The 57,671-nt window shown below is 44.6% G+C and carries 56 protein-coding genes and 1 tRNA gene (1 of these 57 running past the window's edge); 7 read left to right on the top strand and 50 right to left on the bottom strand.

The features are described 5' to 3' along the window. Window positions 1-135, top strand: partial view of an NCS2 family permease gene (locus A9176_RS04815; protein ID WP_029509077.1) — the 3' portion only. It extends 1,173 nt beyond the left edge of the window; 135 of the gene's 1,308 nt are visible here — the last part of the coding sequence; the start codon falls outside the window, past its left edge; it ends in the stop codon at window positions 133-135. A 28-nt stretch (window positions 136-163) separates the two neighbouring features. On the opposite strand, the gene recN is transcribed toward A9176_RS04815, so the two are convergent. The 22 genes from recN to gnd all read right to left on the bottom strand — a co-directional run bounded on the left by recN (window position 164) and on the right by gnd (window position 27,781). After that, on the bottom strand, window positions 164-1,858 hold the full coding sequence (gene recN, locus A9176_RS04810) for a DNA repair protein RecN (RefSeq protein ID WP_068850450.1): 1,695 nt from the start codon (window positions 1,856-1,858) through the stop codon (window positions 164-166). A gap of 34 nt (window positions 1,859-1,892) precedes the next feature. Beyond that, a complete protein-coding gene (locus tag A9176_RS04805) occupies window positions 1,893-2,348 on the bottom strand; it encodes an arginine repressor (RefSeq protein WP_010002025.1) in 456 nt (151 codons plus the stop codon). Next, window positions 2,341-3,183 carry a TlyA family RNA methyltransferase gene (locus A9176_RS04800; protein WP_077282312.1) on the bottom strand — a complete coding sequence of 281 codons (843 nt, stop codon included), beginning with the start codon at window positions 3,181-3,183 and terminating at the stop codon, window positions 2,341-2,343. The genes A9176_RS04805 and A9176_RS04800 overlap by 8 nt, the downstream gene beginning before the upstream one ends. Before the next feature lie 2 nt (window positions 3,184-3,185). Continuing rightward, window positions 3,186-4,085, bottom strand: a complete 900-nt coding sequence (locus A9176_RS04795) for a polyprenyl synthetase family protein (protein ID WP_077282310.1) — start codon at window positions 4,083-4,085, stop codon at window positions 3,186-3,188. After that, on the bottom strand, window positions 4,078-4,302 hold the full coding sequence (locus tag A9176_RS04790; protein ID WP_010002028.1) for an exodeoxyribonuclease VII small subunit: 225 nt from the start codon (window positions 4,300-4,302) through the stop codon (window positions 4,078-4,080). Before A9176_RS04790 ends, A9176_RS04795 begins: the two co-directional genes overlap by 8 nt. Continuing rightward, on the bottom strand, window positions 4,299-5,579 hold the full coding sequence (gene xseA / locus A9176_RS04785) for an exodeoxyribonuclease VII large subunit (protein ID WP_077282308.1): 1,281 nt from the start codon (window positions 5,577-5,579) through the stop codon (window positions 4,299-4,301). Before xseA ends, A9176_RS04790 begins: the two co-directional genes overlap by 4 nt. Window positions 5,580-5,632: 53 nt before the next feature. Then, window positions 5,633-6,775 (bottom strand): CamS family sex pheromone protein, encoded by a 1,143-nt coding sequence (locus tag A9176_RS04780; RefSeq protein ID WP_010002031.1) that lies wholly within the window; start codon window positions 6,773-6,775, stop codon window positions 5,633-5,635. Further along, window positions 6,772-8,817 (bottom strand): NAD-dependent DNA ligase LigA, encoded by a 2,046-nt coding sequence (gene ligA, locus A9176_RS04775; RefSeq protein WP_077282306.1) that lies wholly within the window; start codon window positions 8,815-8,817, stop codon window positions 6,772-6,774. Before ligA ends, A9176_RS04780 begins: the two co-directional genes overlap by 4 nt. A gap of 40 nt (window positions 8,818-8,857) precedes the next feature. Further along, complete coding sequence (pcrA, locus tag A9176_RS04770) at window positions 8,858-11,104, bottom strand: DNA helicase PcrA (protein WP_077282304.1); 2,247 nt, start codon at window positions 11,102-11,104, stop codon at window positions 8,858-8,860. A gap of 96 nt (window positions 11,105-11,200) precedes the next feature. Next, window positions 11,201-11,836: a glycoside hydrolase family 73 protein gene (locus A9176_RS04765; RefSeq protein ID WP_077282302.1), complete on the bottom strand. Its 636-nt coding sequence runs from the start codon at window positions 11,834-11,836 to the stop codon at window positions 11,201-11,203. Further along, the gene (cydC, locus tag A9176_RS04760) at window positions 11,836-13,563 is read right to left on the bottom strand and encodes a thiol reductant ABC exporter subunit CydC (RefSeq protein ID WP_077282300.1); all 1,728 of its coding nucleotides are present in this window, start codon (window positions 13,561-13,563) and stop codon (window positions 11,836-11,838) included. Before cydC ends, A9176_RS04765 begins: the two co-directional genes overlap by 1 nt. After that, window positions 13,560-15,281 (bottom strand): thiol reductant ABC exporter subunit CydD, encoded by a 1,722-nt coding sequence (gene cydD, locus A9176_RS04755; protein ID WP_077282298.1) that lies wholly within the window; start codon window positions 15,279-15,281, stop codon window positions 13,560-13,562. Before cydD ends, cydC begins: the two co-directional genes overlap by 4 nt. 112 nt (window positions 15,282-15,393) lie before the next feature. Then, entirely contained in the window at window positions 15,394-16,407 is a 1,014-nt protein-coding gene (gene cydB / locus A9176_RS04750; protein WP_029509068.1) for a cytochrome d ubiquinol oxidase subunit II, read from the bottom strand. Further along, window positions 16,407-17,879 carry a cytochrome ubiquinol oxidase subunit I gene (locus A9176_RS04745; RefSeq protein WP_029509067.1) on the bottom strand — a complete coding sequence of 491 codons (1,473 nt, stop codon included), beginning with the start codon at window positions 17,877-17,879 and terminating at the stop codon, window positions 16,407-16,409. The genes cydB and A9176_RS04745 overlap by 1 nt, the downstream gene beginning before the upstream one ends. Window positions 17,880-18,060: 181 nt before the next feature. Then, window positions 18,061-18,357 carry a DUF1292 domain-containing protein gene (locus A9176_RS04740; RefSeq protein ID WP_029509018.1) on the bottom strand — a complete coding sequence of 99 codons (297 nt, stop codon included), beginning with the start codon at window positions 18,355-18,357 and terminating at the stop codon, window positions 18,061-18,063. 138 nt (window positions 18,358-18,495) lie between these two features. Beyond that, on the bottom strand, window positions 18,496-18,927 hold the full coding sequence (gene ruvX / locus A9176_RS04735) for a Holliday junction resolvase RuvX (RefSeq protein WP_010002042.1): 432 nt from the start codon (window positions 18,925-18,927) through the stop codon (window positions 18,496-18,498). Beyond that, window positions 18,927-19,178, bottom strand: a complete 252-nt coding sequence (locus tag A9176_RS04730) for an IreB family regulatory phosphoprotein (RefSeq protein ID WP_010002043.1) — start codon at window positions 19,176-19,178, stop codon at window positions 18,927-18,929. The genes ruvX and A9176_RS04730 overlap by 1 nt, the downstream gene beginning before the upstream one ends. A 129-nt stretch (window positions 19,179-19,307) precedes the next feature. Then, window positions 19,308-21,989 carry an alanine--tRNA ligase gene (gene alaS / locus A9176_RS04725; protein ID WP_077282296.1) on the bottom strand — a complete coding sequence of 894 codons (2,682 nt, stop codon included), beginning with the start codon at window positions 21,987-21,989 and terminating at the stop codon, window positions 19,308-19,310. 255 nt (window positions 21,990-22,244) lie between these two features. Continuing rightward, window positions 22,245-23,579 carry an aspartate aminotransferase family protein gene (locus A9176_RS04720; RefSeq protein ID WP_077282294.1) on the bottom strand — a complete coding sequence of 445 codons (1,335 nt, stop codon included), beginning with the start codon at window positions 23,577-23,579 and terminating at the stop codon, window positions 22,245-22,247. A gap of 61 nt (window positions 23,580-23,640) precedes the next feature. Then, window positions 23,641-25,068: an APC family permease gene (locus A9176_RS04715; RefSeq protein WP_077282293.1), complete on the bottom strand. Its 1,428-nt coding sequence runs from the start codon at window positions 25,066-25,068 to the stop codon at window positions 23,641-23,643. Window positions 25,069-25,221: 153 nt separating this feature from the next. Then, complete coding sequence (gntK, locus tag A9176_RS04710; protein ID WP_077282291.1) at window positions 25,222-26,763, bottom strand: gluconokinase; 1,542 nt, start codon at window positions 26,761-26,763, stop codon at window positions 25,222-25,224. A gap of 109 nt (window positions 26,764-26,872) precedes the next feature. Continuing rightward, entirely contained in the window at window positions 26,873-27,781 is a 909-nt protein-coding gene (gene gnd / locus A9176_RS04705; RefSeq protein ID WP_077282289.1) for a phosphogluconate dehydrogenase (NAD(+)-dependent, decarboxylating), read from the bottom strand. A gap of 168 nt (window positions 27,782-27,949) precedes the next feature. Between gnd and A9176_RS04700 the strand changes: the two genes are divergently transcribed. Beyond that, on the top strand, window positions 27,950-28,801 hold the full coding sequence (locus A9176_RS04700) for a MurR/RpiR family transcriptional regulator (protein WP_077282287.1): 852 nt from the start codon (window positions 27,950-27,952) through the stop codon (window positions 28,799-28,801). Window positions 28,802-28,840: 39 nt separating this feature from the next. Here A9176_RS04700 and udk read toward each other — a convergent pair whose 3' ends face one another. From udk to ccpA, 4 genes are all read right to left on the bottom strand, one after another. Continuing rightward, window positions 28,841-29,473 carry a uridine kinase gene (gene udk, locus A9176_RS04695; RefSeq protein ID WP_010002051.1) on the bottom strand — a complete coding sequence of 211 codons (633 nt, stop codon included), beginning with the start codon at window positions 29,471-29,473 and terminating at the stop codon, window positions 28,841-28,843. Next, window positions 29,473-30,186, bottom strand: coding sequence for an acetolactate decarboxylase (budA, locus tag A9176_RS04690; protein ID WP_077282285.1), 714 nt, complete (start codon window positions 30,184-30,186; stop codon window positions 29,473-29,475). Before budA ends, udk begins: the two co-directional genes overlap by 1 nt. A 144-nt stretch (window positions 30,187-30,330) precedes the next feature. After that, window positions 30,331-32,190, bottom strand: coding sequence for an acyltransferase family protein (locus tag A9176_RS04685; protein WP_029509059.1), 1,860 nt, complete (start codon window positions 32,188-32,190; stop codon window positions 30,331-30,333). Window positions 32,191-32,307: 117 nt separating this feature from the next. Next, window positions 32,308-33,315, bottom strand: coding sequence for a catabolite control protein A (ccpA, locus tag A9176_RS04680; RefSeq protein ID WP_048700120.1), 1,008 nt, complete (start codon window positions 33,313-33,315; stop codon window positions 32,308-32,310). A 206-nt stretch (window positions 33,316-33,521) separates the two neighbouring features. Here ccpA and A9176_RS04675 point away from each other — a divergent pair, with 206 nt between their 5' ends. Beyond that, the gene (locus A9176_RS04675; RefSeq protein WP_077282283.1) at window positions 33,522-34,619 is read left to right on the top strand and encodes a M24 family metallopeptidase; all 1,098 of its coding nucleotides are present in this window, start codon (window positions 33,522-33,524) and stop codon (window positions 34,617-34,619) included. 46 nt (window positions 34,620-34,665) lie between these two features. Here the strand turns inward: A9176_RS04675 and A9176_RS04670 are convergent, their stop codons facing one another. From A9176_RS04670 to A9176_RS04615, 13 genes are all read right to left on the bottom strand, one after another. Further along, entirely contained in the window at window positions 34,666-35,391 is a 726-nt protein-coding gene (locus A9176_RS04670) for a CPBP family intramembrane glutamic endopeptidase (RefSeq protein WP_077282281.1), read from the bottom strand. A 2-nt stretch (window positions 35,392-35,393) separates the two neighbouring features. After that, the gene (locus tag A9176_RS04665; protein WP_029509055.1) at window positions 35,394-35,624 is read right to left on the bottom strand and encodes a hypothetical protein; all 231 of its coding nucleotides are present in this window, start codon (window positions 35,622-35,624) and stop codon (window positions 35,394-35,396) included. Beyond that, window positions 35,608-36,441 (bottom strand): Cof-type HAD-IIB family hydrolase, encoded by an 834-nt coding sequence (locus A9176_RS04660; protein WP_077282279.1) that lies wholly within the window; start codon window positions 36,439-36,441, stop codon window positions 35,608-35,610. The genes A9176_RS04665 and A9176_RS04660 overlap by 17 nt, the downstream gene beginning before the upstream one ends. A 52-nt stretch (window positions 36,442-36,493) precedes the next feature. Further along, window positions 36,494-36,952: a SprT family protein gene (locus tag A9176_RS04655; protein ID WP_077283240.1), complete on the bottom strand. Its 459-nt coding sequence runs from the start codon at window positions 36,950-36,952 to the stop codon at window positions 36,494-36,496. Continuing rightward, window positions 36,952-38,466: an ABC transporter permease/substrate-binding protein gene (locus tag A9176_RS04650; RefSeq protein ID WP_077282277.1), complete on the bottom strand. Its 1,515-nt coding sequence runs from the start codon at window positions 38,464-38,466 to the stop codon at window positions 36,952-36,954. The genes A9176_RS04655 and A9176_RS04650 overlap by 1 nt, the downstream gene beginning before the upstream one ends. Window positions 38,467-38,569: 103 nt before the next feature. Then, window positions 38,570-39,049, bottom strand: a complete 480-nt coding sequence (locus A9176_RS04645; protein ID WP_077282275.1) for a GAF domain-containing protein — start codon at window positions 39,047-39,049, stop codon at window positions 38,570-38,572. 73 nt (window positions 39,050-39,122) lie between these two features. After that, complete coding sequence (locus A9176_RS08730; RefSeq protein ID WP_155835350.1) at window positions 39,123-39,275, bottom strand: hypothetical protein; 153 nt, start codon at window positions 39,273-39,275, stop codon at window positions 39,123-39,125. Between the two features lie 149 nt (window positions 39,276-39,424). Beyond that, window positions 39,425-39,673, bottom strand: a complete 249-nt coding sequence (locus tag A9176_RS04640; protein ID WP_019040020.1) for an acyl carrier protein — start codon at window positions 39,671-39,673, stop codon at window positions 39,425-39,427. 41 nt (window positions 39,674-39,714) lie between these two features. Then, window positions 39,715-40,767, bottom strand: a complete 1,053-nt coding sequence (plsX, locus tag A9176_RS04635) for a phosphate acyltransferase PlsX (RefSeq protein WP_029509050.1) — start codon at window positions 40,765-40,767, stop codon at window positions 39,715-39,717. A gap of 122 nt (window positions 40,768-40,889) precedes the next feature. Further along, window positions 40,890-42,272 carry an amino acid permease gene (locus tag A9176_RS04630; RefSeq protein WP_077282273.1) on the bottom strand — a complete coding sequence of 461 codons (1,383 nt, stop codon included), beginning with the start codon at window positions 42,270-42,272 and terminating at the stop codon, window positions 40,890-40,892. A gap of 406 nt (window positions 42,273-42,678) precedes the next feature. Beyond that, window positions 42,679-42,752 (bottom strand) — tRNA-Lys (locus A9176_RS04625). Window positions 42,753-42,920: 168 nt separating this feature from the next. After that, window positions 42,921-43,505 carry a DNA-directed RNA polymerase subunit delta gene (gene rpoE / locus A9176_RS04620; protein ID WP_029509048.1) on the bottom strand — a complete coding sequence of 195 codons (585 nt, stop codon included), beginning with the start codon at window positions 43,503-43,505 and terminating at the stop codon, window positions 42,921-42,923. Window positions 43,506-43,530: 25 nt separating this feature from the next. Further along, entirely contained in the window at window positions 43,531-43,980 is a 450-nt protein-coding gene (locus tag A9176_RS04615; protein ID WP_077282271.1) for a DUF1934 domain-containing protein, read from the bottom strand. A 149-nt stretch (window positions 43,981-44,129) separates the two neighbouring features. Between A9176_RS04615 and A9176_RS04610 the strand changes: the two genes are divergently transcribed. The 3 genes from A9176_RS04610 to A9176_RS08895 all read left to right on the top strand — a co-directional run bounded on the left by A9176_RS04610 (window position 44,130) and on the right by A9176_RS08895 (window position 47,494). Next, the gene (locus A9176_RS04610) at window positions 44,130-45,485 is read left to right on the top strand and encodes an HD domain-containing protein (protein ID WP_077282269.1); all 1,356 of its coding nucleotides are present in this window, start codon (window positions 44,130-44,132) and stop codon (window positions 45,483-45,485) included. An 87-nt stretch (window positions 45,486-45,572) separates the two neighbouring features. After that, the gene (locus tag A9176_RS04605; protein ID WP_242943198.1) at window positions 45,573-47,090 is read left to right on the top strand and encodes a cation:proton antiporter; all 1,518 of its coding nucleotides are present in this window, start codon (window positions 45,573-45,575) and stop codon (window positions 47,088-47,090) included. Then, window positions 47,072-47,494, top strand: coding sequence for a hypothetical protein (locus tag A9176_RS08895; RefSeq protein ID WP_242943197.1), 423 nt, complete (start codon window positions 47,072-47,074; stop codon window positions 47,492-47,494). The genes A9176_RS04605 and A9176_RS08895 overlap by 19 nt, the downstream gene beginning before the upstream one ends. Before the next feature lie 36 nt (window positions 47,495-47,530). On the opposite strand, the gene miaA is transcribed toward A9176_RS08895, so the two are convergent. Next, window positions 47,531-48,424 carry a tRNA (adenosine(37)-N6)-dimethylallyltransferase MiaA gene (miaA, locus tag A9176_RS04600; protein WP_077282267.1) on the bottom strand — a complete coding sequence of 298 codons (894 nt, stop codon included), beginning with the start codon at window positions 48,422-48,424 and terminating at the stop codon, window positions 47,531-47,533. Then, the gene (locus A9176_RS04595) at window positions 48,417-49,172 is read right to left on the bottom strand and encodes a glycerophosphodiester phosphodiesterase family protein (RefSeq protein WP_048700138.1); all 756 of its coding nucleotides are present in this window, start codon (window positions 49,170-49,172) and stop codon (window positions 48,417-48,419) included. The genes miaA and A9176_RS04595 overlap by 8 nt, the downstream gene beginning before the upstream one ends. 85 nt (window positions 49,173-49,257) lie before the next feature. On the opposite strand from A9176_RS04595, the gene A9176_RS04590 reads away from it, so the two are divergent. Then, window positions 49,258-49,440: a DUF3042 family protein gene (locus A9176_RS04590; RefSeq protein WP_029509042.1), complete on the top strand. Its 183-nt coding sequence runs from the start codon at window positions 49,258-49,260 to the stop codon at window positions 49,438-49,440. A gap of 169 nt (window positions 49,441-49,609) precedes the next feature. On the opposite strand, the gene A9176_RS04585 is transcribed toward A9176_RS04590, so the two are convergent. From A9176_RS04585 to A9176_RS04545, 9 genes are all read right to left on the bottom strand, one after another. Further along, a complete protein-coding gene (locus A9176_RS04585) occupies window positions 49,610-49,969 on the bottom strand; it encodes a hypothetical protein (RefSeq protein ID WP_077282265.1) in 360 nt (119 codons plus the stop codon). Further along, window positions 49,953-50,348, bottom strand: coding sequence for a TetR/AcrR family transcriptional regulator (locus A9176_RS04580; protein WP_077282263.1), 396 nt, complete (start codon window positions 50,346-50,348; stop codon window positions 49,953-49,955). The genes A9176_RS04585 and A9176_RS04580 overlap by 17 nt, the downstream gene beginning before the upstream one ends. Window positions 50,349-50,416: 68 nt before the next feature. Then, window positions 50,417-51,199, bottom strand: coding sequence for an alpha/beta fold hydrolase (locus A9176_RS04575; protein ID WP_077282261.1), 783 nt, complete (start codon window positions 51,197-51,199; stop codon window positions 50,417-50,419). Between the two features lie 72 nt (window positions 51,200-51,271). Then, window positions 51,272-52,681 (bottom strand): dihydrolipoyl dehydrogenase, encoded by a 1,410-nt coding sequence (gene lpdA / locus A9176_RS04570; protein WP_077282259.1) that lies wholly within the window; start codon window positions 52,679-52,681, stop codon window positions 51,272-51,274. A gap of 1 nt (window position 52,682) precedes the next feature. Beyond that, the gene (locus tag A9176_RS04565; protein ID WP_077282257.1) at window positions 52,683-53,990 is read right to left on the bottom strand and encodes a 2-oxo acid dehydrogenase subunit E2; all 1,308 of its coding nucleotides are present in this window, start codon (window positions 53,988-53,990) and stop codon (window positions 52,683-52,685) included. Continuing rightward, on the bottom strand, window positions 53,983-54,963 hold the full coding sequence (locus A9176_RS04560) for an alpha-ketoacid dehydrogenase subunit beta (protein ID WP_077282255.1): 981 nt from the start codon (window positions 54,961-54,963) through the stop codon (window positions 53,983-53,985). Before A9176_RS04560 ends, A9176_RS04565 begins: the two co-directional genes overlap by 8 nt. 1 nt (window position 54,964) lies before the next feature. Further along, window positions 54,965-56,101 (bottom strand): thiamine pyrophosphate-dependent dehydrogenase E1 component subunit alpha, encoded by a 1,137-nt coding sequence (locus A9176_RS04555; RefSeq protein WP_077282253.1) that lies wholly within the window; start codon window positions 56,099-56,101, stop codon window positions 54,965-54,967. Beyond that, a complete protein-coding gene (locus A9176_RS04550; protein ID WP_077282251.1) occupies window positions 56,094-57,104 on the bottom strand; it encodes a lipoate--protein ligase in 1,011 nt (336 codons plus the stop codon). The genes A9176_RS04555 and A9176_RS04550 overlap by 8 nt, the downstream gene beginning before the upstream one ends. A gap of 140 nt (window positions 57,105-57,244) precedes the next feature. Beyond that, on the bottom strand, window positions 57,245-57,646 hold the full coding sequence (locus A9176_RS04545; RefSeq protein ID WP_077282249.1) for a rhodanese-like domain-containing protein: 402 nt from the start codon (window positions 57,644-57,646) through the stop codon (window positions 57,245-57,247). Window positions 57,647-57,671 lie beyond the last annotated feature (25 nt).

Raw genomic sequence — 57,671 nt, 5'->3', positions numbered from 1 at the left:
TCAGATGGGATTGCGTTGGGCTTCATCTTGTACCCAATTACAATGCTTGCAACAGGTCGTGGTAAGCAAGTACACGCTTTGATGTATGGTCTCGCTATTCTATTCGTCATCTTCTTAGCGATTGTCGCGCATTAAACACAAAAAAAACAACTGACATATGCTGTCAGTTGTTTTTTTTGTGTTTAATTTTTGGTGCTTGTTGGCGTAATTCTCGTGCATTGGCTAATGCAGTAGTTGTAATATCTTCACCAGACAACATCATGGCAATGGCCCCTTCACGACCAGCCTCATCTAAGGCAGTTACTTGCGTCACCGTACGGTCATTTTCAGTTGTTTTTGCAATCAGAAAATGATGGGTTGCCGCAGCGGCAACTTGTGGTAAATGCGTAATGGCCAAAACTTGTGAATCAGCAGCAATCGTGAGCATCTTACGCGCAATGGCTTGCGCCACGCGACCAGAAACCCCTGTATCTGCCTCATCAAACACAATGGAGACAATGTGTTGTTGCTTGGCAAAAGTTGTTTTTAACGCGAGCATCAAACGTGCCGCTTCACCGCCTGACGCAATTTTAGCTAATGGTGCTAGGCCTTCCCCGACGTTGGTTTGGACATAAAATTCAACTTTGTCTGCGCCCGAAGAAATGTAACCAGTAATTGGTTCAAAGCGCACTGCAAATTCAGCGCCTGACATCAACAATTCACTTAATTGTTGATTGACAGCTTGCTCTAAGTGCCGTGCCACTTCTTGTCGTACCTCACGCAATTTAACCGCTTGCTTGCGGACCACTTGACGCAATTCGTTTTGTTTCACTTGCAATTGTTCAATATCAAACTCATCGTGGTCCAATGCTGCTAATTCTTGATCAATTTTAGCTTTAAATTGCAAGACATCAGCGACTGTTGGGCCGTATTTTCGCTCCAAAGTGTGAATCAGCTGCAAGCGGTCTTCAATGCGTAACAATTCCGATTCGTCATAAGTTAACGCGCCGATTTGTTCATCCACATCACGGCCAACTTCTTGCGCCGTATAATAACTATCGGCAATCGTTGTCGCTAATTCGGCATAAGTCGCATCGAATTCCGCAATTTCCTGTAATTCATGCATGGCTTGTGCCAGCATGTCTACGGCACCACCTTGTTCGCCATTCAAAGCCAACTGGGCATTTTGCAAACGATCCGCAATCTTTTTATGATTTAACAGTTTCCCACGCGCATCGAGCAAAAACTCTTCTTCGTTAGGCTGAAGATCAGCTTCAGCTAATTCTTGTTGCTGAAACTGAAGTAAATCTAACCGTTGCGTCATATCTTGCTGCGATGTTTGAATCTTACGTAATCGTTGGGTAATGGCGCGAAATTCTTGAAAAACCTGTTGATAAGCCGTTTTAGTGGCCTGTAACTTTTCCCCACCAAAACCATCTAGCAAAATGAGATGTTCATCCACATTCAGCAACTGTTGGGTATCATTTTGCCCTTGGATATCGACCAAATACTGCCCGACACGAGCCAACGTTTTCAAATTAACAACCACGCCGTTTAATCGAATTAAACTGCGCCCGTTGGCATTCAACTCACGGTAAATAATTAGTTCCCCATCCTCGATTGGTACCCCGATTTCGGCAAGATGTGCTAACAACTTGTCGTTTTCTGGTAAGCGAAAAACGGCTTGTAGCACAGCTTTTGGACTACCATGACGAATCATTTCCGAACTGGCACGACCACCTGTGAGCATTAATAGCGCATCAATAATGATGGATTTACCGGCGCCAGTCTCACCCGTGAGCACACTCATACCGGCTTCAAATTGCAAATCAACTTTTTCAATAATGGCAAAGTTTTCAATAATCAAATTTTCTAGCATTGCGATCACCGTGCCAAGGCACCTATCTTTCTCGTTATTTTTCCAGTAATTTTTGAATGATATTCGTCATTTGGTTGGCCGTCACGCCGTCTTTCAATAATACGAGGACTGAACTATCGTCACTTAGTGTCCCAAAAACTTCTGGGAAATTGACTTGTTCAAACAAATTCGCAACCATTTGGCCACTACCAGGTTGTACTTTTAAAAAGATTTGGCCGCGTTGCGCTCGTTGACTCAAAAATGATTGTTGCAAAACACGGCGTAACCGCTGCAAATGTGGGCGATCATCTTGTTTTGGCAAATGATAATGAAACCCACCATGGGCGTTTGGCACTTTAATCAAGCCAAGTTCGTTAATGTCACGCGAGATCGTTGCTTGGGTGACAGTTTCCCCAAGCGTTTCAAAATGCGCCACAATATCTTCTTGTCGCCCAACTTGTTGGGTTTGAATCAAAGCCAGAAGCGTTTTTTGTCGCGTCTTCTTATTCATGCTCATTGCTTCCTGTGTGGTTTAATTGTGCATAAGTTTGCGTGAGCAACGTATCAATGTCGATTTTGTCGGCAATTTTGGGCTTGTCATCGCGAGTTAAGACAGCCAAAAATTCAATGTTCCCTTGACCACCTTTGATTGGTGAATACGTGAGCTCTGTCACCGAAAAGCCATCATTGACCATCATTTGCGTTACTTTTTGCAAAACTTGTTGATGGACTTTGGGATCTTTAATAATCCCGTTTTTGCCGACGTTTTCTCGTCCAGCTTCAAATTGTGGTTTAATCAACGCCACAACATGCCCGCCCATTTGTAGGATGTTGGCTAATGGCGGTAAAATTAAGCCTAACGAAATAAAGGACACATCAATCGTAGCAAATTCCGGTTGCCCAAACTTAAAATCTTGTAATTGTGAATAGCGGAAATTCGTATTTTCCATCACTTTCACACGGTCATCTGAGCGTAATTTCCAGGCCAACTGATTGGTCCCGACATCTAAAGCATAGACCAATTTAGCCCCATTTTGTAGGGCGACGTCGGTAAAACCACCCGTTGATGACCCAATATCGAGTACCACTTTATCTTGCACTGTGATATCAAAATCATTAAGGGCTTTCTCCAACTTAAGGCCCCCACGTGAGACGTACTTCAAGCGCTCACCCTTAAAGTGTAGTGCCGTAGTCACGGCAATTTTTTCTCCTGCTTTGTCCAGGCGCTCTTCATTTTCACCCAGAATTTGCCCAGCCATCACCGCACGCTTAGCCTGCTCACGGGAACTAAATAACCCTTGCTGGACGAGTAACACATCTACGCGCTCTTTATCTACTGCACCCATACTTAATCTCCAATTAAAGTCAAAAAATCATCCAATAGTGTTCGGTCAAACGCTGGCACTAGCGTTGTTAACTGTGTCAAACGGTCATTAGCATCTTGCAAGTAACGATCTCGCAGCGTCCGCGCTGCCGACACGCCAATCAAGTGTGGCAAAGCGCCAATGGTTGCCGTATCATCTTGTTCAAAATCATCAAGATCATCTTGAATTTGGAAGGCCAAGCCGAAATCCAAACCAAATTGCGCCATGGCTTGCGTCACTTCTGGTACTTGTGTTTGATGAAGTGTGGCTAATTGCGCCCCTAATTGCGCCGAAAATTGAATCAAAGCCGCCGTTTTTGGGGTATAAATTTCTTGCAACAACCAGTCTGTTGCTGTCTGTAAGTTTTGGCCATGATTGGCCATATCATGCATTTGGCCAATCACCATGCCAGCAGCGCCCGAAAAATGGGCCAAATTCTGGACAATTGTCACAATAGTCTGGTCGGGAATCATGGTCTCAGCTGGCGCTAAGGTATTGGCCGTTGTGACCACCTCAAAAGCGCCCGTTAACAAGGCATCCCCAACTAAAATCGCTGCGGCTTCCCCAAATTTCGCATGGACACTCGGTTGCCCGCGCCGTAACAAATCATTGTCCATTGCTGGCAAATCATCATGCACGAGTGAATAAGAATGCACCCATTCAACCGCTGTCGCCAACTTCAGGGCTTGCGGTGTAATGGTTTGTTGAAAACTTGAGATGACAGCCAACGTTAATAACGACCGTAAACGCTTACCGCCATTCAAAACAGCATAAGCCATCATCTCTGAAAACTGGGCATCTGTTGTGATTTGTTTTAAATCCTGTGCTAATTGTGCATCAATTTTTGGCCCATAAGTCGCTCGTAATTCTGCAAATTTAGTCATTTGTTAATTCCAAATCCTTTAATTCACCGTCGTCTGACATGACTTTTGCCAACGTTAATTCGGCATTTTTCAACGTTTCTTGTAATTCTTTGACCAAGCCAACGCCAGTCTGAAAATCAGCTAACGCGCCTTCTAGTGGCCGATCCCCTTGTTCTAATTGGCTCACAATCGCTTCCAATTGTTCTAGCTTATCTTCAAAAGTTACTTTTTCACTCATTTTAACTGGCTCGTTTCTATAATTTTTGCAGTTGCTTGGCCATCAGCTAAACGGACCGTGACCTTATCTTCTGGTTGCAATTCATCGACATGACGGACGACTTGGTCGGCTTTAGAGAGCACAACATAGCCGCGCGTCAAGATTTTTAGCGGACTAATCAAGTCTAATTTTGCGGTCAGTAATTGTACTTTTTCCCGCGGTGCTTGTAATAATGTTTGGCGTAACTGACGCTGGCGTTGCGTGAGATTGTCTAATTGATGCTGTGCCGTCACCAGGCGCTGCTGCATTTGTTGGCTGAGTCGTTGTGATAGCTGATCAACACGCTGATTATAGCCAACATACAAACGATCCGGCTGTTGAAAGATTGGTCGTTGGGCCACGCGTGCTAATCGTTGTTGGCGACTCGTTATCAGTGTCTTCATGCGAACTGTCAAACGCAGCTGCAATTCGTTCAAACGCGCAACTAATTGCGCCAGGGTAACGGGTGTGGCTAATTCAGCAGCCGCTGTCGGCGTTGCGGCACGATGGTCCGCCACCAAATCAGCCAACGTATTGTCGGTTTCGTGACCAACGGAACTAATAATCGGAATTTTAGCAGCGGCAATAGTCCGCGCCAACGTTTCATCATTAAAGGCCCACAAATCTTCAATGGCACCACCACCACGACCAACAATTAGCGTATCATACTCACCGCTAGCATCAATACGCTTAATTTGTTTGACCACAGATGCAGCAGCTTTGTCCCCTTGCACAAGCGCTGGAAACAACACGACCTGCGCCATGGGGAAACGCCGTTGCACGGTGCGCGCAATATCTTCAATCACTGCCCCAGTAGGCGATGTCACCACAGCAATTTTTTTTGGGAAAACAGGTAACGGCCGCTTTGGCAATTGAAATAACCCTTCAGCAGCTAATTTTTTCTTCAGCTGCTCATACGCTAAAAATAATTCCCCAATCCCATCAGGCGTCATCTGTTCCAGAATAATTGAATAAGTCCCGCTGGGCTCATAAACTTGAATCCGACCAACAGCATTCACTTTCATCCCCTCTTCTGGGACAAATTTCAACCGATTGGCATAGGAAAACATAGCCGCTGAAATAACCGCTTGGCCTTCCGGATCCTTAATGGAAAAGTATAAGTGCCGACCGCGACGACGACCAAGGTTCGAAATTTCACCCGTCACATAGACTTTCTCTAAGTATGGATCGGCATCAAATTTCCTTTTTAAATAGGCCGTAAGGGCACGAATTGTTAAATATTTTTCCGATTCTGACATAGTTTAATTATACCATTTTTTGTATATATACAAAAAAGCATAGCACGCTATGCTTAATTGAGAAGTGTGATTGTAAAGGCCTTATCATTGGCTTGTCGTGTCAAAATAGCTTGGAGCTCGTTAGCTGTGCGGACCTCAATCCGAATTGGCACATTACTTGGTAAGAACTTCAAAGCTGATTGTGCAACATAAGTGGTAAAACTTTCAATTTCCGTCTGACTGTAGAATTGCGTCGTCACCGTCACGTTCATACTTGATAGTGTCCCTGACTTAAAGTTCGCCACCGCCGTTGCCCCAGCGATGTTTGGGAAGAAATTAGCCACGTCATTTTTAAAGTTGGCAAAACCATTGTTTTCATCCGTGCCTAACTTAGACGTATCTGTCGCTTCTTTTGGCAAGACAATCGATTGGTTAGAAAAAGTTTGCCAATCTTTTAACGTTGTCCCTTGATCGCTAACAGCTTCAGCATAAAAATTCCCTGGTGCCAGCGAATCTGATGGCGCGTTGGCATACATGGCAATCACAATTGGGGTATCTTTTGATACCCCAGCTTGTTCGCGTACTTTGGCCACAATTTTAGGCGCAATCTTTTTACCATAGGCAATCCGATCAGCATCCGAAATATTTTGCGTATACGTTGCCCCATACTGCTCTTTTTGATACTCATCTTGGGTATTCATCGCCACCCCAACGACCATACCAGCCAATTTCAAATTATTGCCTTCTTTTGACATGAAATCTTGTTCGGTTAAGGTTTGGACATAAATTGGATTACGTGAGTCATCCGTTTTGCCATTATCTTCTGGGTTCAAACCGTCCGGGTTACTGTTACTCTTACGGTCTAAGAGATTGGTTACTGTATCCGCTGACAGGTATTGGCCTTCTTGGAAAATATATTGGCTGGGCTTAAACTTTGTTTTCGCTAAGTCCAACAACCCTGATTCAAAGTGTTTCACATCTAAATTATTGGGCTCAGAACTAGCCGTAATACCACGGGCCGCACTGACTAAATAACGGCCGTCCTTAATCACGGTTTGGTATTGTCCTGGTGCACTTTGCGTAATTTGCACGCCTTGTGCTTTCTTAGTCGCTGTTGGGGTAACGCGATTCATATTAAAAAAATAAAGTCCCGCAACGGCGATAACCAGGATGGCGATTGCAATGATCATATAGCCTCGGAATCCAATTCGCTTCATTTTTCACTACCTTCTTTTGCTTGTGCTTCTAAAAATTCTTCTTCTGTCCAAACAAGCACCCCTAGTGCAGTCGCTTTTTCTAACTTACTACCAGCATCAGCCCCAGCAATCAACAAATCGGTTTTTGCGGATACTGAACCCGCAACCTGTGCCCCATGATCTTGTAACCACTTCGTTGCTGCTGGTCGGCTGCTCTGTTCTAGTTTACCAGTTAAGACGATCTTTTTACCATAGAAAAACGAATTTTCATCAACTTCAACATCTGATAAATACGTCTGATTCACACCAGCGGCGGTTAATTCAATTAATAGTTGTTGTGATTCCGGATGTGAAAAGTATTGTACAATCGATTGGGCAATCGCCTCCCCAATCCCATCAATGCTAGCAATTTCGGCCACGGTCGCTTCGGCAATCGCCGATAAGGTCTTAAATTTTTCCGCTACCAAACGCGCCGCTTTTGCCCCAACGAGTCGAATTCCTAGACCAAATAATAACCGTTCTAACGAATTTTCTTTTGATTGCGTAATAGCGGCTAACAAATTAGCCGCTGATTTCTCTTGAAACTTATCCAGAGACAATAATTGCGTCATATCTAAGCGATAAATTGACGCCACATCCTTGATATAGTTGGCTTTTAATAATTGGTCAATCACGCGTGGCCCCATACCGGCGATATTCATCGCATTACGTGAAGCAAAATGCGTCAACCCTTCTTGGATTTGTGCCGCACAGAAAGGGTTAATACAACGTAACGCCACTTCGCCTGAGATGTGGACTAATTCTGACCCACACGCTGGACAGGCAACTGGTATCGGATATGCGATACTATCGGCTGGTCGCTGAGATAAAATCACTTGGCCAACTTCCGGAATAATATCCCCAGCCTTATGCAACGTGACCGTATCCCCGATGCGAATATCTTTTTGTTGCAAATAATCAGGATTGTGCAAACTCGCACGTTGCACTGTGGTTCCAGCTAGTTGAACAGGATCCATGACAGCCGTTGGTGTGACGGCACCTGTCCGACCCACGGTCCATTCAATATCGCGAACCACCGTTAAGGCTTCTTCTGGTGGGAACTTATAGGCAATCGCCCAGCGCGGAATTTTCACCGTATTACCAAGCTCCACTTGATTATCCAGCGCATTGACTTTCACCACCACCCCGTCAATTCCATAGGCCAACGTGTCACGTTTAGCTGTATAGGTGGCGATAAAATCAGCAATATCAGCCATTTTTTCAATCACTTGATTATGCGTATCAGTCGGCAAACCAAGCTCGGCAAAACGGGCCAACGCGCCACTTTGGGTAGTAACACCAAGTACCTCTGGTTCAGCCGTATAGTACACAAAGGCTGATAATTCGCGTTGTTTCGTCACCTGTGCGTCAAGTTGCCGCAATGAGCCAGCCGCCGCATTTCTAGGATTAGCAAACGGTTCCAAGCCATCGGCTTCACGTTGTACATTCAAAGCGGCAAAACTCTTTTTAGGCATATAAATTTCGCCACGTACTTCAATGGTTAAGGGTTCCGTTAATTGTTGTGGAATAGCCTTAATCGTTTTGACGTTACGCGTGACATCCTCGCCAATTGTCCCATTCCCACGGGTTGACGCTTGGACAAGCCGGCCATCAACATAAGTCAACGCCACCGCTAACCCATCAATTTTTAATTCAAGGTTATAAGGCGATTGAAAACCGAGACTTTTGGTCGTCCGTTCATCCCAAGCTGCTAACTCTTCTAAGCTAAAAACATCCCCCAAAGATAACATTGGTGCCGGATGTTCCACTTTGGCTAAGCCAGATTTTGTCAAGGCACCACCAACATTTTGGGTTGGGGAATCTTGCGTCACAAACTGTGGAAAAGCTGATTCTAGCGCCACTAATCGCGCATAAAGCGCATCATAGACATGATCTTCAACCAGCGGGGCATCTTGTTCATAGTAGGCGACCCCATATTCAGTGAGATCAGCTTGCAACTGGGCAACTTCTTGTTGTGCTGCTGACGTAGACAATTGTTCAATTGGTGTAAATTCTGGTAACATCCTATTTTCCTAATCTCATATTAAAGTCGCACTTACTTGGTTAGTTAACCTTTGTAATCGGTGCAAAGGCGGCCAGTAACTGCTTCACCCCTTCCGATGGGAAGGCCACTTTAAGTTCTTGGTCCGAACGATCACCACTAACGGCAACCACTGTCCCAATCCCCCACTTTTTGTGAGAGACTTTATCGCCTGGCGCCCACGTGATTTGATCCCCACCAGTCGTGCCACTAGTTGTTTTAGTCACTGGGGTCGCACGATAAGTTGTTGCTTGCGCGCGCTGGTTTTTCCGATCAAACGGCAAATCACGACGTGGTGTTACCCGTGTATTTTGACCATATTCGGTCTCAAGTAAGGCTGGAGAAATTTCATTAATAAAGCGAGAAGCCTCATTAGATTGTGTTCGACCATACAACAAACGCGAAAAGGCATTGGTTAAGAACAGTTTTTTCATGGCGCGGGTAATCCCAACATACGCCAAGCGTCGTTCTTCTTCAAGCTGATCTTCAGCCATCAACGCGCGTGACAAGGGGAAGATGCCTTCTTCCATGCCCACCAAAAAGACAACAGGGAACTCCAAGCCTTTGGCTGCATGTAACGTCATCAATGTCACCGCGCCGTCGCCTTCTTCAAAGTCATCCAAATCACTCATTAAAGCAGTGGTGCCCAAGAAGTCCGTCATCGGATCAATGGCTTCTGGATCATCTGGTTGATACTTGGCATCGAATTCTTTGGTCACCGACAAGAATTCTTCCAAGTTTTCCAAACGTGCTTGGCTATCCGGATCATTTTTTTCCGCTAGCATTTGCCGATAACCTGACCGTGTCATCACAATTTCAGCGAGTTCCGTCACGTTCAAAAACTCAGCTTGCTGGCGTAATTCATGCATCATTTCAGCAAATTCGAGGAACTTTGACGTCGCCTTCGTTGAAATCGCGGGGGCCAATTCAATGCTTTCAATCGCTGTCATATATGAAACATTCAATCGATTGGCGAGTTCCCGCAACCGCGTAATTGACGTTGCGCCTAAGCCACGCTTGGGTTCATTAACAATCCGTTCAAATGCTGCATTGTCATTGGGATTGGTTACCAGTTGCATGTAAGCCATGATATCCAGAATTTCTTTACGTTCATAGAACTTATGACCACCAACCATCGTATAAGGCATATTAGCCTTCACCAAGGCTTCTTCGACATTTCGTGATTGCGCATTGGTGCGATACAAAACGGCAAAATCACTGTACGCCATTTGCTTTTCGGCGCGCATTTTTTGAATATTAGCTAAAATAAAATTCGCTTCATCATGTTCAGATTGCGCGCGATAATACGTAATTTTGTCACCCTGTCCATTTTGCGTCCAGAGATTTTTTGGTAGCCGTTCATTATTATTGTTGATGACGGCATTGGCCGCATCCAAAATATTTTGCGTCGAACGGTAGTTTTGTTCCAACAAAATCGTTTGTGCGTTAGGATAATCCTTTTCAAAGTTCAAGATGTTGTTCATGTTGGCGCCACGCCAACCATAAATTGACTGATCGGCATCACCGACCACGGCGAGATTTTGTGAGCGCTGCGCGAGCATATTGACAATGGTATATTGCGCATCGTTGGTATCTTGATACTCGTCGACATGTAAATAGTCAAATTGATTTTGATAGCGTGCTAAGACGTCAGGTGATGACTGGAACAAATCAATTGTCAACATAATCAAATCATCAAAGTCCACGCTTTGCGCGCGCTTCAATTCGGCTTGATACGCCGCATAAATTTCTGCCACGGTTTCTTGGAACGCGTTATCGGCTTGTTGCGCATAATCCTTTGGCCGCAACATGTCATTTTTCGCGTTGGAAATCATCCCAAGCACGGTACGTGGCTCGTATTGATTCGTATCTAAGTTGAGGTCATTAATGACACGCTTCATCAATGTGCGCTGCGCACTAGTGTCAATAATCGTAAAATTACGAGACAAGCCAATATTTTCACCATCACGACGTAAAATGCGCACCGCCAAAGCATGGAAAGTTGACACCCAAATGTCGCGCGCCACATCTTCAGACAACAACGCACCAATTCGTTCGCGCATTTCCTTAGCGGCCTTATTGGTAAAGGTAATCGCCAAAATACGCCATGGCATCACGTTTAAATCTTTTACCAAATGGGCAATCCGGTGCGTTAACACGCGCGTTTTTCCTGATCCGGCACCTGCCATAATCAAAAGCGGGCCTTGCGTTGTTTGGACAGCTTCGGCCTGCTTGTCGTTCATTCCATTGATGAGTTCTTCTACTGACATGTGTGCTCCTAAAGTGTAAATTAACTCCTATTATTATACCAGATTTCCACACGAACAGCAGTTCGTCAACCACAAAAAAACGAGCCGAAGCTCGTTTTATTTTTGTGGGATATCAAATCGTGATAATTGCCAAGTTTGAATGATTGAAATGAGTTTTTCCGCATAAGCTGGATCTGTGGCATAACCATCGCGTGTCAAAGCGGCAGCAGCAGCTTGATAATCCTTTGCGGCTAAGACATGTTGATATTGGGCAGCATTCCAACTGGTACCATGATAAAGTAACTCTGCGTGTGCTTTCATACTTTGTTGCCAAGAATCATAAGCTGCAAAACGGCCTTGAATGGTTTTCCATTCCCCATTTTCAAACTCTTGGGTCGGCAATACGACACTTTTTTGACCCGTACGCGCCTTAATCCCAAAAAGATTATTGTATTGCGTCGATAAAATTGACGTATGCCAATTGGATTCAAGAATGGCTTGCGCGATGCTAATTGAAGCAATCACGCCATACTGTTCTTGCATTTGACGTGCATAAGGAGCAAGTTCATTAATCCACGCGATGCGTTGTGCTTTAATATCGTCTTGTTTAGTGGTCGGTTGCGCTGGTTTAAAAATCGTTGTTTGTGACCAAAAACTAGCGACAATTGCCAGTATTAAAATCGTGCTCACCCAGAGCCATAAATCCAGTTTCAATAAACGTTTTCTGCCGCGTTTTTGTCTTTTTTTTGCCATTAGTTAAAAGTATCCAGTGCTAATAATTGTCTAAAGTGTTGGGACGTTTCCCGTAGGTACTGTGGGGTACCTGATAGTGTAAAGTGCCCATTTGCCAAGAAATAGACTTGATCAACTTGATCAATCCCCGTTAAGTGATGCGTTACCCAAATAATCGTGCGATCATGTAGCACTTTGAAAATCTGGTCTAACACGGCGCGTTCAGTTCTGGGATCCAAACTAACAGTTGGTTCATCTAAAATAACAATTGGCGCATCTTGTAGCAAGATTCGTGCCAAGGCAAACCGCTGTTGTTCCCCACCGGAAAAGCGTTGCCCCGCTTCTTGCATTTGGGTGTCATATTGATCTGGCAAACGATCAATCAATGGCTGCAAACCAGCCTTACGAATGGCTTCTTTCACCTGGTCATCTGTCGCCCCAGGATTACCCATCCGCACATTATTCAAAATTGTCGTATCAAACAAGTAAGCTTGCTGATCTAACACTGCAACAAGCCGCGCCAGTTGATGACGCAGCGCTTGTACTGGTTGTCCGCCAATAGTTACCTGCCCAGTTGTCGGCGTTAAATCACCTGTAATCAACCGCAACAACGTCGTCTTCCCTGATCCTGAACGCCCGAGTAAAGCGATTTTTTCGCCTGGCTTAATCGTCAGAGTCATGTGATCAATAATCCGTTGCTGATCATATTGAAAGGTTACATCATGCAACGCAATCGTTGAATCAGTCACATGAATCGGACTTTCTGGTGTTGGTTCTGGTACTGGCAGCTCATTTAATCGCTGAAGACTGTCTTCATAAAAAGGCGCCTCACTCACACCTTGGTTAACACCCAAAAAGCTATCGACTAATGGGAAAATTGCTAACGTAAAGGCAGCAATATAGTTCACCGCAATCGTGTGACCCGCAAATTGATGGCCGGCCCAAAAAATGGTACTCATTGCTAACACCAACACCAGCATTTGGATGATAAAATCACGCCACCAACCAAACGACATGCCCCAATGCTTAGCAGCGGATAATTCCGCCATCGTGCGCCCTTGACGCGCCATCAAATCAGCTTGACGACCTGACAACACCCAGTCTTGCAAACCAAGTACGGCATCTGTTGTTTCCGTATAGAGTTGCGCTTGTAATTGCTTTTGGCGCTGAATCCGCTGACGATTCGCCCAAAAACTCAGGAGCGGAATCACCACCAAAATGATGGTCAACATCACAAACCACCAAATCATGAAACGCCAGTCCACCACGCCAAACCCTAAGTTGACAAACAAATATAACATTAAGCCGGCGCCAAGTGGGAAAATCGTGCGCAAATACAGATTCTGTAATTGATCTAAGTCACCCGCTAACAACCCTAGAATTTCACCAGTTTGCAATCGGCCGCGAATGCTACTTGCGGTACTGGCCACACTTTCATAAAGACGTTGCCGTGACTTTGACACGAATTTCAACACCCAATTGTGCGAAACGAGGCGTTGTGCATAACGAAAGACTGGGCGCACAATACCAAAGCCACGTGTCAAAACAATCGGTACATAGATCAACAAAATGTTATCTGGCCGCTGGGCCGCGCGTGAAATCAAATAACCCGACACAAACATTAGCGCGCCAGCCGCAAACGTGGTTAAGAACGCCAAAAAAATGGACCAAAACAAGCCTTTCTTTTGTGTTTTTAAGAAGGGTACGATCCAATGATCGCGACGTAAAAGTTGTTTTATTTTTGTCATTGTCCACCTCGTAATTCTGAGCGCAAGTGATTCAAGGCACTCTGACTATCAGCCAATAAGACGGCCGGTTCACCTTGTTCGACAATCTGCCCATCACGCATTACCAACACATAATCCATTTGGTCTAACCAGTGTAAGCGGTGCGTTGCAAAAAAGACGAGATGATTCGCCAAGATGGGCGCAATCGTTTGTTTCAACTCATACTCAGTTTCAATGTCAAGATGGGCTGTTGGTTCATCAAACAACAACACATGTCGTTGTTCATCCAGCAACATCCGCGCTAACGCAATGCGCTGTGCCTGACCACCAGACACCTGGCGCCCACTTTCTCCCATCACCGTGTCTAAACCATCGGGTAACGTTGCCACCAAGCTTTGTAGCCCTGCCTGCTCAATGGCCGCCGCAACGGCTGCATCAGAAGCCTGTGGGGCGTAAAAAGTGATATTATCGCGCAGTGTTTCATGGAAAATATAAGGGTGTTGTGGCATGTAGAAAAATTGTTTTTGCCAATCTTTTTGCGCAAAATGCGGAATCGTTTGGCCATCAATTTCAAAATTACCACTGTTTGGGCGCAAAAAGCCACCTAAGAGATTCAGTAAGGTAGACTTACCAGCGCCACTTTCCCCAACAATCGCAATTTTTTGATACCCTTTAGCCTGTAACGTCATGTTTTTTAACACTAACGTACCGTCATACCCAAAATTCATGTCACTCACTGACAAAGTTGACGTTGGCGTCCACGTTGATAAGTGCAAGACATCCCGTTGCGTTACTTCTGGCTTGTCTAACATCTCCAAGACATCTGTTAAGGCGTTTTTACCATTGAGGGTCGCATGATAATCATCAGAGAAATTGCGTAACGGTAAAAAATATTCCGGTGCGAGAATCAGAATTGTCAAAGCCGGCAATAACGTCATTTTACCATCCAACAGGTCAAACCCTAGAAAGACGGCCACAACCGCAATTGATAGCGTGGTAAAGAAATCCAATGCAAACGTTGACGTCATCGCAATCCGTAACGTCCGCATGGTTGTTTTCCGGTAGTCTTCTGAAATTTTAAAAATTTCTTGGCTGTAATCTTCAGCTAACCCCAACTGCTTTAACGTTGGTAAGCCACGTAACGCATCGACGAATCGGTTGTTCAAATTTTTAAAGTTAGCAAATTCCGCATCGGCTTTACTTTGCGCAGCCAAACCTAAGATCACAAAGAAAACAATGATGACTGGAAAAATCAAAAGCAAGAATAAGCCTTGTTCCCATTTGAGGTAAAAAATATAGCTTAAAATCAACCAAGGAATGATGCCTAAATCAAATACTTTCACTAGCAAGAGCTGAAAATAGTTCTTCACGTTGTCTAATCCAGCCCCCAACGTGGTCACGGCGTTTCCCGTCCCTTGTTCAGCAACCAGCGTTGACCCTAGGGCTGTATAACGTGCCAACAATTGTACCCGATACGTTTCAACGGCTTGATTCGCATAGTTGGCCATCAATTCATTTTTAACCACGATTAAGATTTGCCGCACAATAAATGCTACCGCAAACCAGCCGACCGACGCCAACGCCGATTGTACCGGTTGGCCTTGCCAAAGACTCACAATCGCCCGTGCCAGGAAAATACCTTGGGCCAGAATCGCTAGACCTTGAATCCCAGTTAAAATCACGAGCCCCAACAATGTGGTCATGATTCCTTTTAGTTTGAAAAGTCTTTTATCAATCATATTATCTTTATCTATTCCTACAAGTTATCTCGATTTGAGATTATGTTGATCATCTCATTGCCAATTAAAAATAAAAAACGTCTACAGTCAATTGTAAACGTTTTTCTCAATGTTATTCAACCACTTTGTGGGAAACGATTCGCTTGCGGAAAACCCAGAAGCTCCAAATTTGATAAGCAAGGGTTACTGGCAAAGCTGTAATCACCACAATTGTCATCACTTTCAAGGTGTAAGGTGTTGATGACGCATTCATAATATCTAGCGTGTGCAATGGGTTATTGGCCACCATCACACGTGGGAATAGCCCAACGAAGAGTAAGACAACCACTTCAACTAATGCCAAACCTGACAAAGCAAATGGCCAAGCTTCTGACTTTGTCTTCAACGCTGTATACCAACTCATTAACGTCGTCACCACAATTAGGGCCAAAATTGCCAATGTCCAGACTGGCTTTGTTTGAATAAAGTCCGTGTAGAAGAACAGCAACACGGCAAACAACGCTTCCCCAGCTAACAAAACTGGGTACAAGAACTTTAATTGCGTTACTGCACGGTCACGCAATGGGCCAATAATGCGTAGGCGTGTGTAGTTTAAGCCGTGCACATAACTCATCAAAGCAACTGCGATACCACCCACCAAAGTAAATGGTGTCACGTAATCAAAGAAACCAGCTGTTAAGTTCCCACGGGCATCGATTGGTGTCCCTGATACCATGGCAGTAAAGATCATGCCTAAGAAGAATGGCACCATAACTGATGTGATACCAATCAAACGTTCCCAAAGGTGTGTGCCTTGAATAGTTGGCATTTGTTCACGGAATTCAAAGGAAACGCCACGATAAATCAAAGCCAACAACACAATCAATAGCATTAAGTAGAAACCTGAGAACAATGAGGCATACCAGTTTGGAAAGGCTGCAAACATCGCCCCACCAGCTGTGATTAACCACACTTCATTGGCATCCCAGTTAGGACCAATTGCTTCATATAGCGCATCACGATCATTTTCATCGCGGGCGTTAAAGATGAATTGCATCCCGATACCGAAGTCGAACCCTTCAAGGAAGAAGAAGCCAGCCCACAAAACGCCAATTAAAACGAACCATAAAATTTCTAGTGTATTCATTAGGCTTCACCTCCCTTGGCCAAGTGACTGTATGGATCACTTGGAGACAAGTGTTCTGTATCTTCCGCATTTGGACCAGCGTGCAAAACACGACGCGCCAACCAAATCATCACGCCACCAAGTGAAGCAAATGTCAAGAAGTAAATGATGTTTGAAATCAATAGCGAAGCTGTTGATACGTTTGGTGACACCGCATCACTAATTGGCATCAAGCCATAAACAACCCATGGATAACGACCTAATTCAGTCACTAACCAACCGGCTGTGTTGATCAAGAATGGCGCAAAAGTCGCAATCCCCATAAGCCACAAGAACCAACGTTGTGTCAAAATTAATTGTGACTTACGACGGTTCATCCAAAGCGCAACAATGGCCAATAGCAAGAGTGCACCAGCACCCATTGCCATCACACGGAATGAGTAGAACAATGTATTTTCAGGCACATAGTAACTCTTAATTTCAGGATTTGCCTTACCGTACTTCTTTTGGAATTCCTTTTCCAATTCAGTTGTACCGATTGTCTTACCACCCGTCAATGAGTGGTTACCTAAAATTGACAAAACATAAGGGATTTCAACGTTAGCAATCACTTCGTGTGTCTTTGGATTGGTTACCGAAATCAATGACCAAGGTTGTGCCTTATCCTTACGATCAGCTGAATTGATGGTCTTATCAACACCTTCCATCGCTGCATACTTCATAGGTTGCATTGATTGCAAATCATAAGCGTGCTTATCACCTGAAATCAAGGCCCCACCAATACCAATCAAACCAACGATTAAGGCAATGTTAATTGACTTACGGAAGAAAGGAATCTCACTGTCACCTTTTTTCAACTTCAATAACTTGAAAGCTGACATCCCCGCAACCAAGAAACCAGCTGTAACCAATGTCCCAACAACCACGTGCGGGAATTCAACCCACAATTGCTTGTTAGCAAGTAACGCACTAAAGCTTTTTAATTCAGCACGTCCCATGTGATTATCAATCGCATAGCCAACTGGGTTTTGCATAAATGAGTTAGCCGCCAAAATCCAAAGCGATGACATCATTGACCCAATTGTTGTAATCCAAATGAACAAAACGTGGATACTTGGCTTAAAACGATCCCAAGTAAATACCCACAAGCCAATGAATGTTGATTCCGCAAAGAAAGCAACCAACGCTTCAATGGCTAACAATGAACCGAAAATATCCCCGACATAACGTGAATATTCAGACCAGTTCATACCAAATTGAAATTCTTGAATCAAGCCGGTAACAACCCCTACCGCAAAACTCAACAAGAAAATCTTACCCCAAAATTGCGCCATTTTCTTGTATGTTTCATCTTTTTTGATGACATACATCGTTTCCATGATTGACACCACGACACCTAGCCCGATTGACATCGGTACAAAGAAGAAGTGGAAAATCGTTGTCATTGCGAATTGAAAACGCGCAAGGTCGAGTATCCCTACTAATGTAACCATGTGTTCCTCCAAAATATAACTCGTCTCGCCAACACTAATGCGTACTTAAAGCAGTTATATCGTCTAATATTTGAGCGATCAAGCTGCTTGCTCACTCTTCTACATAATAGTTTATCACTCGATAAGCCATCAAATTGTTAAACTTTTGTAACAAAAAAAACGCCATCGCGTTTCTTCATGCTTATTCAAAATTTGAATCGTCTTCTAAGAAAGTATTGAGGACTTCTTCAACCATATCCCATTCTTTATCATCTTCGATTTGAATCAAATCTTCTTCCGTTGCATCCCCATTTTCATCTGGGTTGAAGATGTAAGCTTGGATGTCCACTTCTTCATCATCTTCCACGCCTTCTGGTACAAGCAAGATGTAGTCCTTGCCATATTCTTCAGAATGGAAAGTGAATAAGACTTCGTATAATGCTTCGTCGCCGTTTTCGTCGACAAGTGTGATCTTTTGAATATCTTCTTGGTTTGCCATAATAAATGCTTTGCGCGTATCGTGCGCTAACAACGTTATCGGTTGTCAGCGCCGTTTCTCCCACGCACTCCCTTCAATTTTTGTATCTCTATTATAACGTAAAAACAACGTTTCGCCTAGAAACGTTGTTTCGCGTCTTTACTTGGCTAATTTACCATTAGCATCTAAATAGTTTTGCAGAATAAATTCTGCCGCAATTTTGTCAATGACCTGCTTGCGCTTTTTACGTGAAATATCTGCTTCTTCAATCAACATGCGTTCAGCTTGTACCGTTGTTAAGCGTTCATCTTGAAAATCAGTTGGCAAACCAAATGTTTCTTCAACCATTTTGGCATAACGCCGGGCTGCTTCAGCACGTGGGCCTTCGGAATTATTCATGTTTTTAGGCAAGCCTAAGACAACACCTTTAACTTGCTTGGCCTTGATAATTTCACCCAATCGTTCGAGGCCAAATTCTGCCTCATCTTCGTTGATGCGAATGATTTCAACCCCTTGGGCTGTCCAACCCATAGGATCACTCACCGCAACACCAACTGTTCGACTACCGACATCTAATCCTAATATACGCATTATTTGTTCAAATAGGCGTGCACAAGTTCTTCAATGATCTCGTCACGTTCGTGACGCTTGATCAAATTACGTGCATCATTCAAACGCGGAATATAAGCGGGATCGCCAGACATCAAATAACCGACAATTTGGTTAATTGGGTTATACCCTTTTTCTTCCAAAGCTTGGTAAACAATCTCTAGCGTTTCATGAATCGCCTTGGGCTGTTGATTGCCAAAGTCGAAAATTGCTGTTTCATCTCCTACTGTCATCGCACACGCTCCTTTCTTTAGTTGCTCACGCTGACGACTCAGTCTAGCGTGACTAATTGTCCTAAATCTATTTTACCTTATAAATATGACAACTATATCACAGAACCATAAGATTCTAAATAAGTGATGTTAGTTTTGTGCCAAAAAGTCAGCGACTGCTGCAAAGGCATCGGGAATACCAGCTGGATTCTTACCACCAGCTTGCGCCATGTCTGGGCGACCACCGCCACCGCCACCAACGCGTGGGGCAATGGCTTTAATCAAATCACCTGCTTTAATACCAGCTGCATTGGCTTCTGGTGAAGCCGCAACAATGAGGTTGACTTTACCATCAATGTCAGCTGCTAGCACTAACACTTCTGATGGGTAATTTGCTTTCCAATTATCAGCAACTTGACGTAAGCCATCCATGCCAGAAACTGGCAATTGCGCCACAATATAAGTGTGGCCGTTGCTTGTTTGAACGTCGTTAAAGACTTCATCAGCAGCTGCGTTCGCCAATTTCGCTTCAACAGATTCTAATGTGCGTTGTGTTGCCTTTAATTCTGCTTGCAAATCGGCTACCTTGTCAGGCGCATCCGTAATTTTTTGTGCTTTCACTTGGGCAGCAACAGCCTTTAAGGCGTTTTCTTCTGCCTTATATAGCGCAAGTGCGTCTAAGCCAGTAACGGCTTCAATACGGCGTACACCAGCCCCAATACCAGATTCTGAGACAATCTTGAACAAGCCAAGTTCGGCCGTTGACTGCGCATGGGTACCACCATCAAATTCCTTGTTAAAGTCGCCAATCGATACGACCCGGACAACATCGCCGTACTTTTCGCCAAAGACTGCGACAGCCCCCATTTGTTGCGCTGTTTCAATATCTGTTTCCAGCCATGAAATCGGTATATTTTTAGCGATTTCCGCATTCACCATCGCTTCAATCTGATCAAGATCGGCGGCAGATACTGGTCCTTCGTTGGTAAAATCAAAACGCAAATAGTCAGGTTCAACCAATGATCCTGCTTGGTGGACATCGCCACCAAGCACATTCCGCAAGGCTTGGTCTAACATGTGGGTCGCCGTATGGTTCTTTGATACCGCAACATGGCGTGCCATATCTACCCGCAAATCAACGTTTTCCCCAAGCGTGATGTCAGCCAGCATATTGACAGTATGCACATGTTGGCCGTTTGGTGCCTTTTGGACATCAATCACTTCCGCCACAACGTCCCCTTGCTTGTTCAAAACTGTCCCAAAGTCAGCAACTTGTCCACCCATTTCAGCGTAGAACGGTGTTTTATCAAAGACTAATTGGCGTTGTTCACCAGCGACTGCTTGATCAAGCAAAGCATCAATGCCATCGGCATCTTGACCAATAATGGCCACAACTTCAGCTGAATCAACCGCTGTTTCTGACCAACCAACATATTCAGAAGCAACTTTCAAATCGGTCAACACAGCATTTTGGACACCCATTGACTTGTCATTTGAACGCGCTGCACGAGCACGGGCACGTTGTGCTTGTAATGCTTCATTAAAGCCGTCCACGTCAACGGTTAAGCCAGCTTCAGCAGCTTGTTCTTGCGTCAATTCAAGTGGGAAGCCATAGGTATCTGACAACTTAAAGGCATCCGCACCAGAAATTTGTGTTTTCCCGTCGGCCTTAGCCGCTGCAATCACATCATCCAACAAAGCCAAACCACCAGTCAACGTTGCATTGAAGCGCTTTTCTTCAGCTGCAACCGTCTTTTGGATACGTGCCGCGTTTTCCAGCACTTCTGGATAATAGCTTTGCATAATTTCCCCAACAATTGGCACAAGTTGTGTCAAAAATTCGCCTTGAATGCCTAACTTTTGACCATGCAAAACTGCCCGACGGAGCAAGCGACGAATGACATAACCACGGCCTTCGTTTGAAGGCATCGCCCCATCGCTAATGGCAAACGTAATGGCCCGGATATGGTCAGCAATCACTTTACAGCTGGTGTTACTATCAGAATCTTTTGTCCCATCATACTTAAAGTTTGGTGACAAAGCTTCTGTTGCACGAATAATTGGTAAGAATAGATCTGTGTCAAAGTTTGTCCGGCCATTTTGGAACACTGAAACGACACGTTCAAGCCCCATTCCCGTATCAATGTTCTTGTGTGGTAATTCTGGATACTGTGAATTATCCGTCATACCAGGCAAATGGTTAAATTGCGAGAAGACGATGTTCCAAATTTCCAAGTAACGTTCGTTTTCACCACCTGGATACATTTCTGGATCATCATCTGGCAAATCTTGAAAGGCTGGGCCACGATCGAAAAAGATTTCTGAATCAGGTCCTGAAGGGCCTTCACCAATATCCCAGAAGTTGTCTTCAACTTCGTAAATATGACCAGCTGGCAAGTCCGTTTTTTCTTCCCAAATCTTCTTGGCTTCTTGGTCTTTTGGATAAACAGTCACATACAAACGTTCTTTATCCAAGCCATACCATTCCGGGCTCGTCAACAATTCCCAAGCCCAAGGAATCACTTCTTCTTTGAAATAATCGCCAATTGAAAAGTTCCCCATCATTTCAAATAATGTGTGGTGGCGGGCTGTCTTGCCAACATTTTCAATATCGTTGGTCCGAATGGCCTTTTGCGCATTCGTAATACGGGGATTTTCTGGTACGACAGTCCCATCAAAATACTTTTTTAATGTGGCCACACCCGAATTGATCCACAACAAAGTCGGATCATCTTGTGGAATCAAATTTTTTGAAGGGACAACTTCATGCCCTTTTGATGCAAAGAAATCCAAAAACATCTGACGGACTTCTGCTGACGTCAATTCTTTCATTGGTAATTCTCCTTGATTTGAAATATAAAAAGACCAGAACAAAGTGCGGACGCTTCACCGTGGTACCACCGCATTTTGTAATGATCTTCAATCTTTACCTTCATAAACTCATAACGCTGAGGCGCGGTAACCTTTCGATTACAATACGATCTGGGAGCGCAAAATTTGTGATGTGTGTTTTGCATTAACCAACACATTTCTGACTGGCATCGCGCAAATTTTGTATATCCAGATTTCTTTAGTTATTATAGCACATTACCACCCAATATGATGATCAGTTTCTGGTAAGTCGAGTTCATCGGCCATGAATGCCTCAAACGTTTGCGTTAATTTATCAAAAGCGGTTTGTAATTGTGCCCGCGTGATGACAAGCGGTGGCTGAAAGCGTAGCACATTACCACGCAAACTAATCATAATCACGCCTAATTGAAATAAACGATAGATAATCTTAGTGGTGCCCGCAACGTCAGCCTGCCCATCAGCGGTCACAATCTCAATCCCACCATTTAACCCATATAGCCGTACATCGCCAATAAACGGATACTTTTGTGCAGCCTGCTCGAAAAATTCACGGGCGACACCCCCCAATTCTGCGGAACGCGCAATCAGATTTTCTGCGTCTAATACATCAAGTGTCGCCAAGGCAGCTGCAGCAGTGACCGGATTACCAGCCGTCGTATAAACATTTGCTGGTGCGGCCAAACTGGCCATAATCTCCCGACGACCAACAACGGCACTTAACGGCAAGCCACTAGCCAACGATTTACCCATACTTAACAAATCCGGCGCAATCCCAAAGTGATCAATCGACCACATTTTTCCGGTGCGCCCTAGGCCCTGATTGACTTCATCCACCGCAAAAACAATCCCATGTTCCCGCGTAAAATCGTACACCAAATCCATATATTCTTGTGGTGCTTTAATGATGCCACCATCGCCTTGAATCGGTTCAATAATGACCATAGCCACTTCATCGGCTGGCAAATAAGTCTCAAAAGGTAACTTAAATGCTTGAAATAACCGCTGCGAGAATTGCGCATCCGTTTCACCAGCTAATCGTTGTGACGGATCAGGATATGGCACTTTCACAACGTCTGGCAAGAGTGGACCCATTTTCCGTGTCATATTCAGACTAACCCCCGAAATAGACATGGCGCCGTAAGTCGACCCATGATAGGCACCTGTAAAACTCACAATATAGGATCGGCCCGTGTAGGCGCGCGCTAATTTGATCATGGCATCATTGGCATCGGAACCCGAATTGCCAAACAAGGCTTGTTTTTCAAATGTCCCTGGCGTAAGCGCCGTCAAGCGTTGCACCAGTTGTGCCGTAGTCGTATTAGCAAAATAAGCTGGTGTGTATTGAATCAGCTTTTGGGCCTGTTGTGTAATCGCGGCCACAACTTTGGGATGGGCATGACCGACATTAGTGGCACTCGCACTGGCCAACAAGTCAATGTAGTCCCGACCATCCGCATCCGTCACAATCGCACCCTGCCCATGATCAATGACCAGGTCAAAATAATTTACCCGTGATACCGCTGCCAAATGTTGTTGTTCCGCAGCTAAAATTTCTTGATTGTTCGACATGGTCCACCCTTTTTTCTGACAATAAAAGCCCTGGTTAACCAGGGCTTGAAGGTAAAACAACTTATTTTGACAAATTACTATGACGTGCCCCATAGACCGCATAGATAATCAAACCGATCACAAACCAACCAAATGCATAGAGTTTCGCTTGGTTGTCCAAATTAAAGAAAATGAAGCCTGAACCCAAGGCTGCCAAAGCTGGCAAAACTGGGTAAAATGGCATCTTGAAGCCAGGTTCTTGGATATCTTTTCCTTCACGTGGTCGCAAAGCATAGATCCCAAATGACACAATAATAAAGGCAATCAACGTCCCAGCTGAGATCAAGCCAGCAAGTTCTGTAAAGCTAAAGACTGAACCGACTAAGATAGCGATAATTGACAAAGCCAACAACGCATTGTTTGGCAGACCCTTACCATTCACATCCCCAAGGAAGCTTGGCAATAAGCCATCACGACCAAAGGCGTACAGCAAACGTGAACCGGCCAACATCATGCCGATGATGGCAGTAAACATCCCAACCAAAGCCACAACAGACAACAAGTTAGACGTGAAGCCGTGACCTGATTGGAGCAAAGCCCAAGCCGCAGGTGCTGCATTGTTTTCATACTTTGAGTAATGGAACATACCGACCAGTACCAAAGCAACCGTCACAAACAATACCGTGGCCACCACGAGTGACCCAATGATACCACGTGGCATTGTGCGCTTAGGATCCTTAGCTTCCGCAGAATTAGCCGCAATCGAATCAAACCCAATATAAGCCAAGAAGATTTGTGAGGCACCGGCAACAATCCCTTGCCAACCACCAAATGTTGTGCCTGGCTTATATTCTGGAATAAATGGTGAATAGTTACCTGGATGGATAGCCGTCAAACCAACGCCAATGAAAATCAAAATGACCAAAACTTTTCCAACCACTAAGATATTTTCCACACGTGCGGTAGAGTTTGTGCCGCGCCATAGTAACACGGTGACGATTAACACGGCAAACAAAGCCGAAATATCAATCACACCCCCATTACCGGCAGCAAAAGAACCGGCTAATGCTGGTGGCAAGACGAGATTGTGTGACGCTAGGAACAGCTTAAAGTTAGCTGACCAACCAGAGGCGACAAACGCCACGGCAATAAAGTACTCAGCGAGCAATGCCCAACCAGCAATCCAGCCAAACACTTCACCAAAGACAACGTTCGCCCATGAATAAGCTGAACCAGCAAATGGTAATGCGGACGCAAATTCAGCATACGCAAAGGCTGCAAGTCCTGACACAATGGCAGCAATCACAAATGAAATGGCGACGGCAGGTCCGGCATGATCCGCCGCAACAATCCCTGGTAATGTGAAAATAGCAGTTGACACAATTGTCCCCACACCCAACGCTAACATGTCTTTGACACCTAGTGTTTTGTGCAAATGTGCATCGCTATGTGAAAAGCTTGCGGGGCTTGCTTTATGCAGCCAGCCAGTCTTCGGTTTTGAATCCGACATGAATCTATCCCTCCAAAGGTTACAAAGTTACCAAATAATATTAACATTTTCTAATATTAGTGTCAATAAAAAACAGAATGATATATTCTGTTTTCAATGATATGGTCACTAGCGTTGATAAAGCCCTGTTCATTACGCCGATAATACCACAAATTATGATTTTGTATGTTTTCGCTGGTAAGTTGCAATACTGTCATATTCCGTTTGCAATTGCCGTGATAAACGGATGAAAATTGGCGCTAATTCACGATAAGCTTCAAAGTTTTCTGGCATCGGTTGATAAGTGTTTGAGGACCCAACATACTGTTCAATGTCATATAAATCATCAATCAAACCTAAGGCTTTTTGTGCCACAATCACGGCTGCCAATGAACCAGATTCAAACGCTTCTGGTACCGTGACCGGTTGTTCAAAGATATCAGCAAACATTTGTCGCCATAATGGTGAACGAGCAAAACCACCAGTTGCTTGAATGGCCTTTAAATCACCCACAACTTCTTCCAAAGCCAAACTCACCATATAAACGTTAAAGGTAATGCCTTCAAGAACTGAACGCAACATATGCGCCCGTGTATGCCCATGATTTAAACCAAAGAATGACCCTCGAGCATTAGCATCCCAAATCGGCGCGCGTTCGCCACCTAAATACGGATGGAAAATTAACCCGTCAGAGCCCGCTGGCACACGGGCGGCAATTTGTGTCATCAAATCATAGGCGTCGACACCTAATAATGCGGCCGTTGATTTTTCTGCATCAAACATATTGTCACGCGCCCAACGGAAGACATCTCCACCATTGTTTACTGGCCCACCAACAACCCAATGATCCTTGTCTAAGGCATACGTAAAGGTACGCCCTTTTGGATCAATCACTGGTTGATCTGATACCACCCGAATGGCACCAGATGTGCCAATGGTAATCGCGGCAACGCCAGGCTTCACCGCATTGACACCAAGATTTGATAATGGCCCATCTCCAGCCCCATAAACAAACGGTGTATCAGCCGGAATCCCAATTACCGCAGCATATTCAGGCGCCATGGTCGTTTCATATTCATAAGGTTCAACTGGTGTTGGCAGTTGCGCTTTCGTAATCCCTGTCACCGCCAACGCTTGTTCATCCCAATCTAACTTAAAGATATTAAACAAGCCAGTCCCAGAAGCTAACGAAATATCCATTTTGTTAGTCCCAAAAAGTCGGTGGAACAAATACTCTTTAATTCCCATATAATGGGCTGCTTGGTTAAAGATGTCAGCGTGTTCTGCTCTCAGCCACAGCAATTTCGACAAGGGTGCCATTGGGTGAATGGGTGTCCCCGTCTGACTATAAATCTCTTGTCCTAAGCCGGTCGCCTTCAACTCTTCCGTGTATTTGACCGCCCGCGTATCTGCCCAAGTGATAACCCGTGTTAACGGTTGCCAATCTTGATCGAAGGCAATCAGCGAATGCATCGCTGATGAGAACGATACAGCAGCAATTTTATCGTCACCTTGTAACTTTGCTGCGCGAACCACTTCACTTAAGGCATCAATCAAGGCCTCAAAAATTTCATCCAAATCTTCTTCAGCCATATCAGGCGTATCGCGATACAATTTGTAGCCTTTGTTAGCGCTAGCAACAACTTGATTGCGATCATCAAACAACACCGCTTTTGTTGATGTTGTCCCCAAATCGACGCCAATCATATAATCCATAGTTTTTCCTCATATATAAATGCTAATCGTTCAACAACTTGTGCAGATACAGAAAAAGCTCCCTAGCGGGAGCTATCTGTTCAAAAAGATTGAGCAGGTTAAAAGTTAATTACTTTGCTGAATCCATTGCGTGACCACCGAAGCCGTTACGCAAAGCTGAAACAACCTTACCTGTAAATGTGTCATCTTGCAATGAACGGTAACGCATAGCAAGTGACAAGTAGATAACAGGTGCTGGCACTTCAAGATCCAATGATTCTTCAACAGTCCACTTACCTTCACCAGATGAGTGCATACGACCAGCGATTGCATCCAACTTAGGATCCTTAGCGAATTGTTCTTCAGCCAATTCCATCAACCATGAGCGGATAACTGAGCCGTGGTTCCACAACTTAGCAACTGCTTCGTAGTCGTAGTCGAATTGTGACGCTTCCAAAACATCGAAACCTTCGGCGATGGCTTGCATCATACCATATTCGATACCATTGTGGACCATCTTCAAGTAGTGACCTGAACCCAAACGACCTGTGTACAAGTAACCATCTTCTTCAGCAAGTGAGTTGAACAATGGTTCGATTGTCTTCCAAGCTTCGGCGTCATCGCCACCGATCATGAAGTTACCACCGTTACGGGCACCGTTCATACCACCAGAAGTTCCGGCATCGAAGAACTTGATACCAGCAGCAGTTGTACGCTTGTTTTGTTCCAAGTTGTCCTTGTAGTTAGAGTTACCACCATCGATGATGATGTCGCCCTTGTCCATCTTTTCAATCAATGTGTCGATTGTTGAGTTTGTTGGGGCACCAGCTGGTACCATTACCCAAACAATCTTTGGTGAGGGCAACTTTGACAACATGTCGTCAATGTCAGTTGCGCCTTCAACAGCTGGTGAGTATTCAGTTGCTTCGCGAACAAATTCAGGGTTCAAATCGAACGCAACAACTTCATGGCCGTCATCAACGGCGTTCTTTACCAAGTTCAAGCCCATCTTACCAAGGCCGATCATCGCAAACTTCATGGTTTACATACCTCTTATGTTTTTTGTATTTTTACTACACTCTTATTATATGAAAATATTTTACACATTGCAAGCAAATGATTGTAAAAAGTTTTCGTTTCTTGTATAGTTAATTTATAAAAATGACGTGACTTTGCGCACTGCGCACTATCAGTAGGAAGATGCCCCATGGCTCGCAATATTATCGCGCAACTGCGCGCACAAAAAAATCAGTACAATGTGACTGAAAACAAATTAATTAATTATATTTTAGCTGACACAAAACGTGCGCAAGAAGCAACCATTCAAGAACTGTCTAACGGCTCTGGGGTGTCCACGGCAACGATTTCACGCTTTGCGAAAAAAATTGGCTTTGACTCATTTCGTGAATTTTCTGTGGCCATTGCTAGCGCTGCCTCAACCGCAACGCCCGTTGACTTTTTCGGTGAAATTACCGATGACGACGATACCATGGCGATTTCCCAAAAAGTTTTTGCTGGTGCCACCAATGCTTTACATGCCACGTTAAATCATTTAACCGCTGCTGATTTGGAAACTGCTAGTGGTTATCTGATCGCAGCACGGCGTGTTGGCTTTTTTGGCATTGGCGGTTCCTCCATTGTCGCCTTTAATGCGTATCACAAGTTTTTAAGAACACCCCTTGATGTCATTGCGCATCCAGATTATGACATTCAACTCATGCAGGCTGTTAAGTTAGACCATGACGATGCGGCCGTGGTGATTTCTCATTCTGGTCGCAACAAGGATACATTACTTGTTGCCCAAAAGTTAAAACAAAATGGCGTGAAAGTCATTGCCATTACGTCTTTTGCGGACTCACCGCTGGCAAAAATTGCGGATTTAGTCCTGTTGTCGTTGGCAGAAGAAATCAATTTCCGCAGTGAATCGATGAGTTCACTCATTGCCCAAATCACTTTGATTGATACGCTCTTTACCCTGGTGGGGTCCTATTTTTCACAAAATACCCAAAACGTGGTCGATAACATGCGCAGTGTGATCGAAGAAACACGCGCCCATTAACTAAAAAACAACCAAACGGTCATACCGTTTGGTTGTTTTTTAATCTTTTTTCAACATGGCTTTTGCTTGGTTGGTTAACATATCAATGGCGACAAGATTTTCGCCACCTTCAGGTACAATAATGTTGGCATAACGTTTTGTGGGTTCCACGAACTGATGATACATTGGCTTCACGGTTGCCAAATATTGCTCAATCACCCCACGAACCGTACGGCCACGTTCTTCAATATCGCGTTCAAGCCGGCGTAGGAAGCGAATATCGTCATCGGTGTCGACAAATATTTTCATATCCAAAAGATCACGGACACGCTCATCATTAAACAATAAAACACCATCAACAATCACAACATTAGCTGGTTCAACCCGTTCCACTTGTTTAGAACGCGTATGGTTGGCATAGTCATAGATTGGCTTATCAATGGGTTCATTGCGCAATAAACGCCGCAAATCAGAGACAAAAAGATCCGTTTCAAATGAATCTGGGTGATCATAGTTCGTCAACACCCGTTCTGACATGGGCTTGTCTGACTGATCCTTATAATAAGAATCTTGTTGTAGCAAAATCGCGACTGAGCCATCAGCCGTTAACCGTCGGACTAATTCCCGACTAACTGTGGTTTTACCTGAACCAGAACCACCTGTAATGCCAATCACTAAAGGTTTATTTGCCATTATTGTTGCCCTCCTTCACTCGCTGCAATTCCGGCTAGTAAGCCATCAAAATCAAGCGTCATCTCACGGTATGCCGGATCATGAATTGGTAGATGTTGTAAAAACTCATCAAATACTTGCAGCGTCCCTGAGATTTGGCTTGCTGAAAAATCTAAAATATGACCGGCAAATTGCAAATCATCTGACAAGAAATGCACGTGCCAACCGGCGGCTGTTGGGCCATTAAAAATTTGCGGCGCAAAATAACCCACAACCGTACCTGTCACGTTTTCACGTTCAAATTCCGGTTGGTTTTCCGCAACGGCCAACAAACTTGGGTATGGTGGGACCTGTTTAGGCGCAATGCGTACATGCACACGAGAAAATTCACCGTGAAACTTTACTGCCGCAAACACATTTTGTAACTGTTCTGCTTTTAGTTTTGCACTTAACGTTGAAAAATCAACTTGTGAAAACGGTAATTGTTGCGTCGGCGCATCAAAATGTACCGAAGCAAACGGCATCAACGTATCTGGGTTCGTAATGTGGTTAACTTGTCCATCACTTTGCGCTTGATAGACTTCGCCATCTAACAAAATGACTTCACCATCTAAGCCTGTCAAAGTGCCAATGCCGGTATCGCCATGTTGTCGCAATTCAGCAACTGTAATCGTGCCTTGCATTTGTTTGCCCATGAGCATTGCCAATGTTCCGTGCTGATATAAACGACTCATTTTATTATATTGATGTGCCACGCGACACACTTCCTCCAAATTATACTGTCTTATATTTTAAGCGAATAAAAATCGACTGTAAAGGGTTACGGCTTTTTTTTATTGCTAGACCCCAAATAAATAAAAAAACTACCTGACGGTAGTTTACTTAACACCTGACACGCGACCCACCGTTTCAACGAGCAACCGGACATACTGGCGATCGCCTAACGGTCCTTGATGTACCCCATCATCGGCAAACCAGTCACCGTGTTGCTTGGCCACTGCGTACCAATCAACCACGTGCAAATTCTTATACGTTTTCTGCGCGGTTTGTAACAATTGATTGTTACTATCCTGCCAAGGACGAGACTGCACAAAGTTATTCATCCAATAGACCTGACGCTTTTTACCGGCAATTGCCATAATTTGATCTAAGTCTTGCTTCTTAATCGTCCCATTTGTCCCTAAGCCAATGAGCAGATTATCTGCTAATGGTTGTGCGGCTGCGGCCTGCGCCATGATTTTTGGCGTTTGATAAGGTTGTCGACCGACTGCCGCATCCACCACCATATGCGGATTAACTTCTTGTAGATAAGGCGCAGCATCTAACATGACCGAATCACCAAAAGCTTGAAATGGCATGGCTTGGAAAGCGAGATACTGGGCTGGCTGTAAGCCATAATTTTTAACAAGGGCTTGCTGTTCTGGTGACAAGTGCGTCGACTGCCCTTTTTTAGCCGCACTGGTGTCGCTATTTTTCTTGGCCAACGCGTTGCGTTTTTCAACCGCTGCTTGGTTTTGGCGTAATTTCTTTTCCAAGGCCGTTTCTGGCCGGGCTTGGCCAGCTTGTGGTAACAACAAACCATAACCAATCAACACGATAACCGCACTTGTGGCCGCCAAGACAATAAAGAAGCGATTACGTGATTCAGACAAATGTGCGATTTGGCGCTTAAAGTAGTCCTGTCGTCGGAAAGTCGTTTCGACAAACCGATAACTCAACTCACTCACGGCCAGCACAATAATCACTTCTAAAAAGAGATGCCAGAAGGTTGGCCGATAATTTGGCATAAACTTTTCATAAAAGATAAAGACGGGTAACTGATAGAGATAAATACTATAACTCCGTGTCCCCAGATACGACATCACCGGATTATCTAATCCCTGACTGAGCCACGATGACGGATGTGCCACTACGGCAATAAGAATAGCCATAATGGCAGTCATCAAGTACATCAAACCATAATACGTCGCTGGGCTTTGGCCATTTAACCATAAAAAGCCAATCACCGTTATAGCTAATGCCACACCACCGACAATGTCTAACCCCCTTTTAACTTCAGGGTGCACTGCCGGATTGAGATGTGTTGCGGGCCAAATAAAAGCTAACGCTGACCCAAGTAAGATAGCAAAGAGACGCGTATCAGCACCATAGTAACTCCGGTTAATGTTACTAGGATCATACAACACCGCCATTAACACCGCGCTGATAACTGACAGTCCCAACAATCCAAGCGCTACATATTGGCGTTTTAGACGTAGTTTTAAAATTCCCCATAAGACAAACGGCCAAATGAGATAAAACTGGCCTTCAATCGACAACGACCACAGATGGGTAAAGGGTGAAGCACCGCCAAATTGTTGGAAATAAGATTCCCCATGGCCAATAGCCCAAAAATTATAAACGTACAACAAATTAGTCAGCACAACATAGCGTAAATTATAAATCAGTTGCCGATCAAATAAGAAAATAATCGTCACGGTAATTAATAATAAGACCACTAGTGCTGGGTAAAGACGCTTAAGCCGGCGCGCATAAAATTGCCACGGTGCAATTTTGTCATGACGATCATATTCTTGGATTAACAGATCTGTAATCAAATAACCTGATAGCACAAAAAAAAGCGGTACGCCCAACCAACCCCCAACGATATGAGTTGGTAAAAGATGAAAGGCAATAACACCAATAACGGCAATGGCACGCAGGCCGTCAAATCCTGTGATGTAACGTCTTTTTCTCATTTGGAACGAACCCCTTCAAGCACTAATGGCAAAATAAAAAGCAAACTACTCTCACTAGTTTACTTTTTTAACGTTTAAATGTCAATTGTTACTATTATATTTCTTTAAAATGAGAAATCAATCAAGGGTTGTCCCGCGACGTTCTAATGTATGGGGTAATTGTACCTGTGTATCGTCAATAATTTCATTATTCATCAACTTCGTCAACATGCGCATCGCCACCGCCCCAATGTCATACTTTGGTTGCCCAATTGACGTTAATTCTGGCCGTGTCACAATGGCAAACTTGGTGTCGTTAGACGTGATAATTTCAAAGTCTTCTGGCACGCGTTGGCCGTGTTCTTGCACATAATTCATAATACCCAAGGCCACTTCATCATCATAAGCAATGACGGCATTTGCCCCTGCTTGCAATACTTTTTCAGCAATTTGCATCCCTGCCGCATAATCTTGATGTGCCGTAAAGAGCAAACCTTCATCAAATTCGATACCAGCAGCCTCTAAACCTGCTTGATAACCAACTAATCGATGCAAGCGATTAATGGCATGTGACATTGGCCCTGTCACTAACGCCACACGACGATGGCCATGATTAATGACCGTCTCTGTTGCCTCTTGAATGGCGTTGACATAGTTGATATTGACACTTGGCAACTTGCCTTCGCTGTCTACTGAACCCGCTAACACCACGGGCGCATCGGCGGCAGCAATTGTATTCAAGACTTCGCGATCTAACTCATTACCCATGAAAATAATGCCATCGACTTGTTTGCTAGACAAATTGTTCACGGCCATTGTTTCCCGCACTGGATCTTCATCCGTATTGGTCAACAAGACATCATAGTGATACATATTCGCCACGTCATCAATCCCACGTGCCAATTCGGCATAGTACATATCAGTGACATCTGGCATGACCACGCCAATTGTTGTCGTTTTCTTTGAAGCTAACCCACGGGCAACAGCATTTGGATGATAGCCAAGCTCTTCAATGGCATCAAGTACCTTACGTTTTGTAGAATCGCGGACATTGCTATTGCCATTGACCACCCGCGACACAGTCGCTAGCGACACCCCGACACGATTCGCCACATCATAAATGGTTGCTGAACTTTTTTTCTGCATAGTTAACCTTCTTTTACATTTATCTTTAAGAAACCGTTTACATCTTCATATACCTCTTTTTATTATAGCAAAAATCAATCAGATTGCAAACGCTTACAAGGCTATATCGTCAAGTTTTCATCATTGTTTCTGTTTGTTACAAGAAAAGACACTTTTTTGTGAAAGTGTTAAAATGGAAATAATACATTTTAACAAAGGAGCGATAAATGACTAATCAAAAACTCACGACACTAACACAATGGCTCACGGACCAACAATTAGATGGTGCCATCTTAACGAATTTCCATAGTGTGGCCTATCTTTCGGGGTTTGAATCTGATCCCATGGAACGTGTCCTCGCTTTGGTTATTTTCGCTGACCACGAGCCGTTTCTATTCGGACCAGCCCTTGAAGTCAATAGCATGAAAGCCAGTGGCTGGACTTACCCAGCCTACGGCTATGATGACCAAGAAAATCCTTGGGCCAAGTTGGCACAACATATCCGTGCGCAATCTCACGGCACCGCCTTTGCTATTGAAGCGGATAATTTAACTGTTACCCGCTACAACGCCTTACAAACTGCTTTACCAGATGCCACGTTACAAAAGGACATTACGGCTGAAATTAATCGTTTACGTTTGATTAAAACACCTGATGAAATTCAACACATGTTAGCGGCCGGCCGTGATGCTGATCGCGCTTTTGAGATTGGTTTTGCTGCCCTCGCTGAAGGCGTTACCGAATTAGGCGTTGCTGCCAAATTGGAATACGAACTCAAGCTTTCTGGTGTGCCAGGCATGAGCTTTGACACGTTGGTCCAGTTTGGCGCACATGCTGCTGATCCCCATGGGGCGACATCATCACGCCAGTTACATGCTGGCGAAATGGCGCTATTTGACTTAGGCACTATGACTGAGGGTTACGCCTCTGACGCAACGCGTACAGTTGCTTTTGGCCCCATCAGCGACCAAGCTAAAGCTATCTACGACGTCACCCTTGAAGCCCAATTGGCTGCGCAATCTCAGGCCAAAATTGGCATGACCGCTGGTGAACTAGATGCCATTGCCCGTGATATTATTACAAAGGCCGGTTACGGTGATTATTTTGTCCACCGCCTCGGCCACGGTCTTGGGGCTTCTGTCCATGAATACCCTTCAATCATGGCTGGCAGCGATTTGGTACTACAAGAAGGGATGGTCTTCTCGATTGAGCCAGGCATTTATATCCCTGATGTTGCTGGTGTCCGAATTGAAGATTCTGGCTATATGAGTCCCGATGGGTTCGTCCCTTTCACACACACGCCAAAAACATTACAACAATTCTAAAACAAAAGACCCTAACGCAGCCGTTAGGGTCTTTTTCAGTGTTGCATTACCGGAAAACTTGTAAGATAAGCGGTAACATAGACAGCGCATTATTCAAGAAATGGATAGCAATGCTATCTTGAATATTACCAGTCTTTTTGTACACATAAGCTAAAACCATCCCCATACTCATGTACAAGGCATAACTCAATAAGTCGGGCAAGTTCGTTGGAATATCACCCATGTGCGGGAAGGCAAATAACAAACCAGACAAAATAATGCTGGCCCACCACCAACTGTGACGGAAAAAATAATTAACCACTAACCCACGAAAGACAATTTCTTCAACGACGGGCGCTAAAAATACCGCATAAATCAACATCCCCACCATGGTAATGTTGACTTGTGACACGAGCGCTTCAATAGCCACTTGATTCTCAGTATCAACACTGCCAGTGACAGCCATTCGGATCATATTAATCCCATATTCTAGGCCAACCATGACAAAAAACATGCCGACAATATACCACAGATGACGCCAATCACGGATATTTGGTTGGTGAAAAACTGGTTGGCGTGTCGTCTTTTTCAACAATCGATACGCCAGGTAGCCTAACATGCTATAGCTCACTAACATCAAGCTCACATACAGGAGTTGTTGGCCAATGGATTGCTGCGAATTGGCGGCCACTAACAAACTTGGCGTTAAGACCAACAAAAAAGCCAGCCCGATAAAATTAAACAGGCGTCGACCTAATGATTTAGGGTTTGGATTTTGGGATAAATCAAGCAAAATTATTCATCATCCTTTTCTTCATGTAATAACTGTTGTCGCCGAGCCAGCCAAAATAACCAAATATAACCCACGTTGACGAGGACAAACAAAACAACCGTCAGACCTAACGTTAAGGCTAATGACCAATGCTGCCAATCACTCACCAGAAATAGCGTCAAAAATAATATAATCGCTAGTCCGCCAAGTAAGAATCGTGCAAGCAACAGCGCTAATTTATGATTTTTGGGCATAGTGCTGAATAAAATTGGCAACTGCCGCTTCGTTATTGGTTGTCGTTAACACAACATCAGCTAAGGCCTTAATTTCCGGTTTAGCATTGGCAACGGCCACACCAACACCGGCAGCTTTAATTTGTGCTGCATCATTCAAATTATCACCAATCGCCGCTGTATCGTCACGGGCAATGCCTAAAATATCGGCTAATTCTAAGCCCGTTACCCCTTTATCAACGCCCTTCGGGTTAAACTCAACGTATCGGTTTGAACTAAAGGTGACCAACACCTCATCGCCAACAACGGCGGTCACCGCATCAGCGATTACCTGTTGAACAGCAGGATCGGGATGTTCAAAAATAACCTTCATAACAGGGCCTTCGTTGGCCATAAAGCTCAAATCGGTTGTCGTGATTTCAGTATAAGGCACTTGTCGCTCTGTCATGTAGCGTTGATCGGTGGCTGAGATATTGTAAATGTACAAGTTATCACGCGTATAAACGTGCGTGTCGACGACATCGTTTACTTGGCCCAAATCAAATATTTTTTGGGCTAATGTCAACGACATGCCGTGTTCAACAACAATTTCTTCCTGACCATCTGGGGCAATCGCCACAATAGCCCCACCATTATAGGACACAACGTATTGCGTTGTTTTGTTAAGGCCAAGTTGTGCTAATGTTCCATAAACAGACTTGTATGATCGGCCAGTATTGGGTACAAAATAACCGCCATTTTGGGTAAAAGCCTGAATAGCTGCGATATTTTCTGGATGGATTGTCCCGTCATCGTTGAGTAAAGTTTCATCAAGATCCGATAGAATAAGTTGTATCATATGTCACTCGCTTTCTCGTTACTGATGTCTTTATTATACCTGAATGTTGCCACTAAGAATTGGGAACTTCCCCAAGCAACCGTAACGTCCCATGACATTGGCCACAGCGGTACTTATCGACTTGAATGCGTCGCTGTCTGGTTAGCACATGACCATTGCAACACTGATAACGCCACAGGCGTTTTGGCTTGGTCGCTGTTGCCCCTGCCAATTTAGGCGCATAGCGCGCGCCACCGACTGCTGACAGTAACTGCTTAAAGTCACGATCACGATGCCGGTAACCTTGATGTTGCAAATGCAAATGATAATGCACTAATTCATGTTTAATAACCCCATCAAATTCAGGCAGCGCCGCCATTTTCGGATTAAATTCTAGGTTGTGACTATGCGTAAAATAACGCCCACCAGTCGTTTTTAAACGGGCATTAAAGGTGGCTTGATGGTCAAATGGTCGACCAAATGCTTGTTGCGAGAGCAACATCACGCGCTGTTGTAATTCTGCTGGTGTCATCATTTCAGTAATTTGTGTGCTTTCAAATAATTAATGGCGACTTGCTCTGCCGATTGATGGTTGACATTGACCGCATAATTCATCGTTTGCATCTCTTCATTGGTGATGTGACCTGCCAATTGATTCACCGCACGCACAATTTCTGGGTGCGTTTTGGCAAAATCTGAGCGCATCAGACCAACTCCTTGATAAACTGGGAAAACATGCCGATCATCAGCCAACACCTTTAAATGATATTGCTTTAATTGTGAATCAGTCGTGTAAGCATCGACCACTGATACTTGCTGTTCACGCACAGCTTGATAACGCAGTGCTGGGTCCAAACTCACCTTGGGTAAATTCAACCCATACGTCTGCTCAATTGCCGGCATGCCATCAGGTCGATCTAAGAATTCTGCCGTCATCCCTGCCTTGGCATGTGGGAGGTGCTGCAAATCCCCAATTGTTGTTAAATGATATTGCTTGGCAAAATCTTGCGGTACGGCAATCCCATACGTATCGTTGAATTGCATGGGTTGCGTTATCGTCAGCTGTTGTGCTTGCGCAACCTTTTTAGCAGCTAAATAAGTCGTTTTGGCATCAGCACCTACTGGTAAAGTCACTGGCGGTTTGGCCAGCGTTGCGGTGATCGTTCCGGTAAATTCTGGATAAAGATCAATCTTTTTGCTAGTCAACGCTTCATACAAAAAGGTGGTCACCCCAAAATTTGGTTTTAAAATCACCCGCGTCTCTGGTTGCGCTTGTTTAATCAATGCCGCATACATGTGAATTAGAATTTCTGGTTCGGATCCCAGTTTACCCGCAATGGTAATCGTCTGGGGGGCTTGTTTTTGCGGTAATAACGGCGCGACACTACCGCCAATAAAGAGCACACTCAAACCAACCAACACCACACGGCGCCAAGTTTGCTGCAACTTGGCAAGCCACCGAACGCCAAAACTACCAACTAACGCTAAGGCCGCTGAGGTAAACGCCCCGATTAAAATGAGGTCAGTATTATTCCGGTTAATGCCAAGCAAAATGAAATCACCTAAGCCACCAGCACCAATCAGCGCCGCTAAGGTAGCTGTCCCAATAATCAATACAATGGCCGTCCGTAGACCGGCCATAATACTTGGCTGTGCCAATGGTAATTGGATTCGTCGCAAGACCTGTCGCCGAGATAACCCTAAAGCACGCCCCCCATCGCGGACATCTTGATCAACCGCCGTTAATCCAAGATAAGTATTTTGAAAAATTGGTAATAACGCATAAATCACCAGGGCAATTAATGCTGCAGGTGCCCCAATCCCCACCACAGGAATCAGTAATCCTAAAACTGCCAGTGACGGCAAGGTTTGAAAGAGACCCGTTAGTTGTAATAACCATTCTGCGTAGCGCCGATGATTTTCAGCCCAAATCGCCAATGGTATCGCAATCAGTGCCGCAATCACAAGTGCGGCGACTGTTAATTGAATATGTTGCCATAGCGCTGTCACAAATTGATCGTGACGCGTCATGAGTGTTTGCCACATGTTTGTTACCCTTTTATGTACGGTTATGTGTCTTAAACACACAAACCTCAAGGCGCATGATAATGCGCCCTGCCCCTAATTTAATATTGTTGCGTTATTGGCACTATTTGACATAGGCTAATAACGTTTGCACAAAATGTTCTAAGTCCGCACGATCTTGTGCCGAGAAACGCTGACGCGTTGGTGAATCAATGTCTAAGATGCCAAGACGGCGCCCATCAGCTGTTGTCAATGGGATCACAATTTCAGCGTTTGAATTAGGATCGCAAACAATATGATTGGCAAAGGTGGTCACATCATCAACCACCACGGTTTCTTGGACACTAAATGCGTGCCCAACAACCCCAGCTTCTGGTGCAATCAACGCAACTGCTGGCTTGCCCAAAAATGGGCCAACAACTAATTGATTTTGAGTATCATCATAGAGATAGAAACCAACCCAGTTAATGTCGGCAACGTTTTGATATAAAATAGCCGCCGCATTGGCATAGTTGGCCATTGGGAAGTCTTGGCTCCCCTCACCTTGAATCCAAGTGTCAAGTAACTGAGAAATGAGTGGTGCTGGTGATTGAACTGCTGACATGTTTTTTCCTCCAAAGATGCTGTTTTAGTTGTGGTCATCATTATTGTATTAAAAAAGCGTCGCTACACGAACGCTATGATTCGTATAGGGACGCTGCTTGCGTGGTACCACCCATGTTCGTAGTGTTAACTACCTCAAAAAAATCCGCTGCCTTTTGGTCAGCACGATTAGGGAAGATAACGGTTCCCACCGATCGCTTAGCTTGCACTGCACGAACGTGTGTCATGAGTTCATCTTCACATTGCCAAAGTGGCTGTTTTCACCAAACACAGCTCGCTGAACACTCCAACAACATTACTCTTCTCAACACATTAAAAATGATTAACTTGAAAATCAGTATAGCTTAATGTCGCACGCCTGTCAAATGACTAATTTTTAATTTTGATGTGCGACGATATAGTCAACTGTTTGTTGTAACGTCACCAAGTTTTCAGCATCTTCATCTGAAATGCTGACGTTAAACATATCTTCGACTTCTAACACCAATTCAACAAAATCAATTGAATCCGCATTAACATCCGTCAAAAAGTTTAAATCGGGTGTCACCGCTTCACGCTTAATACTAAAGCGCGTTGCAATTTCATCTGCCATCATGTTATAGATTGCTTCTTTTTCCATCGCCATGTGTTATTCTCCAATATCTCTTCAAATCGTCACAGCTCGCATTAGCCGTTAACTTGTGTACTTAAAGCTTCTTTTCCAGCTTGTAATTCGTCTTTGTGTGCTGCAATAAACGTTTCAATATCTGGCACCAATTGGTGGTCCAACATGGTCTTAATTTGTCCCATTGTGTTGGCCACTGCCGGTGCCTTCGCTGAACCGTGCGTCTTGACAACAGGCGCCTTCACACCCAAAATAACTGCGCCACCGGCTTCATTATAATCGAGTTGCTTTTGCACTGTTTTAAAGGCAGGCTTTAAGAGCGCACCACCCAACTTACCACGCACACCGGCAGCCATAATTGCTGCTTTAAGTTGCTTAAGCATCATTAAAGCAGTCCCTTCTGTTGCTTTCAAAGCGGCGTTACCAGAGAAACCATCCGCCACGACAACATCAGCAGTTCCGGCCAGTAATTCACGGGCTTCAATGTTACCTAAGAAGTTAAAGGCTGTCGTGTCTTTCATCAAAAGATGGGCTGTTTTATGCACTTCATCGCCTTTATCTTCTTCCGCACCATTATTCAACAAGCGCACAGTTGGATCCGCAATACCAAGGACATGTGAGGCATAGAAGCTGCCCAAAATACCATATTGGTAAAGATGAGCTGGTTTGCTCTCGGCATTGGCGCCTAAATCCATAAAGACAAATTGATCGTGTGCCCCACCAAAACTTGGTAAAGCCGTTGCCAAAGCCGGTCGATCGACCCCTTTGATCCGGCCCACCAAGAAAATAGCACTGGACAACAACGCACCAGTATTGCCGGCACTAAACAAAGCATCGGCCCGGCCATCTTTAACTGCCAAGGCTGCTTGCACCATTGATGAGTCCTTTTTACGACGCATGGCTTTGACGGGTTCGTCCCCCATCTCAATCACTTCTGTTGTAGGGATCAGTGTCAAGCGCTCCCAGTTTTGAACCAGTGGCTTGACCGCTGATTCAGTGCCAAATAGTAGAAATTCTAGTTCAGGGTAGCGGTCACGTGCCAGCTCAACCCCTTTGACAATTTCAAGCGGGGCGTAATCGCCACCCATGGCGTCTATTGCGATTTTTTTAGTCATCTATATCGTTGGTTGCTGGCCCAGCCAATTTTTGACCGATATGACCTAGCAACCCTAACCTCCAAATTTCAATCTTTATCTATTTTATCATTTTTCACGACCAGCCGCCGAAGATATTCTGATTATTGCTTGGCTGATTTGTGATGGGTGATGAAGAAAACGACCGACATCACCAGCAAAAAGGCTAGGCCAATGAGTAGTGGTATCCGTGTTTCTGGATTAATCACCATGTAAACCAATGTCAGCACAAGCATCGCAATGGCAAAGTAATTGGTGTACGGTGCCCAAGGCATCTTAAACGGATGTCCTTCCAGCAAGTTCGGATTGTCACGCTTAAATTTAATCTGGCTAATCAAAATGACAAACCATGGCACCATACCTGGCAGCGTACTTGCCGAATAAACGAGCACGAAGACACTGGAACTGCCACGCCAAAAGAGTGGTAATAACGCATTAAGCACAATCCCAATCAAAATACCACCTGACATCGCCAACACTGGCAACGTTGGTACACGATGCTTTGACAGCTTCAAAAACTTTGGCGACAATTCCCTGTTCAACGCCAGCGTGTAAAGCATGCGACTTGAACTAAAAATACCAGAGTTCAAAGCAGACATGGCAGCTGTTAGCATCACAAAGTTAATGATACCCGCAGCAGCAGTAATGCCGACACGTGAGAACGTCTCCACAAAGGGTGAGCCAACTTGATCTAACTTATCCCATGGATAAATCGTGATGATAACAAAAATAGCACCAATGTAGAAAATTAAAATACGCGCCACAATTGACTTAATGGCTGACACAATCGCGTGCTTCGGATTTTGCGTTTCCCCAGCCGTAATCCCGATAATTTCAATCCCTTGATAAGAGGTCATGACAATTGACAAGGCAAACATAAAGCCTTTTAAGCCACCAGCAAAGAATGGGCCATGCGTCCACAAATTAGAAAAGCCAATGGGATGCCAATTATTCCCGAAGCCCAGCAAGATTACCATAAAGCCTAAAATGATCATTAAAATAATCGTGACCACTTTGATCATTGAAAACCAAGTTTCCATATTCCCATAAGCTTTCACTGTGGCCATATTTGCTAAGGTCAACGTTACCAAGACGACAACCCCAGTGACCCAAATTGGCACACCTGGGAACCAGTAATTCAGATAGACGCCGACGGCAATCGTTTCTGAGACCCCAACCGTCAACCACTGAAAGACATTCGCCCAGACGGTTAAATAACCGGCTAGTGGATGAATATATTTTGTTGCATAGTTGGCAAATGACCCGACTGTTGGATCAACAAATAACATTTCCCCTAGCGCTCGCATCACCAGGTATAAAACAAATCCGGCCAACGCATAGGCAAAAATAACTGACACACCGGTCCATTTAATCGTCGCCGATGATCCCATAAACAAGCCGACCCCAATCGTCCCGCCCAAGGCAATCATTTGCATTTGATTTGACGATAAATCGCGGTTTAACTCTCTGTTCCGTTTATCTAACATTGCTCTTTCCTCACACTTTTCCCTCGTTGCACGTACGGCATAAAAAAAGCGCCCCTAGAACCTAATCTAGGGGCGCTTTTGCGCGGTACCAACCCAATTTCAAGTCTGTCTGTTGACAAACCACTTAAAGCAATTGGGGTAACGGCCAATTACACCGACAATCCTTTCAGTCTGCACCTAATCAGATTATGCATCAACGGTAGTTAGTCCACTAGTCCCTTCATCATTTTCACCAACCATGATGTCTCTACTAAGGTAACCTAGTAACCCGTCCGTCTCAACGCTTGTATCAATAATACTATGATTCAATTTTTTTTGCAATGTCTTTTAAACAAAAAGAAAAGCAAGTAACAAAGTTACTTGCTTTTCCTGGAATATCCCAAAGGTCACCTGATAGTTAAATCAGTGCTCCCTCTCGGACTCGAACCGAGGACCTTGGGATTAAAAATCCCCTACTCTAACCAACTGAGTTAAAGGAGCAAACATGCCGTAGCACATTTATATATATTACAGATGTTGCGCCAAAAATGCAACCCTTTTTCAAAAATTTTTTTATTACATTTTTAATACATCATCAAAACCCGTTATTTTAGGCATCCAACACGGCAATAGCCACAAAAAAAATGCCGTCAACACGGCATTTTAATATTATTTTTCAATATCACCGTCGCCCAAATCATCAAGATCATTTGTGCCGGCTAATTCTGTTAAGTTATCATCAATTGATTCATCGTCACCAACAATAATGTCTGTTTCGTCATCATCGTCTTCAACTTCAATTTCAGCGTCGTCAACATCCACGTCGACTTCTTCTTCAGCAACTTCACCAAAGTCTTCGTCTTCAGGATCGTCATCGTTATAATCGATCACATCATCGTCTGCTGCTGAGTCCGCAAAGACGTTAACCTTCTTTGCAACCTTCTTACGCTTTGGTGTGTCATCGTCATCATCCATTTCATGGATTGATTCGTCAATGGCATCAACTGGATACCAGGCACGCAAGCCCCATTCATTGTTACCAAGTGAGATGAATGAGCCATCTGTATTTAAGTCGGTATAAAATTGTGAGAGACGTGACCGGAACGTCTCCGCATCAACTGCCAAAAAGTCCTGAATTTCTTGAACCAGTGAGCTAAATGGCATAACTGTCTTGTGCTCTGCCAAAATTGCAGTTGCAATTTCAACCAATGCTAATTCTTCTTTTGGGTGATTGCCTAATTGTGTGAGTGCCATAGTGCACGTCCTTTCGAGTTTCTAACTAATTAAGTTTACTAGATTTGGCTTGGAATTGCAACCGTAACGCGTATTCGCCAACAATCTGGTCATTGGCAATGAGCTGATAGTCAATTGCAATTTTGCCTTGTGCCTTTTCCGAGTCGATTGCTGTCTGTAACTGCGTCGTATAAGTGGCCAAATGCATTTGCCCCGCCGGTGTTTGATAGAAAGCGGGCACCTGTTGCTCCAGCACAAAAACCAGTTGAGTTTGTTGTCCGTCACCTGTTCGGTGCAAGTGGACACTGTCTGGTTCAAATTTAAACCGTACTTTGGTTTGTTGTTCTGCAATGGTTTCCGTATAACGTAAGTAAACATGGTCATTTTTAACCAACAACTCCCCCTCGGTGTCAAAATTAAACGTCTCGACGTCGTCATCTTGACGAACAGTTGTTGTTAATGATAATTGCACCATTTGTTTTTGTGTTTGTGACATAGTTCCCCCCTTAGACTCAGGTCATACGACACATTAGCCTATTCTGTGTCAGCCGACGGTTGTGTGACACATCTGATAATCCGCCGACATTTTTCATTCATTTCGTTAATTATCTATTATAATATAAGAAAGGTCAAAAGGGACAAATGATGTTAACAGATAAATTACACAACGAGAAGGTCCTACGCGACCCCATCCACAAATTCATTCACATTCAAGATCGTGTGATCCTTGATCTCATTAATACGACTGAATTTCAACGCTTACGCCGAATTCAACAGCTTGGGATTACCAGCGCTGTTTTTCACGGTGCCGAACATTCACGTTTTGGCCATTCTGTTGGTGCCTATGAAATTGCCCGTCGAATTACCGAGCATTTTGAGCAATATTATGCGTCCACTTCACCAGAAGATGGCCTCTGGGATACCAACGAACGGCTCGTGACGTTATCTGCCGCCCTATTGCACGATATTGGACATGGTGCTTTTTCCCACACTTTCGAACATCTTTTTAACACCGATCATGAGGCGATGACCCAAGCTATTATTACCGGTGACAGTGAGATTCATACCGTATTGGCCAGTGTCTCCCCTGATTTTCCCAATAAAGTGGCCAGTGTCATCGCTAAAACTTATCATAATCCACAAGTCGTCCAACTGATTTCCAGTCAGCTTGACGTCGATCGCATGGATTATCTCCTACGCGATGCTTACTATACTGGGACAAAATATGGTGAATTCGATATTGACCGCATTCTACGCACGATGAAACCAACCCCAACAGGGATTGGCTTTGATATTGCTGGGATGCATGCGGTGGAAGATTATGTCGTGAGTCGCTATCAAATGTATCTGCAAGTTTATTTCCATCCCGTATCACGTGGAATGGAAGTTTTGCTGGAACATTTACTGCGGCGCGCACAAGAACTTTACCGCACCGAATCGAGTCAAAATACCAGCACGTTTGGCCCCTTACTCACGCCATTATTTAACGGTGAACAATTATCGACCGCCGACTATTTACGCCTAGATGATCATGTTTTTATGGCTTACATTGCGATATGGCGCGATCACCCAGATAAGATTTTATCTGATTTATCCCGTCGTTTCCTCGATCGTCGACCGTTAAAGTCGATTGTTATTGACGATAATACCGCACCACTTTTAGAAGAATTGGAACAATTAGTGGCCTTTACTGGTTACAATCCAGTTTATTACACGGCTAGAAATGACGCCTATGATCTTCCTTATGATGACTATAAGCCGAATGTGGCTAAGCCGCGAACACAGATTGAATTTATTTTAGATGACGGCTCACACCGTGAATTGTCAGAGTTATCCCCCTTAGTTGCTGCCATCAAGGGGAAAGCATCATTAGATCAGCGGTTCTTCTTCCCAAAAGACATGTTAAGCATCGAACCAGATGATTTGTTTGCGGACACCTTTAAAACTTTTCGCAGCTATATCCATAATAATGCCTTAACAATCCCTAATCCGGAAAGTTAACCTGTCAAACGTGCCAATTGCCTAATTTGCACGTTTTTTAGCATCGACCAGCACACCTTGATTACTTTAAAACCTTGGAGATTGCCTATGAATACACTGACTGTTGTATCTCTGTTACTGATTGGCATTATCAGTACCAATATGATTAAACAATTTATACCCAAACTGCCAGAAACGTTTATTTTTATTTTAGTTGGGATTGGCTTATCTTTTACCCCAACATTTCATCATTTTGAACTCGAACCAGAATTTTTTATGTTGGTGGTGATTGCCCCGCTGATGTTTTTAGATGGCCAACAGCAATCTTTTGCTGTCATTAAAAAACGCTTTCGAATGATTTTTACCCTGTCTGTCTTGTTGGCGGCCGTTTCTGCGATTGCCGTCGGTTTCCTCTCTAGCTGGATTGAATCCGCATGGCCGTTGCCACTAGCTATCGCTTTAGCAGCCATCGTTGTCCCAACGGACGCTGTGGCCGTTAAATCACTTACCGCTGGAACAGAAATGCCAACTGGTGTTAACAATGCCTTAGAACTCGAATCATTATTTAACGACGCCACTGGTTTGGTCATCTTAGATCTCGCCCTATCTGTTTTAAAAAATGGCCATTTATCCTTATTTGAGGGTCTCGCGCACTTTGTTTTTGTCGCCGGTGGTGGGGTCATTATCGGTATTATTGGTGGTTTTGCGATTGTTTGGGTCCGCAGCAACATTACTTTCCGCACACTCAACCCTGACACAACCGTTATCACAATTAGCTTACTGACACCTTTTGCCATTTATTTATTAGCTGAAAGTGCCCAAACATCCGGTATTTTAGCAGTTGTGGCAACGGGTATTGTCCATAATTGGGAATCACGGAAGCTCAAGCTAACATCAACTAACGTGCAATTAACACAGACCACAATTTGGCAAATGATTGCCACTTTGCTTAATGCCGTTGTCTTTTTGTTATTGGGTATTGCTTTGCCAACTGTTTGGCAAGAAATCACAGCAATTGGCTTTGTCGCCACATTGCAACTTATTGGGTTAGCCATTTTGATCTATCTGTTGATGTTTGCGGTCCACTTTATCTGGGCAACCTATCAAAAACAAGGCCAAGCAAAGGACTTTTTTGGCCCACAACACACTAAAACGCACACATTCAACGCGCGTGTTTTTGCTACCAGTGGTGTCCACGGTACCGTGACTTTGGCAATGGCCTTCTCCCTACCGCATATAATTGGGCAACAGCCGTTTCCTTTTCGCGAACAGTTAATTATTGTAGCGACTATAGTCATCTTGCTCAGTATGATCGTCTCGGCAGTGGCATTACCACTGATGTTACCCAAAAAGCAAGTAACCTACACGCAGCAACAACTCATAGCAACGCGTAATGCCATGGTTGATTTTGCCATTTTACAGATCAGACAACAAATGACTGATCAACAAGCCCGTGAAACGGTAACGAACTATCTGCAATCACAAAAAGGTTGGCACGCTACCGAAGACAAACAGACCGTGACAGCCGCCTACCAGACCTTATTTAGTCAAACACAAGCCTTTATTGCCAACTATCTTCAAAGCCAACCAGTTGGCAATGGCAACGATTGCAGGTACACTTCTTAAAAACACACCCAGCAGCGCAACAAACAGCCGATAACCCACAACATGCCGCTTGGCAAGCACTCATCACCGATTTACTTGCCTTAAATGATGCGGTTGACACTGCTGTCAATGCCCATTTGGATGATATCTTACAGGCCCGTGTCGACCAAAAGCAGGATACCCATGATATTCATCTCGTCCGCCGTGCGTTTAATCACTATTTTGCCCGCGTGCGTCGCGATTATGACACCAGTCAACCACCTGTTGATAGTCAATGGTATATCCAAGCTTTCCAGGCAGAATACTCGTTTGTTCAACAGCAAGTCGCAACGGATAAAATTCCAGTTGCTTTAGCAACTGCACTGTATACTGAAATTAACCAGGCACAATCACTCCAGTTGCAACAAACACAACTCGAAGCATAAAAAAACACGCCATGTGTTGTCACATGGCGTGTTTTTTTATTCTGATGTCGCTAACCACGTTGTCAACCAGTCTGACAACGTCGTGGCCGCATGCTGACCTGGTAACCAAATCAAGCCAGGAATTTGATGCCGCAAATAAGTCAATTGGCGTTTTGCATAACGGCGCGAATCTTGTTGCATTTGCGCAGTGGCTTCCGCGAGTGTCACATCCCCAGTTAAATACGGGAAGAATTCTTTATACCCAATGGTTTTACCAGCTTGAATGGTTTCACCACCCGCCGCTAAAATCCGGTTAGCCTCATCAAGCACCCCTGCTGCTAACATTTTCTCGGCGCGGGCGTTGATCCGCTCATACAAAACCTCACGTGGCCAATCCAACCCCACCACGAAGGCCTCATAGTTTGGTCGTGCTGGTTGCGTATCGTGTTTGCCATGCCGTGCAATTTGGATAGCACGAATAACGCGTTGTTTATTGTTTAAATCAACCCGTTCAGCCAACGATTGATCTAATGCCCGCAAAGTCGCGACTAAGTCAGGTAACGCCTCAGCTTGTAAGGCAGCCACTTCCGTCGCATCACTCGCCACATACTCTAGTGGTTGCGCGCCAAGTAATGCTTTCACATAAAATCCGGTACCACCAGCAATAATCGGTAATTTCCCCCGTGACACAATATCAGCAATCGCTTGGTCCGCTTGCGCCACGAAATCCGCTACTGAAAAGTTAGCTGTCATATCAACAATATCAATTAAATGATGCGGCACCAATGCTTGCTCCTCTGGACTCACCTTCGCTGTCCCCACATCTAACGTCCGATAAATTTGCATGGCGTCAGCGGAAATAATTTCACCATTAAATTGTTGCGCCATTTTAATGGCCAAATCACTTTTACCAGAAGCGGTTGGCCCTGCAATTACGACAATTTTAGTCATGCTGCCCTCCTTGCATTTCTTGACGAATGCGCGTCGCCAGCGCCACGTTATTGGTAATCAAACCCCGTAGCCCCGCTTTAAACACTCGGCGCATATCAGCTTCGTTGTCCACAGTCCAAACACGGGTATGCCAATTTGAGCGCCAAAAAATTTTCGGCTTATGCTTTAAAATACGCATATCGACATGGACATAATCAAAGACCCCACGCCATTTTAACCAATAGACCTTATAGCCGCCCCATACCGCTAGCGCTGCGATATCAGCTGTTGGCGCTAACCGACGAATGGTCTTTAGGGTCTCCAAGTTAAAACTTTGATAAATAATTGGATAACTTGGCTTAAACTCAGCCACCAACGCTAAAATATCAGCCTCAATACCTGGATAGTCCTGATGATCTGTCTTAATTTCAATCAGTAACGTTTTAGCAAAATGTTGTGCTTGCAAAAACGTTAAAAATTCCGCAAAAGTTGGCACCGTCACGCCGGGCATTTTGGGGTCTTTATATTGGCCAGCATCTAACGCTTTAATCTCAGCTAAAGTCAGGTCTTTGACAAGACCAGTCCCGTTCGTTGTGCGATCAACCGTTTCGTCATGAATCACGACAAGGTGGCCATCTTTGGTCCGATGCAAATCCATTTCGAGCATATCAATGTCATACGCCAAGGCTGCTTCAAACGCTGGTAATGTATTTTCAGGGGCCACCGCGCGATAACCGCGATGCGCAATAATTTGTGTTTGTTTTGTCATAATTTTTATTATACTAAATCCATTTACAAATAAGGCAAAATAGTTGATAATAGACTTTAGAAAAACGTAAGAAAAGAGAGGGATTATGAAGTCATTTAAGTCAGGCGTTATCGTTGGTATTATTGGATCAGCCCTTGTTGCTGCTGCTTCTGCACTTGGGTATCGCCAAACAGTTATCAAGCCAGCCGAAGAAGCTGAAGCACAACACGAAGAAGTGTCAAAGCAAGCTATTCGTCGCAGCATCGCGGCACATCAATCACGCTTTTAAAACCAATCAGCCATTAACGGCTGATTTTTTTATTTGCTTAATTGCTAACCATTGATTATGCAAGCAAAAATATAACCGATCACTCACAAAAAGGATTAGCACATCAGCTAATCCTTTTTTCATGACCAACAGACGTCACGTTGTCAACTTCGACAGACGTTTCATCAACTTAATCGTGTCCCGCCACCCAATTATTAATCTGATTGACGAGTTCTCGTGGCTGCGCGACACCAATTACTAAGCGGGTGTAACATTCATCTTTGAGCTGAATCACAACTGGTTCACTTGTTTGTTTAATGTTAAAAAACGTCTCTTCGCCTGTTTTACGAAAAGTCCCCGCCCAATAGCCCGGAATAGCTGTCCCGGGCATACGTAGCCCTTTCTTTTCCTTTAGGATGCCCGCATCAATCGAAGCGCCCACCACATGCGCCTTTGGTACACGTACGGCTTCTTTTAACGCAGCAATTTTTGTTATCCCAACTGGTGTCACGACTAACATATCTGCTGTTAATTCAACTGTGTTTTCCATCTGGTAATGCCTCCTTTAAAATACCACTTTGATTCAATAGTTGTTGCCCTAACTGTGCGAGAACTGTTGTCGCCTCTTGTTCGCGATACCATTCTTGGATCAACGTCCGAACGGCTGTGCTTGTTTGGGTTAATTCTAATAATGCTACTAAAATCAAACGCCAAGTTAATTCTGATTGTGGCTGTTTGGCTAACCCTGCTGTCAGGCACGCAATAAACATTTCCTGTTTACTACCAAATGCGCGATATAAGCTGCCTCGTAAGACACCCGTTGCGGCCACTAAATCATCCAGTGCGGTCCCTGCGTAGCCAAAGCGCGCAAAAACTTGGCTCATCTGTAACATAACGACATCGTGATCAAAACTTGTTTTTCTTCCCATGCCTTGATTATAGTTTTTGTTGACTAATTAGTCAACAAAAAACAACCACCTTTATGGCCGTTGCTTTTTTATAAACGCTTTAAGAAGGTCAAAACGGCATCATTAAACGTCGCTGGATCTTCGATATGGGGGATATGGCCGGCTTCAGGTAGAATGACGTATTGCCCATGCGCCGTCATTTGTGCTAACACTTTGGCATGTTCAGCTGGCCATAATGGTGACTGGCCACCCGCAATAAACAAGTGTGGCACCGCTTCACGCCGCAAAACATCCCGCCAATCTTGCACCGCACTATTTAGTAATAACGGGGCATTGAAATTGAAATCAAATGGTTGGAAATGTTGCCCAATGGCACGTTTGATGTCAGCCGAGAGCTTCATGTTGGTCAATTTGGTGACGGGTAATTGGGTCAAGGCCGCCTGCAAATGTTGCACATCAGCCCCTAACAAACCATACGGCCAATCTGCTGTCTGAATCATTTTGGGAATTTGATCTTCAGTGATCACGGCCCGAATGTCAGCATCCCCGAATAGTGACAAATACGCCCAAATTGTGCTGGCGCCCATCGAATGCCCTAATAAAATGGGTTGTTTGAGTGCCAAGGCTGAGATAATCGTGGCGAGATCCATCCCGTGACGCGATAGCCGCATGCCGTAAGCCACTTGATCACTCTGCCCATGATTGCGGCGGTCATAAGTAATCACTTGATACCCGGCTGCTACGAATGCCGGAATTTGTGCTGTCCACGTTGCTTGGTTGCCAGAATAGCCAGCAATTAAAATAATGGGCTGGCCAATTCCATGAACGTGATAGGCTAATTGTACGTTGTCGTTTGTTGTAATATGAGCCATAACTCTCCTAGAATTAAAATGACGTTGCCAAGTGTTGGCAACGTCATTTGCTGCTTATGTCAGTATTGCATGTTAAATGTGAATGGGTAACCCATCTGCCAATTCAGCGGTATCCATAATCGCCTCACCCAAGGTTGGATGTGGGTGAATCGTCAATGAAATATCTTGTGTGGTCAGGCCATTTTCAATGGCCAAAGCCAACTCTGAAATCAAATCCGAAGCACTTGGTCCAACAATTTGCGCCCCTAACACTGCATTGGTGGTCTTATCACTGATTAAGCGGATGAACCCCGCCGTTTCTCCCATTGAAATGGCACGACCATTGGCCGCAAAGGGGAATTTGGACACTTTAACGTCCAATTGGTTGGCTTGGGCTGATTCTGGTGTCTCGCCAACAGTTGCCATCTCGACTTGCGTATACGCAACGGCTGGTAACCCATAATGCAGGTCGTGTGCTTGCGGATCCCCCGCAATCGCTGCAGCAGCAATCTTACCCTGGAAGCTCGCCTTATGGGCCAGTTGTGGCCCTGCAGTCACATCCCCAATGGCATAAATATGCGGCACGCTCGTCTGCATGTTATCCGCAATTTCAATCAATCCACGATCTGTGAGTTTCACATCCGTGTTGTTTAAGCCCAACGTGTCCGTGTTTGCCCGACGGCCAACCGCCACGAGTAGATAATCACCTGTAACCGTGTGTTTTTCACCAGCCACCGTGTACGTCAGAGACACCTCATCATCAGTTTGTGTGGCCGACTTGGCTTGTGCGTCAGTGACGATAACGCCCCCTTTTTGCTTAAAGTCAGCCAAAACTGGTCGTGTCATTTCGGCATCAAACCCATTGAGGGTATGATCTAGTCCTTCAATGATTGTGACTTGTGCACCAAGGTTGGCATAGGCGCCACCTAACTCAGAACCAATGACACCGCCACCGACAATAATTAAACGCTTAGGCACTTCAGGTAAACTTAAGGCACCTGTTGAATCAATAATGCGCCCGCCAAATGGCATACTTGGAATGGCGACCGGACGTGACCCAGTCGCAATAATGGCATTATTGAATTGTAATAATTCATGGCCATCTTCTTGCACCACGTTTAACGTTTCATTATCGGTAAAAGTCGCTTCCCCGTGGACAATTTCTACCTGATGCTTTTTCAACAACATCGCCACCCCACTTGTGAGCGTGTTGACGACTTGGTTTTGCTTCCAGTCTTGGGTTTTTTGCCAGTCTAAGGTCGCGCCACTGGTTGTGAGGCCAAACGGTGTGTCTGCCTGGGCTTCTTGGTAGCGATGACCGACATGAATCAAAGCTTTGGATGGAATGCAGCCCACGTTCAAACAAACCCCGCCAATGGCATCACGTTCGATAATGGTCACCTTTTGCCCCAATTCGGCGGCACGAATGGCTGCCACATAACCGCCAGGCCCAGAACCAATCACAACTGTATCAATTTCACGTGCTTGTGCGCCAACAACCATCTTACACCTCCATCAACATATACGCTGGATCGGCCAATAACTGCTTCAAATAATTCAAGGCACTTTGACCTAACATACCATCAATCAACCGGTGATCATAAGTTAAGGACAGCTTCATATTCTGACCGACAACAATCTCCCCAGCCGCATTGACGACTGGCTCCTTAACAATTGAGCCTAAGCCAAGAATCATCACTTCATGGCCATTAATAATGGGTGTGAACCAAGTGCCCCGTGCTGAACCGAGGTTAGAAATCGTCATCGTGCTGCCTTGCATTTGCTTAGGCGAAATCGACCCATCACGCACGGCATCGGCCAAGATGGCAATTTCTTTGGCAATTTGGAAAATCGACTTCCGGTCAGCTTGCGCCACGACTGGTACAAATAAACCAGACGGTGCATTCACCGCAATCCCCATGTTAACCTCATCATGGTAAACAATTTCTTGGGTGGTCATATCCAAACTGGCATTAATTTCTGGGAATTTTTTAGCCGTCGCCGCCAACGCTTTGACCACATAAGACAAGTAAGTCAAATGAATCCCTTGTTCAGCCGCCTGTGCTTTAAACTGTTGACGATGTGCCACCAACTGACTCACCTCAACACTATCAAAATTAGTGACCGCCGGAATCGTTGCGTTCTGGTTGGCCATTGCTTTGGCAATGACCTTCCGGATTGGTGTCATTGGTTGCCGACCTTCATGTAATGGCGCTGATGCAACAGGTCGTTCTGGCTTGTTATCTGCAGGCTTTGGTGGGGTTGTTGCCGCTGGGGCCACAGCAGCCACCGGTGTGGGCGCTGCTGTGGTATCTGCTTGGAAGTTCATGACATCGGTCAAGGTCACATGACCGTGCCGGCCAGTGGCTGGTACTTGCGTGAGATCAATGCCTTTTTCAAACGCCAAATGACGAACTGAAGGCATCGCCAAGACGTGCCCATTCACCGTCTGAACCGTGCTGGTAGCAGGTTCGGGTGTCGACCGTGTTGGCTCAGGTTCAGGTGCAACCGATGCCATTTCAGGTGCTGATTCTGATGTTGCAGTAGTAGCACCTGACGCAGCGCCCCCACTGCCATCCCCATCAAATTCAATCAATGAATCGCCGACGGATACAGTTGCCCCCGCCTCGACAAATAACTTGGTGACTTTCCCCGCATAGGGTGATAAAATTTCTTGAATTAACTTATCATTTTGCACTTCGGCAACGGGATCATCCATGGCAACCGTGTCGCCAACTTTAACCAGCCATAACGTAATATCGCCTTCGGCCATCCCTTCACCAATATCTGGCATTTTAAAAATCTCAGTCATAATTCACAACCTCCATCACTTTGGCCACGACATCATCTGCTTTAATCATCCAATCATTTTCAGCTTGACCAAATGGGTAAACGGAGTCCGGTGCCGCCACCCGACCAATTGGCGCTTTCAAATTCAAGATGAATCGTTCTGAAATTTCACTCATGACGTTGGCGCCAATACCAGCCATCCGTTGCGCTTCTTGGACAACGACCACGCGACCAGTTTTTTGGACTGTGGTACCAATACTTGCAATATCTAGCGGCGAAACGGTCCGTAAATCTAGAACTTCGGCTGAAATATTGTCTTTTGCTAGGGCTTCCGCCGCCTTCAGTGCGACTGGTACCCCGCCACCGTAAGAAATGATTGACACATCAGTCCCCTCACGCGCAATTGCGGCCTGATCAAGTGGCGTCGTGTAGTAACCTTCTGGCACCTCGCCCTTTAATGAACGGTAAAGGTGCAGATTTTCCAAAAAGACCACGGGATCATTGGATTCGATTGCACTGAGCAGTAGGCCTTTAGCATCTGCTGGGTTAGCCGGCATCACGACCCGAATCCCAGGAATTTGGGCCACAATCCCTTCGAGATTATCCGCGTGCATTTCTGGTGTCTTCGTACCACCGCCATAAGGTGCACGAACCACAATTGGCATTTGCTTTGTCCCACCAAAACGGAAACGATTACGAGCCATTTGTCCAGCAATTGAATCCATCACTTCAAACACAAAACCAAAGAATTGAATTTCCATCACTGGGCGATAATTTTGTGTGGTTAAGCCAATGGCAAGACCACCAATCCCTGATTCAGCTAAAGGCGTGTTAAACACCCGATCTTCGCCGTATTTGGCTTGCAAACCATCCGTGGCTCGGAACACCCCACCATTTTTTCCAACATCTTCACCAAAAATGAGGACGTTCTCGTCTTGACCAAGGGCAAGATCCATTGCCTCACGGACAGCATCAATATAACTTTTAATAGCCATTTTACTTTCCCTCACTTTCAAACTTTGCGATTTGTTCCGTCATGGCATAGCTTGGGACTTCAAGTGTATTTTTAATAAAATCAGAAATCTTTTGCTTTGGCACATTATCTGCAATCTTAATTTGCTCATCAATTAAAGCATTGACTTCCGCAATATAGGCCGTTTCCTTAGCCTCATCCCAAATGCCTTGATCGGTCATAAATTGGCGCATCCGAATGAGTGGTTCTTTTGCCCACCAAGCATCAATGTCATCTTGTGTCCGATAACGCAATGGATCGTCACCCGCAGTTGAATGCGGCTCTAAGCGATCTGTCAGCGTTTCAATCAAGACTGGCCCATTACCTGATACTGCCCACTGACGCGCCTCCTTAGCCGCCAAATACACGGCAATTGGATCATTCCCATCAACCACGACACTCGGTACCCCAGCAGCCCAACCTTTGGCCGCCAAATGGGTGGCTGCCGTTTGTAACCCACGTGGTGTTGAAATGGCGTAGCCATTATTTTGAATAAAGAAGACGGCATTGGCTTGATAGGCGCCAGCAAAATTGACCCCTTCGTAAAAGTCACCTTGTGACGAACCGCCATCACCCGTATAGGCATAGGCGACCGCGTCTTTTTGTCGCTTTTTGAGACCTAAACCAATTCCAGCTGCTTCAACGTATTGCGCGCCGATAATAATTTGTGGCATCCAAGCATTGACGGGTTGCTCATCTGCCGTTGTGAACACATTACCTAATACATGACCACGTGACCAAAGAATCGCTTTCCAAATCGGCCACCCTTTCACAATAATTTGTGGAATATCACGATAACCTGGCATAAGCCAATCATTATCATTAAAGGCATAAGAAGATGCCATTTGTGAGGCTTCTTGGCCAGCTGTTGGCGCAAAGAAGCCAAAGCGCCCTTGTTTAGCAAGCTTGGTTGACCGAATATCCAACTGTCGGCTCAACAACATCCGCTGCATGATTTGGACTAAGTCTTCCGATGACAGGTCTGCACGCGCTAAACCAGCTTCATCAACAATCTCACCCGCAGGATTTAAAATCTGCAGCGTTGGAAATGTCTCATCCTGTAGCGCTAATTGGCCACTAAAGTCCAAAATTTTCTCATTTGTTACTGTGATATCAGACATGCGTTTCTACCTCATCTTTCTGAAAAAATACTGCCAAAAGTTCATCGTTCGTGATCGTGCCAAAGTACTGGCCATCTTGATTTGCTAATAACACGCCAGTCACTGCAGTCTTGGTAAACGGTAAGCCAATAAATTGTGGTTTCATCTCACGCCAATCACGCACACCCAAAAAGTCACCCGTGAAATCAATATCAGTGATTTTGCCATCAACCGCATTAACATGTACGTCGATGCTGCCACCTTGATATTTCGCATGGTTGTGATACATAAAATCCGGACTTTGTCCATAATTCCATGACCACTGCGCAAACTGTTGATCACGTAAGGCTAAAATCGCCGTTTTTTGTGTGTCGGTTAACTGATATTCCCCGTCTCGCCCTTCATTAGTGAGATAATAGCGTAATTGTGCGATAAATTCATCGATGGTCAAATTATCAGGAGCATAATCCTTAATATTACCCACTCGTGCGCGAACTGACTTTGCTGCTTTCGACATAAACTTTTCGTCAGCCACGTTTAACGACCTTACCATCGCATCCACATCGGTATCCCACAACAATGTGCCATGATGCATTAAATAACCACCCGCATAGCGCTGCGCATTACCAGACACTTTCTTGCCATCAATCTCCAAATCATTACGACCCGAAATGGTCACGTCAATGCCAACTGCTGCTAGAGCATCTGCCATTGGTTGCACAAATTGATGAAAATCAACGCTGGCACTACTAACCACCGGTACAAAAAAAGTAAAGCAAATGTTCCCTAAATCATGATAAACTGCCCCACCACCAGAAACGCGTCTGACAACTTGCACATCATTTTCAGTGACATAGTCAGCGTTCACTTCAGAAAACGTATTTTGATTTTCACCGACAATGACGGCCCGTTGATTTTGCCACAAAGCAAAAACCGGTTCGGTTGGTTTTAAATGCTTTAATAACCACGCATCCATGGCAATGTTTGTGTAGGCATCATGGTTAAAGTAGTTAATGTATTGCATGATTTTCTCCTTTTTTGTAACCGCTTACATTTTTCATTATACACTTCTTCTTTAAAATTTAAAGCTATCAACATTTTAGTTGCCCATAAAAAAAAGGTTGTGATACATCATCTGTATCACAACCCTTTTGAGGTGATTATTTAATTTATTTTCTTCCCAGTATATTGTGAGAAGCCCCCACGCAAAATAAACATACGATTTTTTTGATACCCTTGCTTCTTCAAAATTTTGCTGACGCGTGTCACTTCACGCAAACGATCATCATAAAGAAAAATATCACGATCATGACGCAAACCAGATTTCCCTTGTGAAAAGTTCATCGCTGGAATGTTACGTGCGCCCATAATGTGTGAGCGCTTATAGGCAGCAGGTTCACGCACGTCGATAATTTGTGCATTTTCATTGGCTAGCTTGTCCGCAAATGCTTCTGGCTTGAGCAGTGTCGCACTCGATTTTGCTGACAAAATAACCCATAGCCAGCTACCAAAGGCAATTAAAATCCACGCAAGAATAACGGTTAGAACTGTTCCTAATATACTCATTTTTTACCTCTTCTAATAAAGTCAA

The sequence above is a fragment of the Leuconostoc garlicum genome, assembly GCF_001998805.1.
Taxonomy (GTDB): domain Bacteria; phylum Bacillota; class Bacilli; order Lactobacillales; family Lactobacillaceae; genus Leuconostoc; species Leuconostoc lactis.
This window is presented reverse-complemented; position numbering and strand designations above follow the sequence as displayed.

Coding starts and splice junctions, on each gene's coding strand:
- recN (WP_068850450.1), bottom strand. CDS start 1,858: ATGCTAGAAAATTTGATTATTGAAAACTTTGCCATTATTGAAAAAGTT.
- A9176_RS04805 (WP_010002025.1), bottom strand. CDS start 2,348: ATGAATAAGAAGACGCGACAAAAAACGCTTCTGGCTTTGATTCAAACC.
- A9176_RS04800 (WP_077282312.1), bottom strand. CDS start 3,183: ATGGGTGCAGTAGATAAAGAGCGCGTAGATGTGTTACTCGTCCAGCAA.
- A9176_RS04795 (WP_077282310.1), bottom strand. CDS start 4,085: ATGACTAAATTTGCAGAATTACGAGCGACTTATGGGCCAAAAATTGAT.
- A9176_RS04790 (WP_010002028.1), bottom strand. CDS start 4,302: ATGAGTGAAAAAGTAACTTTTGAAGATAAGCTAGAACAATTGGAAGCG.
- xseA (WP_077282308.1), bottom strand. CDS start 5,579: ATGTCAGAATCGGAAAAATATTTAACAATTCGTGCCCTTACGGCCTAT.
- A9176_RS04780 (WP_010002031.1), bottom strand. CDS start 6,775: ATGAAGCGAATTGGATTCCGAGGCTATATGATCATTGCAATCGCCATC.
- ligA (WP_077282306.1), bottom strand. CDS start 8,817: ATGTTACCAGAATTTACACCAATTGAACAATTGTCTACGTCAGCAGCA.
- pcrA (WP_077282304.1), bottom strand. CDS start 11,104: ATGTCAGTAGAAGAACTCATCAATGGAATGAACGACAAGCAGGCCGAA.
- A9176_RS04765 (WP_077282302.1), bottom strand. CDS start 11,836: ATGGCAAAAAAAAGACAAAAACGCGGCAGAAAACGTTTATTGAAACTG.
- cydC (WP_077282300.1), bottom strand. CDS start 13,563: ATGACAAAAATAAAACAACTTTTACGTCGCGATCATTGGATCGTACCC.
- cydD (WP_077282298.1), bottom strand. CDS start 15,281: ATGATTGATAAAAGACTTTTCAAACTAAAAGGAATCATGACCACATTG.
- cydB (WP_029509068.1), bottom strand. CDS start 16,407: ATGAATACACTAGAAATTTTATGGTTCGTTTTAATTGGCGTTTTGTGG.
- A9176_RS04745 (WP_029509067.1), bottom strand. CDS start 17,879: ATGGTTACATTAGTAGGGATACTCGACCTTGCGCGTTTTCAATTCGCA.
- A9176_RS04740 (WP_029509018.1), bottom strand. CDS start 18,357: ATGGCAAACCAAGAAGATATTCAAAAGATCACACTTGTCGACGAAAAC.
- ruvX (WP_010002042.1), bottom strand. CDS start 18,927: ATGCGTATATTAGGATTAGATGTCGGTAGTCGAACAGTTGGTGTTGCG.
- A9176_RS04730 (WP_010002043.1), bottom strand. CDS start 19,178: ATGACAGTAGGAGATGAAACAGCAATTTTCGACTTTGGCAATCAACAG.
- alaS (WP_077282296.1), bottom strand. CDS start 21,989: ATGAAAGAATTGACGTCAGCAGAAGTCCGTCAGATGTTTTTGGATTTC.
- A9176_RS04720 (WP_077282294.1), bottom strand. CDS start 23,579: ATGTCGAACAATCAAGAAATTTTAGCTGCGGAACAACAACATTTGGCA.
- A9176_RS04715 (WP_077282293.1), bottom strand. CDS start 25,068: ATGTCGGATTCAAAACCGAAGACTGGCTGGCTGCATAAAGCAAGCCCC.
- gntK (WP_077282291.1), bottom strand. CDS start 26,763: ATGGATTATATGATTGGCGTCGATTTGGGGACAACATCAACAAAAGCG.
- gnd (WP_077282289.1), bottom strand. CDS start 27,781: ATGAAGTTTGCGATGATCGGCCTTGGTAAGATGGGCTTGAACTTGGTA.
- A9176_RS04700 (WP_077282287.1), top strand. CDS start 27,950: ATGGCTCGCAATATTATCGCGCAACTGCGCGCACAAAAAAATCAGTAC.
- udk (WP_010002051.1), bottom strand. CDS start 29,473: ATGGCAAATAAACCTTTAGTGATTGGCATTACAGGTGGTTCTGGTTCA.
- budA (WP_077282285.1), bottom strand. CDS start 30,186: ATGAGTCGTTTATATCAGCACGGAACATTGGCAATGCTCATGGGCAAA.
- A9176_RS04685 (WP_029509059.1), bottom strand. CDS start 32,190: ATGAGAAAAAGACGTTACATCACAGGATTTGACGGCCTGCGTGCCATT.
- ccpA (WP_048700120.1), bottom strand. CDS start 33,315: ATGCAGAAAAAAAGTTCAGCAACCATTTATGATGTGGCGAATCGTGTC.
- A9176_RS04675 (WP_077282283.1), top strand. CDS start 33,522: ATGACTAATCAAAAACTCACGACACTAACACAATGGCTCACGGACCAA.
- A9176_RS04665 (WP_029509055.1), bottom strand. CDS start 35,624: ATGCCCAAAAATCATAAATTAGCGCTGTTGCTTGCACGATTCTTACTT.
- A9176_RS04660 (WP_077282279.1), bottom strand. CDS start 36,441: ATGATACAACTTATTCTATCGGATCTTGATGAAACTTTACTCAACGAT.
- A9176_RS04655 (WP_077283240.1), bottom strand. CDS start 36,952: ATGACACCAGCAGAATTACAACAGCGCGTGATGTTGCTCTCGCAACAA.
- A9176_RS04650 (WP_077282277.1), bottom strand. CDS start 38,466: ATGTGGCAAACACTCATGACGCGTCACGATCAATTTGTGACAGCGCTA.
- A9176_RS04645 (WP_077282275.1), bottom strand. CDS start 39,049: ATGTCAGCAGTTCAATCACCAGCACCACTCATTTCTCAGTTACTTGAC.
- A9176_RS08730 (WP_155835350.1), bottom strand. CDS start 39,275: ATGACACACGTTCGTGCAGTGCAAGCTAAGCGATCGGTGGGAACCGTT.
- A9176_RS04640 (WP_019040020.1), bottom strand. CDS start 39,673: ATGGCGATGGAAAAAGAAGCAATCTATAACATGATGGCAGATGAAATT.
- plsX (WP_029509050.1), bottom strand. CDS start 40,767: ATGACTAAAAAAATCGCAATAGACGCCATGGGTGGCGATTACGCCCCG.
- A9176_RS04630 (WP_077282273.1), bottom strand. CDS start 42,272: ATGTTAGATAAACGGAACAGAGAGTTAAACCGCGATTTATCGTCAAAT.
- rpoE (WP_029509048.1), bottom strand. CDS start 43,505: ATGGCACTCACACAATTAGGCAATCACCCAAAAGAAGAATTAGCATTG.
- A9176_RS04615 (WP_077282271.1), bottom strand. CDS start 43,980: ATGTCACAAACACAAAAACAAATGGTGCAATTATCATTAACAACAACT.
- A9176_RS04610 (WP_077282269.1), top strand. CDS start 44,130: ATGTTAACAGATAAATTACACAACGAGAAGGTCCTACGCGACCCCATC.
- A9176_RS04605 (WP_242943198.1), top strand. CDS start 45,573: ATGAATACACTGACTGTTGTATCTCTGTTACTGATTGGCATTATCAGT.
- miaA (WP_077282267.1), bottom strand. CDS start 48,424: ATGACTAAAATTGTCGTAATTGCAGGGCCAACCGCTTCTGGTAAAAGT.
- A9176_RS04595 (WP_048700138.1), bottom strand. CDS start 49,172: ATGACAAAACAAACACAAATTATTGCGCATCGCGGTTATCGCGCGGTG.
- A9176_RS04590 (WP_029509042.1), top strand. CDS start 49,258: ATGAAGTCATTTAAGTCAGGCGTTATCGTTGGTATTATTGGATCAGCC.
- A9176_RS04585 (WP_077282265.1), bottom strand. CDS start 49,969: ATGGAAAACACAGTTGAATTAACAGCAGATATGTTAGTCGTGACACCA.
- A9176_RS04580 (WP_077282263.1), bottom strand. CDS start 50,348: ATGGGAAGAAAAACAAGTTTTGATCACGATGTCGTTATGTTACAGATG.
- A9176_RS04575 (WP_077282261.1), bottom strand. CDS start 51,199: ATGGCTCATATTACAACAAACGACAACGTACAATTAGCCTATCACGTT.
- lpdA (WP_077282259.1), bottom strand. CDS start 52,681: ATGGTTGTTGGCGCACAAGCACGTGAAATTGATACAGTTGTGATTGGT.
- A9176_RS04565 (WP_077282257.1), bottom strand. CDS start 53,990: ATGACTGAGATTTTTAAAATGCCAGATATTGGTGAAGGGATGGCCGAA.
- A9176_RS04560 (WP_077282255.1), bottom strand. CDS start 54,963: ATGGCTATTAAAAGTTATATTGATGCTGTCCGTGAGGCAATGGATCTT.
- A9176_RS04555 (WP_077282253.1), bottom strand. CDS start 56,101: ATGTCTGATATCACAGTAACAAATGAGAAAATTTTGGACTTTAGTGGC.
- A9176_RS04550 (WP_077282251.1), bottom strand. CDS start 57,104: ATGCAATACATTAACTACTTTAACCATGATGCCTACACAAACATTGCC.
- A9176_RS04545 (WP_077282249.1), bottom strand. CDS start 57,646: ATGAGTATATTAGGAACAGTTCTAACCGTTATTCTTGCGTGGATTTTA.